Source organism: Escherichia sp. MOD1-EC6842 (assembly GCF_002965705.1).
GTDB classification, from domain to species: domain Bacteria; phylum Pseudomonadota; class Gammaproteobacteria; order Enterobacterales; family Enterobacteriaceae; genus Escherichia; species Escherichia ruysiae.
The window spans coordinates 1-43,708 of record NZ_PTRF01000022.1; the positions used below are offsets into that span (position 1 = coordinate 1).

Below are 43,708 nucleotides of genomic sequence, written 5' to 3' on the forward strand. Positions count from 1 at the left end.
ATATTAAATTCAGCATGTTATAAAAAACAACATCAATAGGGAAATATACTTTCGGAAAATATTTATATTAATATTTTATATAAATAGAGTAATGCATCCATAGAAAGAATACATTGTTCTATTTATACTCTGAAATAGGAAAAGGGAGAAACTCACGTCCCTCCCCTTCATTTTCTTACAATGATATTTTTAGACGTGAACCTCGCGCAACACCTTCTGCCCTGGCTGGCGAATAGTCGTAGAAAGTGCAAGAGACAGAATCAGCAGGGCGAAAATCACGTAGAAGGTCACATAGAAACCACCAAACAGTGAGGCGATAATCGAGCCGCAAATGCTGCCGATACCGAAACCGAGGTAAATTACACCGTAGTTTTTCGCCAGATTATTAAGTCCAAAGAACTCGCTGACCAGTGACGGGAACACCGTGATTGTGCCGCCGAAGTTAAACGCCACGCAGGCAATCGCCGCGAAGAACGTTAACGCATTGAGTGGAGCGAACAGCAGTGCCGCCATGCCCACCAGCGAAACCACCTGTCCAATGGTAATGACCCGAATACGGGCGATTTTGTCAGACAGAATACCCAGAACCAGACGACCAGAAAGGTTAGCAATTGAAATGACCGTCACTGCGTTGGCTGCGGAAATTGCATCAAGATGCGCCAGACTCTGCGCGATATCTTTCGCCACCCCAATAACATACAGGCCACTCATGCAGGCAGTCAGGAACATTACCGCCAGCATCCAGTACTGCGGTTTACGCATTGACTCTGCCAGGGTGAAATCATTTTCCACCACGCCATTATGGGTTTTGACTTCCTGTTTCGGCGCATCTTTCATTAAGGTCGCGCCAAAAACAATCATCACCAGCGCAATCGCGCCCCAAATTATAAAGGTTTTTTCCAGACCGACCGTTTCCAGCAGTTGCGTGTCGATAAATTTGAACCCCAGGCTACCCAGGCCATAGGAACCAATGGCGAATGCGGAGATCAAACCTTTACGTTCCGGGAACCACTTCACGCAGTTAGAGAGCGTCAGCAAGTAACCCGCGCCATCTGCCAGACCGACCAGCACACCGGCACTCAGCCACAGCATCATCAGGTTGTTGGAATGCGCGGTCAGGAAGAAGCCTAATCCCAGCAAAATACCGGAAGCCATAGTGACGCGTTTAACGCCAAAACGTTCCTGTAATTTTCCCGCGACAGAAGATGAAATTGCCAGTCCCAGACTCAACAGGCCAAAGGAGAAAGCCACCTGGCTTACCGGTGCATCCAGTTTGGCGGAAAGTGCACCGTTAAACAGGCTCCAGGTATAAACCGACCCCAGGGCGAACTGGGTAATAATAGTACCGATAAGCGTCAGCCAGCGCGTACGTTGATAGTTGGAAGGTGTCATGGCAGTGTTCCTGCATTAATAAAAAGGAAAGGTCTCTGCCGACAACCATATCGAAGTGCACTTTATGCCAGGGGAAAAACGGCATGAAATGCCATCAGAACGGAATGAAATGCCTTAGTTCAGGAATGAATGACGTGACAAATATTCACCACAATAATAATTGTGTCAGTTAGTACCCACTATCAACACAATGATTGTTATACGCGGGTTCAAATTGTAAATGACAAGTTAAAATCTGGCGCTAACGCCCATGCTATACAAATAATCATTATTATTGTTGCTGTTTTCTGCCTGAGATAACGCGGCATAAGCGGCAATATGTGGGTTAAGCAACATATCGGCTCCCACAGTCACATCAAGCCAATTGCCGTTCTGATTTGTCGCCGTCATGCGGCTCAGGCCTGATTGAGCCTTCCAGATATTCTCACCAAATTGCTGGTTATAGCTGATTTGCGCCCAGGGACGAAAATCACCAAGCCGGGAATCAACACGCCAGCCTAATGTACTGACGCTGGCATGCCATAACGGATCGGTCAACGTTGCATTGCTGTCGCCAAACTCGTTATACATCGAAATGGTCGTACCATCATAATGCAATGCGGCGACTGGGCCTGTTGTAACATGTTCATATAAAGGGAAATTCCAGCCCATACTCATACTGCTGGTCACATCGGCAGGCGTATCCTCCGCCAGATTGACTTCCAGTCCCAGCGCCCTTTGGCTACTTTGAATACGTTGCGACAAAATATCGTTGTAATCAGGTTGGTGATCACTATCCCAGGTATAACGCTCCGTAGTATGCCCAGGCTGCGTATCAACGATATATTCTTGTTGCCAGGCATAAGCTGTGTTGAGAAAAAGAGAACTGATTACAACGCTCGCCAGCAAACTTAACGTCCAGTGGCCACCGCATTTTTTTATGATCATTAACACGACTCCAGAAAAGAGCCGAATTCGGCAATATTATTGTCATTGTATGAAGGATATCGGGCATAGTAGCCCTGTATTAAATATTGACTTTTTCACCGATGCGTCAAGAAAAGCGGCTGAAATTTTTACGGTCTGGTATATAGCGAGGGAAAGTATGGAACGTTGCGGCTGGGTGAGTCAGGACCCACTTTATATTGCCTACCACGATAATGAGTGGGGCGTGCCTGAAACCGACAGTAAAAAACTGTTCGAAATGATCTGCCTTGAAGGACAACAGGCTGGGTTATCCTGGATTACCGTCCTCAAAAAACGTGAAAATTATCGCGCTTGTTTTCATCAGTTTGATCCCGTCAAGGTCGCGGCAATGCAGGAAGATGATATCGAAAGACTGGTACAGGATACCGGGATTATCCGCCATCGTGGAAAAATCCAGGCCATTATCGGCAATGCGCGCGCTTACCTGCAAATGGAGCAAAACGGCGAACCGTTTGCCGACTTTGTCTGGTCGTTCGTAAACCACCAGCCACAAGTGACACAAGCCAGAACATTGAGCGAAATCCCTACTTCAACGCCCGCCTCCGACGCGCTCTCCAAGGCTCTGAAAAAACGCGGCTTTAAGTTTGTTGGCACGACAATTTGTTACTCCTTTATGCAGGCATGTGGGCTGGTGAATGATCATGTGGTTAGCTGCTGTTGCCATCCGGGGAACAAATCATGATTCGGGAAGCACTGCTTTCGGAACTGCCCGCGATTCTGGAGTTATGGCTGGAAAGCACAAGCTGGGGACATCCCTTTATAGAAACAAGCTATTGGCGTGACTGCATTCCGCTGGTGCGTGATGCATATCTAGCCAACGCGCAAAACTGGGTGTGGGAAGACAATGGTGAATTTCTCGGTTTTGTCAGCATTATGGAGGGCCGGTTTCTGGCAGCGATGTTTGTCGCACCGAAGGCTATCAGGCGCGGCATTGGTAAGGCGCTGATGCAACATGTACAGCAGCGCCATCCCCATTTGTTGCTGGAGGTTTATCAAAAAAACCAACCGGCGATAGATTTTTACCATGCGCAGGGGTTTCATATTGTCGACTGCGCATGGCAGGAGGAAACCCAACTCCCTACCTGGATTATGGATTGGCAGGCGGATCAAACGCCGTAAGCGACAGCTCCGGGCCATTATATTTTTCCAGCCATGCCAGCGCCGTGTTACCCGCACAGCCATTCCCCAGCCGCGAGCTGGGAAGGTCTTTAGTTAGCACGTTAACCGCACCATTTTTACAAATGCCGCCAGCAGATAAATCAAGATCTGGCCACGCGCCTTCGTGAATACAAATCACGCCAGGTTTAATACCTTCGCTAATGACGGCTCCGACAAGGATTTGTCCGCGCGAGTTCCACACCCGAACTGTATCGCCATCTTGTATACCCCGCGCCCGCGCATCTTCTGGGTGAATGGTGACAGGTTCACGATTTGCCACCGCATACAATTCGCGCAAGGAACTGTAATTCAGCTGACTGTGCAGACGATGTGCCGGGTGAGCAGAAAGTATCTGCAACTGTTCCGGTTCTGCATTGCCCTGCCATTCGTCCGGCTCCAGCCACATTGGATGCCCTGGGCAATCCGGATAAGCGTAATCGGCAATACGCTGTGAGAAGATTTCAATCTTGCCGCTGGCGGTTTTTAACGGATACGCCTGCGGATCGCGGCGAAAATCAGCGAAGCGAATAAACCGCTCGCTGTCTGGGTTTTCCGGCATCTCAATGAATTGGTTGGCTTCCCAGAACTCAGTAAATGGCGGCAATTCAACCTGCTGACTTGCCCCACGCTGCCGGGCGACGTTATAAAACGTTTCCAGCCATTGCAACTCACTTTTCCCTTCTGTAAATCGCGCGTAGCCGCCCTTTTCCCACCGTTCGCTTAATTCAGCAAAAACATCAAAATCATTACGTGCTTCACCACGCGGTGGCACCACTTGTTTCATCGGCACCAGATGCTGATTGCTGTAATCGCCGGTCATGGTGAGATCATTACGCTCAAACGACGTGGTCGCAGGGAGAACGATATCAGCGTGTTTTGCCGCCGCCGTCCAGAAGCATTCGGAGATCACCACCAGCTCTGGTTTTTGCCAGGCGTGAATCAGACGATTGGTATCCTGATGGTGGGTAAAGTTGGCACCACCCGCCCACCAGATAAAACGAATATCCGGGAAATGTCGGTTCATACCGTTGTGTTGATATGTGCCACCGGGGTTTTCTAATGCTTCAACAATACGGGCAACGGGGATTTTATCTACCGCATCGGTGCCGCCGGGCAAACTACTTTGCATGGAAGAGAGCACCGCAGCGCGGCGGGTCGGATTGCCGCCATTGGCAAAATGGTAAGAAAGGCCAAAGCCGCCGCCGGGTGTGCCGATTTGCCCCAACATTGCCGCCAGCGTGACGATCATCCAGTGTTTTTGCTCACCAAACTGTTGGCGCTGCATTCCCCATCCCGCCATCAGCATCGTAGTGTTTTGGTGGAAAATAACCGCCAGCTCGCGAATCTTCTCGGGTGGAATGCCGCAAATCTCCGCCGCCCATTCGGCAGTTTTCGCTATTCCGTCTTTCTCGCCCAGCAAATAGGAGGCGAAGACGTCATAACCCGTGGTGCAACGCGCCAGAAACTCTTCGTCGTGCCAGTCATTTTCCACCAGCGTATGGGCGATCCCCAGCATTAGCGCAACATCCGTGCCCATATGGGGGGCTATCCACTCCATTTTATCGCCAAAGAAATCGACGGTTTCCGATCGCATTGGATCAATGCAGATCAGCTTTTTCCCGCTGTCACGCAATGCAGAAAAGTAAGAAAGCCCCTGCTCATCGGATGCATTCCACGCAATTTTCAGCGTATTGAGAGGGTTAGCACTCCACAACACCACGACATCACTATGTTCCAGCACCAGCGGCCAACTGGTTTGCTGTTGATAAACTTCGCTGCCCCCCACGACATACGGCATGATCGCCTGTGCCGCGCCGGTCGAATAATCCCCCAGATGCCCGGTATAACCGCCTGCCAGCGCCATATAGCGTTGTAATAAAGTTGACGCTTTATGCAAGACGCCATTTGAACGCCAGCCGTAGGAACCAGCAAAAATCGATGCTGGGCCATAAGCCTCACGAATACGTTTATGTTGATGGTGAATAAGATCCAGCGCCTCATCCCAACTCACGCGAACAAATTCATCCTGCCCACGAATGCCTTGCGGGTTTTCTGGTGACGCGAGAAAGCCTTTGCGCACCATTGGAAATCGTACCCGCGTATTGCTGTGAACCTGGTCGCGAACCGCGCTCTGCAAGGAGTTTTCCAGCTCTGTCGCTAACGCGCCACGCGAGCTAAAAACTGTTTCACCGTCGGTTTCAACCAGCATGGGTCCCCAGTGGGCGGCAGTCAGAACGGAATAACGTGAGGATGAATTGGCCAAACCGAAGGCTCCTGAAAGGTTAGATGTATTGGGCAGTTAAATATTACTTACAAATTTCCGAGTATTCCCAGGAATAATCTTCATGTTCACACGGCATAATCTCCCGCCACGGCACCCGTGAACAAGAATAAAAAGGTTATTAAGGATTAACAATGAAGAAACGTGTTTATCTTATTGCTGCCGTCGTGAGCGGCGCTCTGGCGGTATCTGGCTGTACAACTAACCCTTACACCGGCGAACGTGAAGCAGGCAAATCTGCTATCGGCGCAGGTCTGGGCTCTCTCGTTGGCGCGGGTATTGGCGCGCTCTCTTCTTCGAAGAAAGATCGCGGTAAAGGCGCGCTGATTGGCGCAGCAGCAGGCGCGGCACTGGGCGGTGGCGTTGGTTATTATATGGATGTACAGGAAGCGAAGCTGCGTGGCAAAATGCGCGGCACCGGCGTTAGCGTAACCCGCAGCGGGGACAACATTATCCTTAACATGCTGAACAATGTGACCTTTGACAGCAGCAGCGCGACCCTTAAACCGGCCGGTGCTAACACGCTGACTGGCGTGGCAATGGTGCTGAAAGAGTACCCAAAAACGGCAGTTAACGTGATTGGTTATACCGACAGCACGGGTGGTCACGACCTGAACATGCGTCTCTCCCAGCAGCGTGCGGATTCCGTTGCCAGCGCGTTGATCACCCAGGGTGTGGACGCCAGCCGCATCCGTACTCAGGGTCTTGGCCCGGCTAATCCGATCGCCAGCAACAGCACCGCTGAAGGTAAGGCGCAAAACCGCCGTGTAGAAATCACTTTAAGCCCGCTCTAATCCCTTTCATGCCGGGTGATGCAGAAATCACCTGGCATTCTTCAGTTTTCCTTCATCATATTTCAGGCTAAGGTGATCGCCTTATCAGTGAATGGAGAGAAGAATGAAGCCGTCCGTTATCCTCTACAAAGCCTTACCTGATGATCTACTGCAACGCCTGCAAGAGCATTTCACCGTTCACCAGGTAGCAGACCTCAATCCACAAACCATTGAACAAAACGCGGCGATTTTTGCCGAAGCTGAAGGTTTACTGGGTTCAAACGAGAATGTTGATGCCGCATTACTGGAAAAAATGCCAAAACTGCGTGCCACTTCAACTGTCTCCGTCGGCTATGACAATTTCGACGTCGATGCGCTTAACGCTCGAAAAATCCTGCTGATGCATACGCCAACCGTGTTAACGGAAACCGTCGCCGATACGCTGATGGCGCTGGTGCTGTGTACAGCGCGTCGGATTGTGGAAGTGGCGGAACGCGTAAAAGCTGGCGAATGGACCGCCAATATCGGCCCGGACTGGTACGGCGTTGACGTTCACCATAAAACACTGGGCATTGTCGGGATGGGACGGATCGGCATGGCCCTGGCACAGCGCGCGCACTTTGGCTTCAATATGCCAATTCTCTATAACGCGCGCCGCCACCATAAAGAAGCAGAGGAACGCTTTAACGCCCGCTACTGCGATCTGGATACGCTGTTACAAGAATCAGATTTCGTTTGCCTGATCCTGCCGCTAACTGAAGAAACTCATCACCTGTTTGGCGCAGAACAATTCGCCAAAATGAAATCCTCCGCCATTTTCATTAATGCAGGGCGTGGGCCGGTAGTTGACGAAAATGCACTGATTGCGGCGTTGCAGAAAGGGGAAATTCACGCCGCTGGTCTGGATGTCTTCGAACAAGAGCCATTGCCAGTAGATTCGCCGTTGCTCTCAATGACAAATGTCGTTGCAGTACCACATATTGGTTCAGCCACCCATGAGACGCGTTATGGCATGGCTGCCTGTGCCGTGGATAATTTGATTAATGCGTTGCAGGGGAAGGTTGAGAAGAACTGTGTGAATCCGCACGTCGCGGACTAAGCCGCGACTGCGTGGAGAAAAGCCCGATAACCGTTCGGGCTTTTACTCTTTATTGGGTTGCAGTGACTGCCGTGGTCCAGGCCTGATTAAACGCCTGATGCTGTGCCGGTAATGGCGCAATCAGTTTGTTATATTCACTCGCCTGCTGTGAAGTCGGGAACTGGATGCCATTCGCGACAAAGCTCACCTGAGTACCTTGTTGAGCGATGTAGTCCCCCACCATCACCAGTTGCTGCGTGAACGTTTGAGCCGCCGGAATCAGCGGTTGCAACGCATCAGCTGGGGTCGTCACTACTTTAGTGAATGCCTGATCAAAGACCGGTTTCAGGTCATCGGTCTGTTTTAGCGCAGAGTGCGCAGCATCGGCCTGCAACTTCGCATTTTGCAATTGTTGCGCCAGTACGCCAAGAGATCCGTTCATTTCACGCAGTGGACCACTTTGCGTGACGTAATCCTGTGGTACGCGAATCGCGTTAACGCTGTCTACAACCGGACGCAGACCGGAATCCATCGCCTGATTAACCTGTTGGGAATAGCCATACAGGATCGCGTAATCAGAGACAAAAGGACCAAACTGTTTTTTCTGATCGGCAGTCAGGGTTGGTAGACGTTCACCGCTACGCATCACTGTATTCTGCAGGAAGTCGATAAACGCTTTACGCTGATCGCCTTCTTTATCAAAACACCCACTCAGGCTAACTACCATTAATAACGCCGCAAGAGGCGCAAACCAGCGAGAGCAGGACTTTCCTGTCGCCATTTTCTTACTCCTTTCACCCAAAAAAAGCGCACAACGACACACGCGTGTCTGACGCTGACAAGGATAGTCCAGGACAGGCTTACAGGATACCCTTTATGCATAATCTTCCTGGGAAAATGATGTAGAAAATGAAGAAGAGTTAATTTGTTGTTTTATTGTTAAAAACAGACATTGCTATTGCGTTTTTGTGGTCAGCTCATCCCTTCTCTTGGTAGGCCAAATTTTCGGAATCTTTACAATCCCAGGACGCTGAGAAATATTTCGGCATTAATCATATCGTTAGACGACTATAAGTCACGGCAACTTAGTAGCTGAATCGAATCATACTTAAATCACTCACGGGTTTCTCCCCGCTGTGTCTGCTTTTCCCGACTATTCTTAATGAGCTTCGATGAAATTCACGATCCCGCAGTGTGATTTGAGGAGTTTTCAATGGAATATAAAGATCCAATGCATGAGCTGTTGAGTAGCCTGGAACAAATTGTTTTTAAAGATGAAACGCAAAAGATTACCCTGACGCACAGAACAACGCCTTGTACCGAAATCGAGCAATTACGTAAAGGGACAGGGTTAAAAATTGATGATTTCGCCCGGGTTTTGGGCGTATCAGTAGCCATGGTGAAAGAATGGGAGTCCAGACGCGTAAAGCCTTCCAGTGCCGAACTAAAATTGATGCGCCTGATCCAGGCCAACCCAGCATTAAGTAAACAGTTGATGGAATAGACTTTTATCCACTGTATTGATGTTTACGGTCCTGATGACAGGACCGTTTTCCGACCAATTAATCATAAATATGGAAAATAATTGTTGCATCACCATTCAATGCGTGGCTTAATGCACATCAACGGTTTGACGTACAGACCATTAAAGCAGTGTAGTAAGGCAAGTCCCTTCAAGAGTTATCGTTGATACCCCTCGTAGTGCACATTCCTTTAACGCTTCAAAATCTGTAAAGCACGCCATATCGCCGAAAGGCACACTTAATTATTAAAGGTAATACACTATGTCCGGTAAAATGACTGGTATCGTAAAATGGTTCAACGCTGACAAAGGCTTCGGCTTCATCACTCCTGACGATGGCTCTAAAGACGTGTTCGTACACTTCTCTGCTATCCAGAACGATGGTTACAAATCTCTGGACGAAGGTCAGAAAGTGTCCTTCACCATCGAAAGCGGCGCTAAAGGCCCGGCAGCTGGTAACGTAACCAGCCTGTAATCTCTGCTTAAAAGCACAGAATCTAAGATCCCTGCCAATTGGCGGGGATTTTTTTATTTGTTATTTCAGGAAATAAATAATCGATCGCGTAATACAATCTATTATTATTTTTATAAAGAATAAATTTGGGTGCAATGAGAATGCGCAACGCCGTAAGAAAGGCGGGAATAATTTCCCGCCAAAGACTCTTACTCTTTCAAATTGCAGGCTAAAAATGCCGCCAGCTCATAGCTTCCCTGTTTAATATGCAATTCACACAGTGAATCTCTTATCATCCAGGTGAAAAATAAAAGCGTGAAACAAATCACTATTAAAGAAAGCAATCTATATTTCTGCGGCATTCCCAGCCTCCTGTGTTGATTTCCAACGAGTAAGAGGCTAACCTTATGGTGTTCAGGCATAGGGCAGCCTCACTTTGATTTATAGTCAGGTGGGGCTTTTCTCTGTCTGCCTTTTGGTAAATACCTGAGACAAACAGTCTCAAGCACCCAGACTTATTTTGGCGTAATAACCTCTTTTCCTCTCCTTAATAAATTCCGAAAAAAAATATCATAAAATTAATATATGAGATGATTTTTATTCAGCAGAAGATTATTAAAGGTAGCTGTATTATTTAGTGAAAAAAAAGTCTGCCATCTGGCAGACTTTTTAATAAAGGAGTTATTACTGCAGTAAAGAAATATCCGCTACACGCAGGAATAATTCGCGCAGTTTTTCCAGCATGGTCAGACGGTTGATACGTAGTTCTTTGTCATCGACCATTACCATCACTTTATCGAAGAAGGCATCAACCGGTTCACGCAACTCAGCCAGTTCGACCAGCGCATCCTGATAACGATCTTCTGCGAAGTACGGCTCCAGCTTGTCGCGCAATACAACTACCTGCATCGCCAGTTTAATTTCTTCCGGCTCTTTCAGGGTGGAGGCATTCACGCGATCGCTCAGCACTTCGTCTGATTTCGCCAGAATGTTAGATACACGCTTGTTCGCCGCCGCCAGTGCTGCCGCTGCTTCCAGGGTACGGAAGTGCGATACCGCCTTCATGCGGGCATCAAAATCTGCCGGACGAGTCGGACGACGCGCCAGTACCGCCTGGATGGTGTCGACGGTGTAACCTTCGTCCTGATACCAGGCGCGGAAGCGACCGAGCATAAAGTCGATAACGTCATCCACCACATTGGCGTTAGTCAGCTTATCACCGTACAAGCGCACAGCTTCTTCGGTCAGCGTTTGCAGATCAAGATTGAGGTTCTTCTCAACGATAATACGCAGCACGCCCAGCGCCGCACGACGCAGCGCAAACGGGTCTTTATCACCTTTCGGATGCTGACCAATACCGAAGATGCCCGCCAGGGTATCCATCTTGTCAGCAATCGCCAGCGCACAGGCTACCGGGTTAGACGGCAGGGAATCACCGGCAAAGCGCGGTTGATACTGCTCGTTCAGCGCCACCGCGACATCTTCCGCTTCACCATCATGACGCGCGTAGTGCATACCCATAACGCCCTGGGTGTCGGTGAACTCAAAGACCATGTTGGTCATCAGGTCACACTTGGACAGCAGCCCAGCACGAGTTGCGTGGTTAACGTCAGCGCCAATCTGTTCAGCGATCCAGCCAGCCAGAGCCTGAATGCGGTCAGTTTTATCGCGCAGCGTCCCCAGCTGTTGCTGGAACAGCACGGTTTGCAGGCGCGGCAGGTTATCTTCAAGACGTTTTTTACGGTCGGTGTTGAAGAAGAACTCGGCATCAGCCAGACGTGGACGAACGACTTTCTCGTTACCAGAGATAATTTGCTGCGGATCTTTCGACTCAATGTTGGCAACGAAGATAAAGTTCGGCAGCAGTTTGCCGTCGTTCGCATACACCGGGAAGTATTTCTGGTCACCTTTCATGGTATAAACCAGTGCTTCAGACGGCACAGCGAGGAATTTCTCTTCGAATTTCGCGGTCAGAACAACCGGCCATTCAACCAGCGAAGCCACTTCTTCCAGAAGGCTTTCGCTTAAGTCAGCATTACCACCAATCTTACGCGCCGCTTCTTCAGCATCGACTTTAATCTTCGCCTTACGCTCTTCGTAATCGGCGATGACTTTACCGCGCTCACGCAGAATTTCCGGATACTGATCGGCATTGTCGATGGTAATTTCCGGCTCACCCATAAAGCGATGTCCACGAATTACGCGATCGGACTGAATACCCAGAATGGTTGCCGGAATGACTTTATCGCCCAGCAGCAAAGTTACGGTGTGCACCGGACGCACGAAGTGCACGTCAGACGCGCCCCAGCGCATCAGTTTCGGGATCGGTAGTTTCGCCAGCGAAGTGGCTACCATGTTCGGAACAAGTGCCTCGGTGCTTTCGCCCTTCACATGAGCGCGATACAGTAGCCATTCGCCTTTGTCAGTAGTCAGACGCTCGGCCTGGTCAACGGAGATCCCGCAACCACGCGCCCAGCCTTCTGCTGCTTTACTCGGTTTGCCTTCGGCGTCGAAAGCCTGGGCAATCGCCGGGCCGCGTTTTTCGATTTCACGGTCAGGCTGGGCTTCCGCCAGGTTAGCCACTTTCAGCGCCAGACGACGCGGAGCCGCAAACCATTGAACGGTGCCGTGTGCGAGGCCAGCGTTATCCAGCTCCGCAGTAAAGTTCGCAGCAAAGGACTCAGCCAGGCTGCGCAGTGCTTTTGGTGGCAGCTCTTCAGTGCCGATTTCCACCAGAAAAGTTTTCTCAGACATAGCCGCCTCTTACTTATCTTTGTTGCACATCGGGAAGCCGAGGGCTTCACGGGAAGCGTAGTATGCTTCTGCCACTGCTTTGGTCAGGGTGCGAATGCGCAAAATATAACGCTGACGCTCAGTGACGGAGATGGCTTTACGCGCATCCAGCAGGTTGAAGCTGTGGGCGGCTTTCAGAATACGCTCGTAGGCAGGCAGCGGCAGCGGATTTTCCAGCGCCAGCAGCTGCTGCGCTTCTTTCTCGTACTGCTCGAAGCAGGTGAACAGGAAGTCCACGTCCGCGTATTCGAAGTTATAAGTGGACTGCTCCACTTCGTTCTGATGGAACACGTCGCCATAAGTGGTTTTACCCAGCGGGCCGTCGCTCCAGACCAGGTCGTAAACGCTGTCTACGCCCTGAATGTACATCGCCAGACGTTCCAGACCATAGGTGATCTCGCCGGTAACCGGTTTACACTCCAGACCACCAACCTGCTGGAAGTAAGTGAACTGCGTCACTTCCATGCCGTTCAGCCACACTTCCCAGCCCAGCCCCCAGGCACCCAGCGTCGGGTTTTCCCAGTTATCTTCCACGAAACGAATATCGTGGATAGTCGGGTCCATGCCCAGCTCTTTCAGAGAACCGAGGTACAGCTCCTGGATATTGTCCGGCGATGGCTTAATCACCACCTGGAACTGATAGTAATGCTGTAAGCGGTTGGGGTTTTCGCCGTAGCGACCATCGGTCGGGCGACGAGAAGGCTGGACATAAGCAGCCGCCATCGGTTCTGGCCCCAGCGCGCGCAGACAGGTCATTGGGTGAGAGGTTCCCGCGCCGACTTCCATGTCCAATGGTTGAACAATGGTGCAGCCCTGGCGAGCCCAGTAATCCTGTAAGGTCAGGATCAAGCCCTGGAAGGTCCTGGTATCAAACTTTTGCATATTATTTCGTGCTGGATACGTGTGGATTTAAAGGAAGGGATCAGTATACCCGCTGGATGGAAGATATACAGTACGAAACGGGAAAAAGCAGGGCTTAACGCATGGAAAGATGCAAAAAATGGCCATCCGCGTCAAAAGAACAGACAAAGTGCTCTTTCCGAAAGGTATAGCCGCGCATTTCGTAACTCCCCTGGAACTGTTCAAATGCGGTGACGTCGATTTTTTGCTCGCCGGTGTTATAACGTTTTGCTGCCTGATCCTTGCATAAGGCTTCCATATTCAACGAACGCAGCGGATCAACTTTTACCCGTTGTGCTTTCTGTACGGGTGGCGTTGTTGAGCATCCTACTAACACCATAAGCGCCATTACCGGAAAGAAAGAGTTCATCATCATTAAATTACCGTCTGGTTTGCAGGTGAGTCTTATTATTTATATCGGTATAGTGGCTGATATCTTACGAATTTCCTCAAGCCTCTATAAGCTGTAGTGATAAAACTCAGATTATTCCAGTGCACCAACCGAATGATTTATCAGTCAGACTTTTTTTAACCAGATACAGAGACACAGATGCAGCCCAAAATTTACTGGATTGATAACCTGCGAGGGATAGCGTGTTTAATGGTGGTGATGATTCACACCACTACCTGGTATGTGACCAATGCCCATAGTGTTAGCCCTATCACCTGGGATATCGCGAATATTCTAAATTCTGCCTCTCGTGTCAGCGTACCGCTATTTTTCATGATTTCCGGCTATCTCTTTTTTGGCGAACGCAGCGCCCAGCTGCGCCATTTCTTACGTATCGGCTTATGCCTGCTGTTTTATAGCACTGTCGCACTGCTCTACATTGCACTGTTTACTTCCATCAATGTGGAGATATCGCTGAAAAACCTGCTACAAAAGCCGGTGTTTTATCACTTATGGTTTTTCTTCGCGATTGCGGTGATTTATCTGGTTTCGCCGCTGATTCAGGTAAAGCACGTCGGCGGTAAAATGTTGTTGGTGCTAATGGTGGTGATTGGCATCATCGCCAACCCAAACACAGTGCCACAGAAGATCGACGGTTTTGAATGGCTACCAATTAACTTATATATCAATGGCGATACTTTTTACTACATCCTGTATGGCATGTTGGGCCGCGCCATTGGGATGATGGACACGCAGCACAAGCCACTGTCGTGGATGAGCGCCGCACTGTTTATCGCCGGGGTATTTATTATCTCTCGCGGGACATTATATGAATTACAGTGGCGCGGAAACTTTGCTGATACCTGGTATCTTTACTGTGGGCCGATAGTTTTTATTTGCGCAATTGCGTTACTGACTCTGGTAAAAAATACACTGGATACGCGCACTATTAGCGGACTTGGGCTGATATCCCGTCATTCTCTGGGTATATACGGGTTCCACGCGTTGATTATCCATGCGCTGCGCACCAGTGGTATTGAGCTTAAAAGCTGGCCAATACTGGATATTATTTGGATCTTTTGCGCGACGCTGGCAGCAAGCTTGTTGCTTTCTGTACTGGTACAACGAATCGATAAAAACAGATTAGTAAGTTAAGTAAAAGCCCGGTCACACTGGACTGACCGGGCTTACGTAGATTATTCGCTATATTCTTCCTGCGCAACCATCGTTTCTTTTGGTGCGTTGATCCCAGCATCACGGATATTTTTCTGCACCGCTACTGCACCAAACAAGCTTAAAAAGAAGGCCAGACCATAGAAGCCTTTTTCGCTGAGTAATAACGTCGCATTCCACAGACCTACCATCAGTAATGCAACAGAGATAATAAACACAGTCAGGCAGGTCATATAATAAATGGAGGTGGTCGGTATGCCTTCATACTTGTCCCGAACGGTCTTTTGATAAGACGCTGCAGAAAACAGTCCTAATACCAGTACGGCAAAATAATATCCTTTTTCATTTAACTGCATCTCTGCATTCCATAGCCCTAACAGATAGGTAACGATACCACCAACGAGAGCTATCCATGACACAATACTGAATGCCGGAGAATAGGTTGATATTTTGTTTTCCATCACTGACTTCCTTTCATTCCTGAAGCTTAAGAGCTTTATGCCGAGCGAAATACTCGCATTTGACCAAACAAGCAGACAAAAAAGGCGATGGGGTAGATCACCATTTCATAAGCATTGATAGGTGCGTTTAAAACACCGATAAACAAGAGACCGATGGTGATTAACGCTACCAACTGGCAGATGCGGATAAACAAATCATCCAGTTGCCCAAGTTTTTCTGCGCGCAGATATGCATAGTTACCAAAAGTCCCCGTCATTAACACGCCAAGAAAATAGCCTTTGCCACTTAACAATGGACATGAGATCCATAATCCAATCAGATAAACCAGCGCCCCGACCACAAATAATAGTTTTGCTACAGTCTTTGAGGTTTTCATAACGATCTCCATATCTACCTGCGATACATTACGAGTAACCAACGAAAGACAAAACTGAAAAATGCCATTAACAAATGATTTTCAGAATAAATTCATATAAAAAATTAATATATTCTAAATATATATAGATGGAGATTATCCCCCGCCACATAAGGCAGGGGGAAATATTATGCCATTAGCGGCAGAAGTTGCTGATAGAGGCGACGGAACGTTTCACGTCGTGGCTGATAAGCGGTATAACGCTGCGCATCCGGCAGATGCGACTGTTCTAAGGGCAGTTGTGGCAACAATTCAATGAGCGATTTCTCTGGATTCGCAGCAGTCTGTGCCAGCCTTGCTGCGCCCAGTGCAGGGCCTACATCCCCCCCCGTGCGGTAATCCAGTTGCTGACCGCTAATATCCGCCAGCATCTGACGCCAGTACTCGCTACGCGCTCCGCCACCAATCAGTGTAATGCTTTGCGGTTGAATGCCACAGGCATGTACGACATCCATGCCATCCGCCAACGCATACCCCACGCCTTCCAGTACCGCGCGAGCCAGTTCTGCGGGGCCGTGTTGATGGGTCAGACCGAAGAAAACGCCCTTTGCCTGTGGATTATTGTGCGGCGTGCGCTCGCCGGAAAGATAAGGCAAAAACCAGACAGGATCGACATTCTCATCGGCCTGCTGAGCTGCGGCAATTAAAGCGGGGACATCGCTCAGACCGGTTAATTTCGTCGCCCAGTCCAGACACGACGCCGCACTCAGCATCACCGACATTAAATGCCAACGCTCAGGTAAAGCATGGCAAAAGCTGTGTACGGCACTTTCCGGCTTACTTAGGAAACCTTCGCTCACCGCAAAATAAACACCTGAAGTCCCCAGCGATAACATTGCCTGGTTGGCATCAACCATACCCACACCAACCGCGCCAGCCGCATTATCGCCGCCGCCCGCAACAACCGGCACTGCATTCATTCCCCACGCTTTTGCAACCTCAGGTAGCAAAGTGCCGGTAATTTCGCTGCCTTCGTATAATGCTGGCATCTGATCTCGAGATAACTGGCAAGCCTCCAGCATAACATCGCTCCAGTCACGCTTTGCGACATCCAGCCACATGGTGCCGGCTGCATCAGACATATCACTGGCGAATTCTCCCGTCATCCGCAGACGCAAATAATCTTTCGGCAATAATACTTTGTCTACCTGAAGGAATATCTCTGGCTCGTTTCGCTGAATCCACAGTAATTTAGGCGCGGTAAATCCGGGCATCATCAGGTTGCCTGTAATATTCCGCGACTGCGGAACTCGCGCTTCCAGCAAAGCACACTCCTCCGCGCAGCGCCCGTCGTTCCACAAAATGGCGGGACGTAGCACCCGCTGCTGAGCATCAAGTAAAGTAGCACCATGCATTTGCCCGGCAATACCCAATGCTTTAACGTCTCGCAGAGAATGCTGTTCACCCAGGATTTTCATCGCGCGACCAGTCGCCAGCCACCACTGTTCCGGATCTTGCTCCGACCAGAGTGGATGCGGACGCGAAACGGTTAGTTTTTCCGTTTGCGAAGCGACCACTTCACCTTGCTCGTTGAGCAAAATAACTTTTACGCCCGATGTGCCAAGATCTATCCCGATATACATAGCGATTGTTCCTTAAAAAAATGCCCGGTATCGCTACCGATAACCGGGCTTGCGGACTGCACAATTAGCCGTTATTTGTCGAACAGATAATGATTTACCAGATTTTCCAGTTGCTCCTGGCGTCCACTCTGATGCACCGGCGCCAGATTGTTGTCCTGAGCATATTTTGCTAAATCCGCCAATGACATTTGGCCTTTCAGGATTTGCTGACCCAGTTCACTATTCCAGCCGGAATAACGTTGTGCTACGCGTTTATCCAGTTCGCCGTCTTCAATCATGCGGGCTGCAATTTTCAGTGACAGCGCCATCGTATCCATCGCCCCAATATGACCGTAGAACAGATCGTATTTATCAGTGCTCTGACGACGTACTTTGGCATCAAAGTTCAGACCGCCGGTCGTGAAGCCACCTGCTTTGAGGATTTCATACATTACCAGCGCGTTCTCTTCCACGCTGTTCGGGAACTGGTCAGTATCCCAGCCCAGTTGCGCGTCGCCACGGTTAGCATCGACAGAACCGAACAGACCAAGCGCAATGGCTGTGGCAATTTCATGGTGGAAAGAGTGACCCGCAAGCGTCGCGTGGTTCGCTTCAATATTCAGTTTAATCTCTTTTTCCAGGCCAAACTGTTTCAGGAAGCCGTAAACCGTTGCGGCATCGTAATCATATTGATGTTTGGTCGGTTCTTGCGGTTTCGGTTCGATAAGCAGCGTGCCCTGGAAACCGATTTTATGTTTATGCTCAACCACCATCTGCATAAAGCGACCAAGCTGTTCACGCTCCTGACGAAGATCGGTATTCAACAGAGTTTCATAACCTTCACGACCGCCCCACAGCACATAGTTTTCACCACCCAGTTTATGCGTTGCTTCCATCGCGGTAACAACTTGTGTAGCTGCCCAGCTAAAGACTTCGGGATCTGGATTCGTCGCCGCGCCTGCGCCATAGCGAGGGTTAGTAAAGCAGTTGGCTGTTCCCCACAGCAGTTTCACGCCGCTCTCTTCTTGCTTGCCAGCCAGCACATCGACCATTTGCGCAAAGTTATTGATGTACTCTTTTAACGATGAGCCTTCCGGGGAAACATCCACGTCATGGAAGCAATAAAACGGCACATGTAGTTTGTGGAAAAACTCGAATGCGACATCGGCTTTACGCTTCGCCAGCGCGAGGGCTTCGCCAGGCTGCTGCCACGGACGATTAAACGCGCCCACGCCAAACATGTCCGCCCCGTTCCAGCAGAAGGTGTGCCAGTAGCAGGCGGCAAAACGCAAGTGGTCTTCCATACGCTTGCCCAACACCAGTTCGTCGGGGTTGTAATGACGGAATGCTAACGGGTTAGAGGATTTCGGACCTTCATAACGAACGCGATCGAGCTGGTCAAAATAGGCTTGCATAATGAACTCCATAATCAGGTAATGCCGCGTGTGATGGATGATGTCGTAATATTGGGCACTCCCTTTCAGTTGCTCAATTATGTTATTTCACACTGCTATTGAGATAATTCACAAGTGTGCGCTCGCTCGCAAAAATAATATGGAATGATGAAACCGGGTGATTTCTCGAATAGAAAAATGCAACAAGTACAATTAATCAACAAAAGTAAGATCTCTGTCATAAATCAAGAAATAAACCAAAAATCGTAATCGAAAGATAAAAATCTGTAATTGTTTTCCCCTGTTTAGTTGCTAAAAATTGGTTACGTTTATCGCGGTGATTGTTACTTTTTTAAGCTGTCCTCTAACAACAGAAGGCCTCTGAATCATGAAAATAAAGAACATTTTACTCACCCTTTGCACCTCACTTCTGCTTACTAACGTCGCGGCGCACGCCAAAGAAGTAAAAATAGGAATGGCGATTGATGATCTCCGTCTTGAACGCTGGCAAAAGGATCGGGATATCTTTGTTAAAAAAGCAGAATCTCTCGGTGCAAAAGTATTTGTACAATCTGCGAATGGCAATGAAGAAACCCAAATGTCGCAGATTGAAAACATGATTAACCGGGGCGTCGACGTTCTTGTCATTATTCCGTATAACGGTCAGGTATTAAGTAACGTTGTAAAAGAAGCCAAACAAGAAGGTATAAAAGTATTAGCTTACGACCGCATGATTAATGATGCAGATATCGATTTTTATATTTCTTTCGATAATGAAAAAGTCGGCGAACTGCAAGCAAAAGCCCTGGTTGATATCGTCCCACAAGGCAATTATTTCCTGATGGGTGGCTCCCCGGTCGATAACAACGCCAAGCTATTCCGCGCCGGGCAAATGAAAGTATTAAAACCTTATGTTGACTCAGGAAAAATTAAAGTCGTTGGCGACCAATGGGTTGATGGCTGGTTACCAGAAAATGCGCTGAAAATTATGGAAAATGCGCTAACTGCCAACAATAACAAAATTGATGCGGTTGTTGCCTCAAACGATGCTACCGCTGGCGGGGCAATTCAGGCATTAAGCGCGCAAGGTTTATCAGGGAAAGTAGCAATTTCCGGCCAGGATGCGGATCTCGCGGGCATAAAACGTATTGCTGCCGGTACGCAAACTATGACGGTGTATAAACCCATTACGTTGTTGGCAAATACTGCCGCAGAAATTGCCGTTGAGTTGGGCAATGGTCAGGAACCAAAAGCAGATACCACACTGAATAATGGTCTGAAAGATGTTCCATCCCGCCTGCTGACACCAATCGATGTTAATAAAAACAACATCAAAGATACGGTAATTAAAGACGGATTCCACAAAGAGAGCGAGCTTTAAGCATCACGCCCCGGCGCTGACCGGGGCGTGATTTCTCTCCATGCCGCGTGAACTGATTGGCTTAGGTGGAGTCGTTATGTCTTATCTACTTGAAATGAAGAACATTACCAAAACCTTCGGCACCGTGAAGGCGATAGATAACGTCAGCTTGCGGCTAAACGCTGGCGAAATCGTCTCACTCTGTGGGGAAAATGGGTCTGGTAAATCAACGCTGATGAAAGTGCTGTGTGGAATTTATCCTCATGGCTCCTACGAAGGCGAAATTATTTTTGCTGGCGAAGAGATTCAGGCAAGTCACATCCGCGATACCGAACGCAAAGGCATCGCCATCATTCACCAGGAATTAGCCCTGGTGAAAGAATTGACCGTGTTGGAAAATATCTTCTTGGGTAACGAAATAACCCACAATGGGATTATGGATTATGACCAGATGACGCTACGCTGCCAGAAGCTATTAGCACAGGTCAGTTTATCCATTTCACCCGATACCCGCGTTGGCGATTTAGGGCTTGGGCAACAACAACTGGTTGAAATTGCCAAGGCGCTAAATAAGCAGGTGCGTTTATTAATTCTCGATGAACCGACAGCCTCATTAACCGAGCTGGAAACCACGGTTTTACTGGATATTATTCGCGATCTGCAACAACACGGTATCGCCTGTATCTATATTTCGCACAAACTCAACGAAGTTAAAGCAATTTCCGATACGATTTGCGTTATTCGCGACGGTCAGCATATAGGAACACGTGATGCAGCCGGAATGAGCGAAGACGATATTATCACTATGATGGTAGGGCGAGAATTAACGGCACTTTACCCTAACGAACCGCATATCACGGGTGATGAAATATTACGTATTGAGCACTTGACGGCGTGGCATCCGGTTAATCGCCATATTAAACGGGTTAACGATGTCTCTTTTTCTCTGAAACGCGGTGAAATACTGGGTATTGCCGGACTGGTCGGCGCCGGGCGTACCGAAACCATTCAATGCCTGTTTGGCGTTTGGCCCGGACAGTGGGAAGGGAAAATCTATATTGACGGCAAACAGGTGGATATTCGCAACTGCCAGCAAGCGATCGCCCAGGGTATTGCGATGGTGCCAGAAGACAGAAAGCGCGATGGCATCGTTCCGGTAATGGCAGTTGGTAAAAATATTACCCTCGCCGCACTCAATAAATTTACCGGAGGGATCAGCCAGCTTGATGATGCCGCAGAGCAAAAATGTATTCTGGAATCCATCCAGCAACTCAAAGTTAAAACGTCGTCCCCCGACCTTGCTATTGGACGTTTGAGCGGCGGCAATCAGCAAAAAGCGATCCTCGCTCGCTGTCTATTACTTAACCCGCGCATTCTCATTCTTGATGAACCCACCAGGGGTATCGATATTGGCGCGAAATACGAGATCTACAAATTAATTAACCAACTCGTCCAGCAAGGTATTGCCGTTATTGTCATCTCTTCTGAATTACCTGAAGTACTCGGCCTTAGCGATCGTGTGCTGGTGATGCATGAAGGAGAACTAAAAGCCAACCTGATAAATCATAACCTGACTCAGGAGCAGGTGATGGAAGCCGCATTGAGGAGCGAACATCATGTCGAAAAGCAATCCGTCTGAAGTGAAATTAGCCGTACCGACATCCGGTGGCTTTTCTTGGCTTAAGCCACTGAATTTACAGGTCTTCGTGATGATTGCAGCGATCATCGCAATCATGCTGTTCTTTACCTGGACCACCGATGGCGCCTACTTAAGCGCCCGTAACGTTTCCAACCTGCTGCGCCAGACCGCAATTACCGGCATTCTCGCGGTAGGTATGGTGTTCGTCATAATTTCTGCTGAAATCGACCTCTCGGTCGGCTCCATGATGGGGCTATTAGGCGGGGTCGCCGCTATCTGCGACGTTTGGTTGGGCTGGCCGCTGCCGCTCACTATCATTGTGACATTGGTTCTGGGGCTGCTTCTCGGAGCGTGGAATGGGTGGTGGGTCGCGTACCGCAAAGTCCCGTCATTTATTGTCACCCTGGCAGGCATGTTGGCATTTCGCGGCATCCTTATTGGTATCACCAACGGCACGACCGTTTCCCCCACCAGCGCCGCGATGTCACAAATTGGGCAAAGCTATCTACCAGCAAGTACCGGTTTCATCATCGGCGCGCTTGGTTTAATGGCTTTTGTCGGCTGGCAATGGCGCGGAAGAATGCGCCGTCAGGCTTTGGGTTTGCAGTCTCCGGCATCTACAGCGGTGGTCGGTCGCCAGGCATTAACGGCTATTATTGTTTTAGGCGCAATCTGGCTGCTAAATGATTACCGTGGCGTTCCTACTCCTGTTCTACTGCTGACGTTGCTGTTACTCGGTGGAATGTTTATGGCAACACGGACAGCTTTTGGGCGACGCATTTACGCTATTGGCGGTAATCTGGAAGCGGCACGGCTATCCGGGATTAACGTTGAACGAACAAAACTTGCTGTGTTTGCTATCAACGGTTTGATGGTAGCCATCGCCGGGTTAATTCTTAGTTCTCGACTTGGCGCTGGTTCACCTTCTGCGGGGAATATCGCCGAGCTGGACGCGATTGCAGCATGCGTGATTGGTGGTACTAGTCTGGCAGGCGGTGTGGGAAGTGTTGCCGGAGCAGTAATGGGGGCATTCATCATGGCTTCACTAGATAACGGTATGAGTATGATGGATGTACCGACCTTCTGGCAGTATATCGTCAAAGGTGCGATTCTGTTGCTGGCAGTATGGATGGACTCCGCAACCAAACGCCGTTCCTGACTTTGATAAAAATTTTCTCAAAGCCGGTAACGTATTACCGGTTTTGAGTTTTTACATGATTCAGCAGGAAAAGAACCATGTTTACTAAACGTCATCGCATCACGTTGCTGTTCAATGCTAATAAAGCCTATGACCGTCAAGTAGTAGAAGGTGTAGGGGAATATTTACAGGCGTCGCAATCGGAATGGGATATTTTCATTGAAGAAGATTTCCGCGCCCGCATTGATAAAATCAAGGACTGGTTAGGAGATGGCGTCATCGCCGACTTCGACGATAAACAAATCGAGCAAGCATTGGCTGATGTCAACGTCCCTATTGTTGGCGTTGGTGGCTCGTATCACCTGGCAGAAAGCTATCCGCCCGTACATTACATTGCCACCGATAACTACGCGCTGGTTGAAAGCGCATTTTTGCATTTAAAAGAGAAAGGCGTTAACCGCTTTGCTTTTTATGGTCTGCCAGAGCCGAGCGGCAAACGCTGGGCCGCCGAACGCGAGTATGCCTTTCGCCAGCTTGTGGCTGAAGAGAAGTACCGAGGTGTGGTTTATCAGGGGCTGGAAACCGCACCAGAGAACTGGCAACACGCGCAAAATCGGCTGGCAGACTGGCTGCAAACGCTGCCACCGCAAACAGGAATTATTGCCGTCACTGACGCCCGGGCGCGGCATATTCTGCAAGTATGCGAGCATCTGCACATCCCCGTACCGGAAAAATTATGCGTGATTGGCATAGATAACGAAGAATTGACCCGCTATCTTTCGCGTGTCGCCCTCTCTTCTGTCGCCCAGGGCGCCCGACAAATGGGCTATCAGGCGGCAAAACTGTTGCATCGCTTATTAGATAAAGAAGAGATGCCGTTGCAGCGGATTTTGGTTCCGCCAGTCCGTGTCATCGAACGGCGTTCAACGGATTACCGTTCGCTGACCGATCCCGCCGTTATTCAGGCCATGCATTACATCCGCAATCATGCCTGCAAAGGAATTAAAGTGGATCAGGTTCTGGATGCGGTGGGCATATCGCGATCTAATCTTGAGAAACGGTTTAAAGAAGAAGTGGGTGAAACTATTCACGCCATGATTCATGCCGAAAAGCTGGAGAAAGCGCGCAGCCTGCTGATTTCTACTACCTTGTCGATCAATGAGATATCGCAAATGTGCGGTTATCCATCGCTGCAATACTTCTACTCTGTTTTTAAAAAAGCGTATGACACGACGCCAAAAGAGTATCGCGATGTAAATAGCGAGGTAATGCTGTAGCGGAAGGGGAAAATCCGCCTGGCAACATTTCGTGGTTGTCGGATGCGGCGTGAACGCCTTATCCGACCTACCCGCCAGGCATGATAAGACGCGCCAGCGTCGCATCAGGCAATTCAGCACAACCACCTGATGCGAGCAAAAGCCCTATCCGACCAACAAGCCGGATAAGGCTCAAGGGAATGCAATTACATATGCGCGGCAATTAACCGCTGGTTATCCTGGTACATCGCGAACAGGTAGTTGTTATAGCTCTGCCCTTTCGTGGAATAACCTTTCAGCTTATGAATCATCGCTGTGGCGGTAACTTCCTGATCCGCTTTACGCAATTGTGCACGTGATTTGCGGAAAGAAGCGTAAGCCGGATGCGTATTCAGGTTAGTGACATAGGCGCTCACCGATTCTTTTACAGAACTGAACTGAGAGTACCCCTTCACTTTACCCGGCGCATTGGTACAACGCCCTTTCATGCACTTCATGCCGAACAGGTTGTTGTTGCTACGCGCCAGCTTCGACGTTCCCCAACCGCTTTCTGCGGCAGCCATCGTCGCTACCATACTGGTCGGGATAATGTCTACACGTTCGAGTAGCGTATTCCACGGGATTTTTCGCGTATTACCGGACCACTTCACCTTATAGCGTTTGGCAATGTCTTGTAGACGTGCACGCTCTGAAGGCGACCATTGCCCCTGGTACTGTTTTGAAATCAGCCAGTTACGTTCCGCCGTAATGGCAGCATTTTGGCTGGTAATATAGGGCATTACAGTCCGGAGAAACGCTTTTTTTCTTGGTGTTCCGGAAGGGTATTTTCGCAAATCAGGAAGTGAACTGCTCTTTGCACTATTGCGAGAATACTCTTGTTTACTGCTTACCTGTTTATTACTAGCTTTAGTTAAGTGGGACTTTTGACTCGTTGTTGTCGTGTGCGTCTTCGCTAACACCTCACTCGAAAACACCAGAGTGAGTAACATAAGAATCATCGCCCCATATCGTCGTATGGGAGTCAAAATCATCAGGTCTCCTGATCGGATTTAATCATTCAAACACCTTATACTCGTCATACTTCAAGTTGCCTGTACTGCGTAAACGCTGTTCAAAACGCCATTGGTGTTTTGTCCTGCAACTCGAATGATTTAGAGTAATATTTTTCCCAAATTTGAGAGTTGAATCTCAAATCATATCAAAAATAGCGGTCAAGCGCACCCCAAGGAATAGTCCAAATCTGAAACTATGTCACGTGGTAATGGTTCAGATTGGTGCAAGATCGCAGAAAATGTGGATTTTATCGCAAAATTCAGCCGTTTTTTGCGCGCGATCGCTCACCCCTGCTTCTCATCCTGTGGACTTACTATTCAGGGATGAGCTTTGTCTGGCTATTCGCTGGCAAACTGTCTTAAATCGCAGCAATAAGGACTCACCCGCCATGAAACTTGCCGCCTGTTTTCTGACACTCCTTCCCGGCTTTGCCGTTGCCGCCAACTGGACTTCGCAGGGGTTCCCCATCTTTACCGAACAGGGGACAGGAACATTTGTCAGCCACGCTAAGCTGGCTAAAAGTACGCGTCCACTAACGCTAAATTTTGACCAACAGTGCTGGCAACCAGTGAATGCGATAAAACTCAATCAGATGCTTTCCCTGCAACCTTGCGATAACACACCGCCACAATGGCGATTGTTCAGAGCTGGCGAATATAAGCTGCAAATCGACACCCGCTCCGGCACGCCAACGTTGATGATTTCGATCCAAAACACCGCCGAACCAGTAGCAACCCCAATCCGTGAATGCCCGAAATGGGATGGACGACCACTTACGCTTGATGTCAGTGCCACTTTCCCGGAAGGTGCGGCAATCCGTGATTATTACAGCCAACAAATCGCGACGGTGAAAAACGGTCAAATAACGTTACAACCTGCCGCCACCAGTAACGGCTTGCTACTGCTGGAACGGGCAGAAACTGGCACCTCTGCCCCTTTCGACTGGCATAACGCCACCGTTTACTTTGTGCTGACAGACCGTTTCGAAAACGGCGATCTCAGCAATGACCAGAGCTACGGTCGTCATAAAGACGGTATGGCGGAAATTGGCACTTTTCACGGCGGCGATTTACGCGGCCTGACCAACAAACTGGATTATCTCCAGCAGCTCGGCGTCAATGCCCTATGGATCAGCGCCCCATTTGAGCAAATTCACGGCTGGGTAGGCGGTGGTACAAAAGGCGATTTCCCGCATTATGCCTACCACGGTTATTACACACAGGACTGGACGAATCTTGATGCAAATATGGGCAACGAAGCCGATCTACGGACGCTGGTTGATAGCGCGCACCAGCGCGGTATTCGTATTCTCTTTGATGTGGTGATGAACCATACCGGTTATGCCACGCTGGCGGATATGCAGGAGTATCAGTTTGGCGCGTTATATATTTCTGGTGATGAGCTGAAAAAAACGCTGGGTGACCGCTGGAGCGACTGGAAACCCGCCGCCGGGCAAACCTGGCATAGTTTTAACGATTACATTAATTTCAGCGACAAAACAGGGTGGGATAAATGGTGGGGGAAAAACTGGGTCAGAACGGATATTGGAGATTACGACAATCCTGGATTCGACGATCTCACCATGTCGCTGGCCTTTTTGCCGGATATAAAGACCGAATCTACCACCGCTTCAGGTCTGCCGGTGTTCTATAAAAACAAACCGGATACCCACGCTAAAGCCATCGATGGCTATACGCCGCGCGATTATTTAACTCACTGGTTAAGCCAGTGGGTTCGCGACTACGGGATTGATGGTTTTCGGGTCGACACTGCCAAACATGTTGAGTTGCCCGCCTGGCAGCAACTGAAAACTCAGGCCAGCGCCGCACTTAGCGAATGGAAAAAAGCGAATCCCGATAAAGCGTTAGATGGTAAACCTTTCTGGATGACCGGCGAAGCCTGGGGTCATGGCGTGATGCAAAGTGACTACTATCGCCACGGCTTCGATGCGATGATCAACTTCGATTATCAGGAACAGGCGGCGAAAGCCGTCGATTGTCTGGAGCAGATGGATACCACCTGGCAGCAAATGGCAGATAAATTGCAGGATTTCAACGTGTTGAGCTATCTCTCCTCGCATGATACCCGCCTGTTCCGCGAAGGAGGCGACAAAGCAGCAGAGTTATTGCTATTAGCGCCAGGCGCGGTACAAATCTTTTACGGTGATGAATCCTCGCGTCCGTTCGGAGCCACCGGCTCAGATCCGCTGCAAGGCACACGCTCGGATATGAACTGGCAGGATGTTAGCGGTAAATCTGCCGCCAGCGTTGCACACTGGCAACGCCTCGGTCAGTTCCGCGCCCGCCATCCAGCGATTGGCGCGGGTAAGCAGACCACATTGCCACTGAAACAAGGTTATGGATTTGTCCGTGAACATGGCAATGATAAAGTGATGGTTGTCTGGGCGGGGCAACAGTAACTTTTCCGGCTTCCCACTTGCAGTATGTCGGGAAGCCGTATTCCAGTATAAAAGACCAGACATATCATAAACCTTAGCATGATACGCCAATCCTCTTGCAGCAACCCGATTTGCACCCCAGCAAATGTAGCGTTATTGTTACTTTCCTTGCTACAGAGTTCGACAGATATCCCGCTATGACATTCTCCCTTTTTGGTGACAAATTTACCCGCCACTCCGGCATTACGCTGCTGATGGAAGATCTGAACGACGGCTTACGCACGCCCGGCGCGATTATGCTCGGCGGCGGCAATCCGGCGCAGATCCCGGAAATGCAGGACTACTTCCAGACGCTGCTGACCGACATGCTGGAAAGCGGCAAAGCCACTGATGCGCTGTGTAATTACGACGGCCCGCAGGGGAAAACGGAGCTACTCACACTACTTGCCGGAATGCTACGCGAGAAGCTGGGTTGGGATATTGAACCACAGAATATTGCACTAACAAACGGCAGCCAGAGCGCGTTTTTCTACTTATTTAATCTGTTTGCCGGACGCCGCGCCGATGGTCGGGTCAAAAAAGTGCTGTTCCCGCTGGCACCAGAATACATTGGCTACGCTGACGCCGGACTGGAAGAAGATCTTTTCGTCTCTGCGCGTCCAAATATTGAACTGCTGCCAGAAGGCCAGTTTAAATACCACGTCGATTTTGAACATCTGCATATTGGCGAAGAGACCGGGATGATTTGCGTCTCCCGTCCAACGAACCCAACAGGCAATGTGATTACTGACGAAGAGTTGCTGAAGCTGGATGCATTGGCAAATCAGCACGGCATTCCGCTGGTGATTGATAACGCTTATGGTGTCCCGTTCCCTGGCATTATCTTCAGCGAAGCGCGCCCACTGTGGAATCCGAATATCGTGCTGTGCATGAGCCTTTCTAAATTGGGGCTGCCAGGTTCGCGCTGCGGCATTATCATCGCCAATGAAAAAATCATCACCGCCATCACGAATATGAACGGCATTATCAGCCTGGCGCCTGGCGGTATTGGTCCGGCGATGATGTGTGAAATGATTAAGCGTAACGATCTGCTGCGCCTGTCAGAAACGGTCATCAAGCCGTTCTACTACCAGCGTGTTCAGGAAACTATCGCCATCATTCGCCGCTATTTACCAGAAGATCGCTGCCTGATTCATAAACCCGAAGGAGCCATTTTCCTCTGGCTATGGTTTAAGGATTTGCCAATTACCACCGAGCAGCTTTACCAGCGCCTGAAAGCGCGCGGCGTGCTGATGGTGCCGGGGCACAACTTCTTCCCTGGGCTGGATAAACCGTGGCCGCATACGCATCAATGTATGCGCATGAACTATGTGCCGGAGCCGGAGAAAATTGAGGCAGGCGTGAAGATTCTGGCGGAAGAGATAGAACGCGCCTGGGCTGAAAGCCATTAATACGCTATTCCGGCGTTGAGAAACGCCGGAATAGCGTTTCAAACAGGCTGCTGCCGTAGCCGATTCCGCTGCACTTTCTCAACATCCATACACTGCAACGCTTTTGTCGGACAGGCTTCAACACAGGCCGGGCCCGTCGTCCGATGCCAGCACAGATCGCACTTAATCGCCCTCGCCTTTGCTCGCGATGAAACGACCTCCATCGCGCCAAACGGACATGCCAGCATACAGCTTTTACAGCCAATACAACGTGATTGTTCAACAAAGATATGCCCATGTTCACGACGAATAGCGTCCACAGGGCAAACATTCGCGCAGGGTGCATCTTCACACTGATGACAGGCTACTGCCGTGGTCCAGGTATGGTCTTTGATAACACGAATACGGGAAATAAACTCGCCAGGTAACAACGAAGCGCAATCCTGATTCTCCTGATGCGACACTGCGCAAGCCACTTCACAGGTACGGCAACCGATACATTTCGTCGCATCCGCAATAATAAATCGGTTCATGATCACTCCTTTGCACTAAAACCGCAGCGTGCCAGAGAGTGCGCCATTATTGCTTTGATCCAACGAAGGAAATATTAAAGTTTTGCCACCTGCCCAAAGCATTATGTGATCGCGCCCTGGTCGTCCCGGACGGTAAATCCCAGTTCATTGGAAATAGCCAGGGCAGTTTCACGCAGCGGTTTCAGGAGATTTTTCACCCCCACCTGCTTCAGGCGTGATGTCGAAAGCGAAATCGACACTGCATACGGCACCCGCCCATGAATATCAAACACCGGAACAGCAATACAGGAGACGCCGAGTTCATTCTCTTCTCTGTCCATCGCCACGCCGCTTTCGCGAATGTGCGCCAGTTCGTCGAACATCGCGGGCAGTTCGGTAATGGTATTGCGGGTTAGCGGCTGGATTTCATTCTGATGGCTTTCCCAATACGATTTCACGTAGTCCTGATGACCAAACGCCATATAAACCTTACCCATCGCCGAACAGTAGAGCGGCATATGCTGACCAATATAGGCACGGGTTCGCAGCATACCGGTAGTAGGTTCCAGTTTATAAATCAAAATAGCGTGATCGTCTTCTCGACTGGAAAAGTTAATGGTTTCACCAGTGGCGATGTTCAGTGCCTCAAGATGCGGCGCGGCGATATGAATGATATTCAGCGAAGACAGCGCCTTCTGCCCGACGGCAATAAATTTTGTGGTCAGGCGATAACTCCCCGCAGCAGGCGCGGTTGTCACATAGCCACAGGACTGTAGTCCCTGCAATAAACGATGGACCGTACTTTTATTTAAGCCAGCCAGTTCAGAAAGATGCGCCAGCGGGCAACCGTTTGGATAGTTGCTCAAAATCTCAATCAGCATCAACCCGCGAAACAGGCTCTGACTTCCAGCCGGACGCTCTTTTTCCTGCGCCAACTCGTGCTCTTTTTTTCCCATCGCTTTCTTCCCCTTTTTATCGCGCCCTGATGGTAACGCAAAGTGTGTCGCAGTTCACGATCTCGACAGATAATTTATAACTATTTGATTTATATGATTTTTGAAAATCATGGTGTGGATTGCTTTGTTAAAAAGCGATCGATATATTTGAAATCAAATTTCGCATAGTGGAATTTTAAGCTAAAAAAGCGATCAACAAACACAAGGAAGCCAGGGATGAAAGTGACATTTGAGCAGTTAAAAACAGCCTTTAATCGGGTATTAATTTCACGTGGCGTTAACAGCGAAACAGCCGATGCCTGTGCAGAGATGTTCGCCCGCACCACCGAATTCGGCGTTTATTCTCATGGCGTTAACCGTTTCCCCCGTTTCATTCAGCAACTGGAAAACGGCGATATCATTCCTGACGCCCAACCCAAACGTATAACCAGCCTCGGCGCGATTGAGCAGTGGGACGCCCGGCGTTCAATCGGTAACCTGACAGCGAAAAAGATGATGGATCGTGCCATTGAACTGGCGGCAACTCACGGGATTGGCCTGGTCGCGTTACGCAATGCCAACCACTGGATGCGCGGCGGCAGCTACGGCTGGCAGGCGGCGGAAAAAGGCTATATCGGCATCTGCTGGACAAACTCCATCGCCGTAATGCCGCCGTGGGGCGCAAAAGAATGTCGCATCGGCACCAACCCACTGATCGTCGCTATTCCCTCTTCACCCATCACCATGGTCGATATGTCGATGTCGATGTTCTCCTACGGCATGTTAGAAGTGAATCGTCTGGCGGGACGCGAGCTGCCGGTCGATGGTGGCTTTGATGATGAGGGTAATTTGACCAAAGAACCTGGCGTTATCGAGAAGAATCGCCGCATTTTGCCGATGGGCTACTGGAAAGGTTCTGGCATGTCGATTGTGCTGGATATGATAGCCACTCTCCTTTCTGACGGCGCATCGGTTGCTGAAGTCACCCAGGACAACAGCGACGAGTACGGCATTTCACAAATCTTTATTGCCATTGAAGTGGATAAACTGATCGACGGTTCCACCCGCGACGCCAAACTGCAACGCATCATGGATTACGTTACCAGTGCCGAACGCGCAGACGAAAACCAGGCCATTCGTTTACCCGGCCACGAATTTACCACTCTACTGGCAGAAAACCGTCGTAACGGTATTACTGTGGATGACAGCGTATGGGCAAAAATCCAGGCATTATAAGGAGATAGACCATGATATTTGGACATATCACACAACCTAATCCGTGCCGTTTGCCCGCTGCCATTGAAAAGGCGCTCGATTTTCTACGCACCACCGATTTCAACGCCCTGGCGCCGGGCGTTGTCGAAATCGACGGCAAGAATATTTTTGCGCAAATTATCGATTTAACCACACGCGAGGCGGTGGAAAACCGTCCTGAGGTTCATCGTCGCTATCTGGATATTCAGTTTCTGGCCTGGGGCGAAGAGAAAATCGGTGTAGCCATTGATACCGGGAATAATAAAGTCAGCGAATCACTATTAGAGCAACGCGATATTATTTTTTATCACGATAGTGAACATGAATCATTTATAGAAATGATACCGGGTAGCTACGCTATTTTCTTCCCACAGGATGTTCATCGACCGGCATGTAATAAAAATGCCCCTACGGCAATCCGCAAAATCGTGGTTAAAGTCGCCCTCTGCGCTTTATAAAAAGTTATTACTGGAGCACAAAATGAAAGCGAATAATACCGGTTATATTATCGGTGCGTATCCCTGTGCACCCTCTTTTCACCAAAGAAGTGAAGAGGAAGAGAAGGTATTCTGGCGACAATTATCAGATACCCCTGATATTCGTGGGCTGGAACAACCCTGCCTGGAAAACTTCCACCCGCTGGGCGACCAATGGTTGCTACGTCATACGCCAGAAAGCTGGAGATTTGTCGTCACCGCTGTGATGGAAACCATGCGTCGCCGCAGCGAAAACAACGGTTTTGGCCTCGCCTCCAGCGATGAAGATCAACGCAAGGCGTGCGTGGCGTACTATCGCCACCTATTCAATAAAATCAACTCATTGAATTCCAATAAAGTGCTCGCACTAGAGATCCAGGCCGCACCGTTAGCAACGAATCCCAATATTATACAAGCGACGGATGCCTTTGCCCGCTCGTTGAAAGAAATCGCCAGTTGGGACTGGCCCTGCAAACTGGTGCTGGAACACTGCGACGCCATGACGTCTGCCGCTCCCCGCAAAGGCTTTTTGCCTTTGGAAAATGTGCTGGAAGTCATTGCCGATTATGACGTCAGCATCTGTATCAACTGGGCGCGATCCGCCATTGAAGGCCGTAATACAGTGTTGCCGCTGACCCATACCCAAATGGCGAAACAGACCGGGAAACTCGGCGCGTTGATGTTCTCTGGTACGACGCTAAACGGAGCATACGGAGAATGGCAGGATTTACACGCGCCGTTTGCACCATTCTGTGCAGAAAGCCTGATGACCACAGATCACGTTCGCGAGTTATTTAATGCAGCAGAACCGTCAACATTGCATTTTGCTGGCATCAAGCTGCTAGAAATAAATGAATCGGCTGATGTGCAGCATCGCATCGATATATTACGTAACGGTATTCACTCTTTGAATGAATCTATTTAAAACGATTCATTTATTTCGCCAAATTCTAATTAGTCGTTTTCCAATAAATATTACGAATACCAACAGCATTAATTAATGAAAACATATTACATAACAAGAAGGACTCGTTATGAAACGGATACTCGAAGGCATTCTTGCGCTCATCATCGCAATACTGTCTTGTATTATTTTTATTAATATAATTCTTCGATATGGATTTCACACAAGCATATTATCGATTGATGAATTATCCCGTCTTTTATTTGTCTGGTTAACCTTTATTGGCGCTATCGTTGCTTATATGGACAACAGCCATGTGCAGGTTACTTTTTTAGTCGAAAAACTCTCTCCCGCTAATCAACAACGTGTTTCGCAGCTAACCCATACGCTCATTTTATTACTGTGTCTGGGTCTGGCCTGGGGTGCAATAGAAAAAACGTCACAGGACTGGAGTAACTTATCACCCATTCTCGGCGTACCCGTTGGCTTAATGTACGCCGCCGCTATCCCCACCAGCCTGATTATCGCATTACTGGAATTGCGTCACTTATACCGGCAGTTCACAAATACCACCAGCCAAAACCAACAAGGAGTCTGACGATGACAATTCTTATATTTATTGTCAGTTTGTTAGGCGCTATCGCGATTGGTGTTCCCATTGCCTGGGCATTATTACTGTGCGGCATCTCACTGATGTTCTGGATGGATATCTTTGATGTGCAAATTCTGGCACAAACGCTGGTAAATGGCGCAGACAGCTTCTCTCTGTTAGCCATTCCCTTCTTTGTGCTGGCGGGTGAGATCATGAACGCGGGCGGCCTGTCGCAACGTATTGTCGACCTGCCAATGAAACTGGTGGGTCACAGGCCTGGTGGTCTGGGTTACGTTGGCGTGCTGGCGGCAATGATCATGGCAAGCCTTTCCGGTTCTGCGGTTGCCGATACCGCAGCCGTCGCGGCACTGCTGGTGCCGATGATGCGTCAGGCCAACTATCCGGTAAATCGCGCCGCCGGGCTTATCGGTTCCGGCGGGATTATTGCAGCCATTATCCCTCCCTCTATTCCACTCATTATCTTCGGCGTCTCCAGCGGACTCTCCATCAGCAAACTATTTATGGCGGGCATAGCGCCGGGCGTCATGATGGGCGTCACGCTGATGGTTACCTGGTGGTGGCAGGCAAAACGACTGAATTTACCTTGTCAGCCGAAAGCCTCACTGCGGGAAGTCTGGCAATCCTTAATTTCCGGTATTTGGGCGCTCTTTTTACCGATAATTATTATTGGCGGTTTCCGTTCGGGGTTATTCACACCCACCGAAGCAGGCGCGGTTGCCGCCTTCTACGCCCTGTTCGTCTCGGTGGTGGTCTATCGCGAAATGACCTTCTCCACGCTTTATCATGTACTGATTAACGCGGCGAAAACCACATCCGTGGTCATGTTCCTGGTGGCCTCTGCTGCGGTATCTGCATGGCTTATTACGATCGCCGAATTACCCATGATGGTATCGGAGCTATTACAACCGTTGGTTGATTCGCCCCGCTTATTATTCATCGTCATTATGCTCGCTATTATGGTGATCAGTACGGTCATGGACTTAACGCCTACCGTATTAATTCTTACGCCAGTATTAATGCCATTAGTAAAAGAAGCGGGAATAGATCCGGTCTATTTCGGCATCATGTTTATTATCAACTGTTCAATATCACTGATTACGCCTCCAGTCGGTAACGTTCTTAACGTGGTATGCGGCGTGGCGAAACTTAAATTTGACGATGCGGTAAAAGGCGTCGCGCCTTACGTCATGGTTTTATTCATGTTGTTAGCATTATTTATTTTTATACCGGAGCTTATTACCGCTCCTCTTAAATGGATGAGTTAAAAGGAAATCATAATGAAATTACGTTCTGTAACCTACGCTTTATTATTTGCCGGAGTGGCGACGTTCAGCACATCTTCTCTGGCGGCACAATCATTACGTTTCGGTTATGAAACCTCGCAAACCGACTCGCAACATATTGCGGCGAAAAAATTCAATGAATTATTACAGGAAAAAACCAAAGGCGAACTGAAATTAAAACTGTTCCCGGATAGCACCCTCGGTAATGCGCAGGCGATGATCAGCGGCGTGCGCGGCGGCACTATTGATATGGAGATGTCTGGCTCCAATAACTTTACGGGACTCTCGCCCGTCATCAACCTGCTCGATGTCCCTTTCCTGTTCCGCGATACCGCTCACGCGCATAAAACGCTCGACGGCAAAGTCGGGGATGACCTGAAAGTCTCCCTTGAAAGTAAAGGACTGAAAGTGCTGGCTTACTGGGAAAACGGCTGGCGCGATGTCACCAACTCGCGTGCACCGGTTAAAACGCCTACCGACCTGAAAGGGCTGAAGATCCGTACCAACAATAGCCCAATGAATATTGCCGCATTCAAAGTTTTTGGCGCTAACCCGATCCCGATGCCGTTTGCCGAAGTCTATACCGGGCTGGAAACCCGCACTATCGACGCTCAGGAACACCCGATCAACGTCGTCTGGTCAGCAAAATTTTATGAAGTGCAGAAGTACCTTTCTCTGACGCACCACGCCTATTCCCCGCTTCTGGTGGTAATCAACAAAGCGAAGTTTGATGGCTTAACCCCAGAGTTCCAGCAGGCACTGATCTCATCTGCGCAAGAAGCGGGTAACTACCAGCGCAAACTGGTCGCCGAAGATCAGCAAAAAATCATCGACGGCATGAAAGACGCGGGCGTGGAAGTGATTACCGATCTCGACCGCAAAGCCTTTAGTGACGCGCTGGGTAATCAGGTTCGCGACATGTTTGTTAAAGATGTTCCGCAGGGCGCTGATCTGCTGAAAGCCGTGGATGAGGTGCAATAAACCATGACGCAATACTGGCTGGGGTTAGATTGTGGTGGTAGCTGGCTGAAAGCCGGGCTGTATGACCGCGAAGGCCGGGAGGCGGGTGTGCAGCGCCTGCCGCTGTGCGCATTAAGCCCGCAGCCAGGTTGGGCTGAGCGCGATATGGCAGAACTGTGGCAATGCTGCATGGCTGTCATTCGCGCCCTGCTTACTCATTCTGGCGTTAGCGGGGAACAAATAGTTGGTATCGGTATCTCCGCACAGGGAAAGGGTTTGTTTTTGCTGGATAAAAACGACAAGCCGCTCGGTAACGCTATTTTGTCCTCGGATCGCCGGGCGATAGAAATCGTTCGTTGCTGGCAGGAAGATGGCATCCCGGAAAAACTCTACCCGCTGACCCGACAAACCTTGTGGACCGGGCATCCGGTGTCGCTGTTACGCTGGCTGAAAGAGCACGAACCGGAACGCTACGCGCAAATTGGCTGCGTGATGATGACGCACGACTACCTGCGCTGGTGTTTAACCGGCGTCAAAGGTTGTGAAGAGAGCAATATTTCCGAGTCCAATCTCTACAACATGAGTCGCGGGGAATATGACCCGTGCCTCACCGACTGGCTGGGGATCGGTGAAATCAATCACGCCCTGCCGCCTGTGGTTGGATCTGCCGAAATCTGCGGGGAAATTACCGCTCAGACAGCCGCACAAACCGGTCTGGAAGCGGGTACGCCCGTTGTCGGTGGCCTGTTTGATGTGGTTTCCACCGCACTTTGTGCCGGGATCGAAGACGAATCCACCCTCAATGCGGTAATGGGAACCTGGGCGGTGACCAGCGGCATAACCAGCGGTTTACGTGACGGTGAAGCGCATCCGTATGTCTATGGTCGCTATGTTAATGACGGTCAATTTATCGTTCACGAAGCCAGCCCTACCTCTTCCGGCAATCTCGAATGGTTTACCGCGCAGTGGGGAGAAATCTCTTTTGCTGAGATTAATCAGGCCGTTGCCAGCTTGCCGAAAGCCAGAGGCGATCTGTTTTTCCTGCCGTTCCTGTACGGCAGCAACGCCGGACTTGAGATGACCAGCGGTTTCTACGGGATGCAGGCCATTCACACCCGCGCGCACCTGTTGCAGGCCATTTATGAAGGCGTGGTGTTCAGCCACATGACCCACCTCAACCGGATGCGTGAACGTTTTATCGCTGTTCACACCCTGCGCGTGACTGGCGGTCCTGCGCACTCCGATGTCTGGATGCAAATGCTGGCAGACGTCAGCGGTCTGCGTATCGAGCTGCCGCAGGTGGAAGAAACGGGATGCTTTGGCGCGGCGCTCGCTGCCCGTGTCGGTACGGGCGTTTATCGCAACTTCAGCGAAGCGCAGCGCAACTTGCAACATCCGGTACGCACATTGCTGCCGGACATGACCGCTCATCAGCATTACCAGCAAAAATATCAACGCTATCAGCAACTCATTGCCGCACTCCAGGGTTATCACACCCGCATTAAGGAACACACATTATGAGCAGACCACTTCTGCAACTGGCTCTCGACCACTCATCACTTGAAGCCGCGCAGCGCGACGTGACGCTGTTAAAGGACAGTGTCGATATCGTCGAAGCGGGCACCATTCTCTGTTTAAACGAAGGGCTTGGCGCGGTGAAAGCCTTGCGTGAACAGTGCCCGGACAAAATCATCGTCGCTGACTGGAAGGTCGCTGATGCCGGTGAGACGCTCGCGCAACAAGCGTTTGGCGCGGGCGCCAACTGGATGACCATCATCTGCGCCGCGCCGCTCGCCACGGTGGAAAAAGGCCACGCGATGGCGCAACGCTGCGGCGGTGAAATCCAGATAGAGCTGTTCGGCAACTGGACACTGGACGACGCACGTGACTGGCATCGTATTGGCGTGCGGCAGGCGATTTATCATCGTGGTCGCGACGCGCAGGCCTGCGGGCAGCAATGGGGCGAGGCGGATCTGGCGCGTATGAAGGCGCTTTCCGATATCGGCCTTGAGCTTTCCATTACTGGCGGGATTACCCCTGCTGACCTGCCGCTGTTTAAAGATATCCGCGTGAAAGCGTTTATTGCCGGGCGCGCACTGGCGGGCGCTACCAATCCAGCGCAGGTTGCCGCTGATTTTCATGCACAAATTGACGCAATCTGGGGAGGTTCTCGTGCGTAGTCATCCGTTAGGGATTTATGAAAAGGCGCTGGCGAAAGATCTCTCCTGGCCAGAGCGGCTGGTGCTGGCAAAAAGCTGTGGTTTTGATTTTGTCGAAATGTCAGTGGATGAAACCGATGAACGTCTGTCACGCCTTGACTGGAGCGCCGCACAACGTGCTTCGCTGGTTACCGCGATGATCGAAACGGGCGTTGCTATTCCGTCAATGTGCCTGTCTGCCCATCGCCGTTTTCCTTTTGGCAGCCGGGACGAGGCGGTGCGCGAACGGGCGCGGGAAATCATGAGTAAAGCGATTCGCCTGGCGCGCGATCTCGGCATTCGCACTATTCAACTGGCGGGCTACGACGTCTATTACGAAGAGCATGACGAAGGCACCCAGCAACGGTTTGCTGAAGGACTGGCGTGGGCTGTTGAACAGGCGGCGGCATCGCAAGTGATGCTGGCGGTGGAAATTATGGACACCGCGTTTATGAACTCCATCAGCAAATGGAAAAAATGGGACGAGATGCTCGCCTCGCCGTGGTTCACCGTTTACCCGGATGTCGGCAACCTCAGCGCCTGGGGCAATGATGTTCCCGCCGAACTGAAACTGGGCATTGACCGTATCGCCGCGATCCACCTGAAAGACACCCAGCCAGTCACCGAGCAAAGCCCCGGACAGTTCCGTGATGTGCCGTTTGGCGAAGGCTGCGTCGATTTCGTTGGCATCTTCAAAACGCTGCATGAACTGAACTATCGCGGTTCTTTCCTGATTGAGATGTGGACAGAAAAAGCCAATGAGCCGGTGCTGGAGATTATTCAGGCGCGGCGCTGGATTGAAGCGCGTATGCAGGAGGCCGGGTTTATATGTTAGAGCAACTGAAAGCCGACGTGCTGGCGGCGAATCTGGCGCTTCCCGCTCACCATCTGGTGACGTTCACCTGGGGCAATGTCAGCGCGGTAGACGAAATGCGGCAATGGATGGTAATCAAACCTTCCGGCGTCGAGTACGACGTGATGACCGCCGACGATATGGTGGTGGTGGAAATAGCCAGCGGCAAGGTGGTGGAAGGCAGCAAAAAGCCCTCGTCCGACACGCCAACGCATCTGGCGCTCTACCGTCGCTATGCAGAAATTGGCGGTATTGTGCATACCCACTCGCGCCACGCCACCATCTGGTCACAGGCCGGGCAGGATCTCCCCGCTTGGGGCACCACGCACGCCGATTACTTCTATGGTACCATTCCCTGCACGCGCCTAATGACCGCAGAGGAGATTAACGGCGAATATGAATACCAGACCGGCGAAGTGATCATTGAAACCTTCGAAGAGCGTGGGCTGAACCCGGCACAAATCCCTGCGGTGCTGGTGCATTCTCATGGCCCGTTCGCCTGGGGAAAAAACGCCGCCGATGCGGTGCATAATGCCGTGGTGCTGGAAGAGTGCGCCTATATGGGCCTGTTCTCGCGCCAGCTTGCGCCGCAGCTCCCTGCGATGCAAAACGAACTGTTAGATAAGCACTACCTGCGTAAGCATGGGGCCAATGCCTATTACGGGCAGTAATCCCTCACGCCGGGGCTTCATCGCCCCGGCACTACGAATTGATATGTTCCTTGCTGTAACGCCGCTTCCACGCTGCTGGCGTTAAACCAGTGTGTTTGCGAAAAATCTGCCGGAAATAGCCAACGTCATTAAACCCGCACAACGCCGCCACTTCCGTGAGCGATCGCGCTTCGCTAATTAAGAGCTTTTCGGCTTCGCGCACCCGCTGGCGGTGGATTGCTTCTGTTAACGTCAGATGAAACACCCGCCGGTAGACACGCCCAAGATAATCGGCATTGCAGTACAGCTCGCGGGCTAAAAGCGCCGTGGAAAGCAGGCGGTGATATTGCGTGCGGATCAGTTTCTGCGCTTTCCAGGCAAGGGTGGTGCCTGCTCCATCGGCCTGTTCATCAAGACGCGCGTCACGGGTGAGCTGCTGCAAAATCAGCAGCACAATAAACTCCAGCGCCGGAGTGCGTTGATGCTTTTCCTGTTCGCTTAAAAACTGGCGAAACAGGGCCACCAGCGCCTGCGGATCGGCAACCTTCGTTTGTTGCGGCACGCTAAGATGAGTGAGCCAGCGCGGATCGTTGTCCGGCGCTTTAACCTCAAAATGCAGCCAGTAAAATTTGAGATCGGCGGGAAAATCCTCCACCCCAACATGCTGTCGGTTCGGCCAGAGTAATAAACTCTCTCCCGCATCGACCAGAAATATCCGTTCTTCTTCCTGAATCGCTAATCGACCTTTTTCGACAAAGATAATTTCCCATGACTCCAGCCGCCTTGCCGGATGCCTCCCTACGCCACGGGAAATAAATAATCCACCATTTTGCACTTTAATCGGTAACGTCATGGATAATTCGAGCATTGATATGTAATTTCCCGCTTATTCATTAATGATGAAACACATTACTTTTTGATTATTAATCAAAAACATTAATTTCACCTGATCCATTTCACACTTTTAAATTCAGGTCGGAATCGTCACCTTTTTTTACTCTTTTCTCGCCTTGTTGATATTCCCGTTCACGGCAGAATTAATCAGGTCATTCCAATAAAACTAAAAATTGCTCCCTATTCACGAGGAATATCTATGACCTCTACACCGATTACTACCGCTGATATCGCTAAAGGTAAAATTGACGATGCGTTATCTGTACGGGAAAAAATAGGCTACGGCCTGGGTGACGCAGGCGGCACCGTAATAACTTGCCTGATCATGAACTTTCTCACCTTTTTCTACACCGACGTTTTTGGCTTAACTCCGGCGCTGGTCGGCACGCTGTTTATTGCACTGCGCGTGTTTGATGCCATCTCCGACCCGGTGATGGGCGTCATTGCCGACCGGACGCAAAGTCGCTGGGGGCGCTTTCGTCCGTGGCAGCTATGGATTGCCGTCCCTATTGGCATTATCGGCATCCTGACGTTCACCGTGCCAGATGCCAGCATGGGAGTAAAAATCGCCTGGGCGTTCGGTACTTACCTGCTCCTTTCAGTCGGTTATACCGCCATCAACGTACCGTACTGCGCGCTGATCAACACCATGACCACCCGCCACAATGAAGTGATCTCCTGCCAGTCCTGGCGATTCGTTCTCTGTGGCGTAGCGGGATTTCTGGTTTCGGTAGGCTTACCATGGATGGTAGATCTCTTCGGTCAGGGTAATGCCGCGCGCGGCTATCAACTGGGCGTCGGCGTATTGTGCGCCATTGCCGTGGTGATGTTCCTGTGTTGTTTTTTCTGGGTTCGTGAACGGGTGCCGCTCTCCACAATGGGGAAATTTACCCTGCGCGAACATCTTGCCGGGCTGCGGAACAACGACCAACTGCTGCTGATGCTGGTCATGTCTTTCCTGCTGATTAACGTCTTTAATATTCGCGGCGGTGGGTATATGTACTTCATTACCTACGTCTTACAAGGCAGTACGGGCTACACGTCGCTGTTCTTCACCATGGTCACCTTCGCCTCCATTATCGGCTCGGTGATTGTCAGCCCGTTAACGCGGCGTTTCGATACCGTCAAAATTTACTACTACACCAACCTGCTCCTCGCTGCGCTGGCAGTGTTGATGTGGTTCCTGCCCTCCGGCCCGGCTTATCAAACGCTGTGGCTGGCGGTGATCCTCGGTAATGGCGTGATTCTTGGCTTTACTCTGCCGCTGCACTTCTCGCTGATGGCTTTTGCCGATGACTATGGCGAATGGAAAACCCGTGTGCGTTCCTCCGGCATGAACTTTGCTTTTAATTTGTTTTTCATCAAGTTGGCCTGGGCCTCCAGCGCCGGGATCATCAGCCTGCTATTTATTTTTGTTGCCTATCAACCTGGCGTAGAAAACCAGACCGCCAGTTCGCTGGGCGGGATCACAGCAATGGAAACACTGCTGCCTGCGCTGTTCCACCTGCTGCTGGCGCTGGCAATCCGCTTTTGCAAACTCAATAACCCTATGATGTCACGCATTACTACCGACCTGCGTCAGCGTCATGTCCAGCCTTAAGGAGCACAAGATGAACATTTCGGAAGTCGATCTGCACAAACTGACGGTTAGCGATCCGTTCCTCGGTCAATATCAGCAATTGGTACGCGACGTGGTGATTCCTTATCAATGGGATGCGTTAAACGATCGCATTCCCGAAGCGGAACCCAGCCATGCGATTGAAAACTTTCGCATTGCCGCCGGACTTCAGGAGGGTGAATTTTACGGGATGGTGTTTCAGGACAGCGACGTCGCCAAATGGCTGGAAGCGGTAGCCTGGTCGCTGTGCCAGAAGCCGGACGCCGAACTGGAAAAAACCGCTGACGAGGTAATCGAACTGGTCGCCTCCGCCCAGTGCGAAGATGGCTATCTCAATACTTACTTTACGGTGCAAGCACCGGAAGAACGCTGGAGCAATCTGGCGGAGTGCCATGAACTCTACTGCGCCGGTCATCTGATTGAAGCCGGAGTCGCCTTCTTCCAGGCCACGGGTAAGCGGCGCTTGCTGGAGGTGGTTTGCCGTCTGGCCGATCATATTGACAGCGTATTTGGCCCAGATGAAAGTAAGTTACACGGTTATCCTGGTCACCCGGAAATTGAACTGGCACTAATGCGTTTGTATGAAGTGACCGAAGAGCCGCGCTACCCGGCGCTGACCAACTATTTTGTCGAACAGCGTGGCGCACAGCCGCACTTTTACGACCAGGAGTATGATAAACGCGGGCAGACTTCGCACTGGCACACCTACGGCCCGGCGTGGATGGTGAAAGACAAAGCCTACAGCCAGGCACATTTGCCCATCGCACAGCAGCAAACCGCCATTGGTCACGCGGTACGTTTTGTCTACCTGATGACCGGCGTCGCGCATCTCGCGCGTTTAAGTCACGATGAAAGCAAGCGTCAGGACTGCCTGCGGCTGTGGAACAATATGGCCCAGCGTCAGTTATATATTACCGGCGGCATTGGCTCGCAGGGCAGCGGCGAGGCGTTCAGCAGTGATTACGATCTGCCGAATGACACGGTTTACGCCGAAAGTTGTGCTTCCATCGGCCTGATGATGTTTGCCCGGCGAATGCTGGAAATGGAAGGAGACAGTCAGTATGCCGATGTGATGGAGCGCGCGCTGTACAACACCGTACTCGGCGGTATGGCGCTGGATGGTAAACATTTCTTCTACGTGAATCCGCTGGAAGTGCATCCCAAAACCTTAAAATTCAACCATATCTACGATCATGTTAAACCGATCCGCCAGCGTTGGTTCGGCTGCGCCTGTTGTCCGCCAAATATCGCCCGCGTGCTAACCTCGATTGGTCATTATCTCTACACGCCGCGTGAAGATGCGTTGTATATCAACATCTACGCAGGAAACAGTATGGAAGTGCCGGTAGAAAATGGCACGCTGCGCCTGCGGGTTAGCGGGAACTATCCGTGGCATGAACAGGTGACGATTGCGGTTGAATCTCCGCAGCCGGTGCGTCATACCCTGGCTTTACGTCTGCCGGACTGGTGCACGCAGCCACAGGTCACATTGAATGGAGAAGTCGTCGAGCAGGATATTCGTAAAGGCTATCTGCATATAGCCCGTGAATGGCAGGAAGGCGATACGCTG

42 protein-coding genes are annotated in these 43,708 nt (G+C 50.3%); 26 read left to right on the forward strand and 16 right to left on the reverse strand.

Going from position 1 to position 43,708, the window contains the following annotated elements:
* Positions 1-189 precede the first annotated feature (189 nt).
* Together A7Z29_RS20080 and A7Z29_RS20090 are read right to left on the reverse strand one after the other, a co-directional pair.
* A complete protein-coding gene (locus A7Z29_RS20080) occupies positions 190-1,392 on the reverse strand; it encodes an L-lactate MFS transporter (protein ID WP_000189033.1) in 1,203 nt (400 codons plus the stop codon).
* A 228-nt stretch (positions 1,393-1,620) separates the two neighbouring features.
* On the reverse strand, positions 1,621-2,319 hold the full coding sequence (locus A7Z29_RS20090; protein ID WP_000584406.1) for an autotransporter outer membrane beta-barrel domain-containing protein: 699 nt from the start codon (positions 2,317-2,319) through the stop codon (positions 1,621-1,623).
* A gap of 157 nt (positions 2,320-2,476) precedes the next feature.
* On the opposite strand from A7Z29_RS20090, the gene tag reads away from it, so the two are divergent.
* Positions 2,477-3,040 (forward strand): DNA-3-methyladenine glycosylase I, encoded by a 564-nt coding sequence (gene tag / locus A7Z29_RS20095; RefSeq protein ID WP_000438938.1) that lies wholly within the window; start codon positions 2,477-2,479, stop codon positions 3,038-3,040.
* Positions 3,037-3,477, forward strand: a complete 441-nt coding sequence (locus A7Z29_RS20100; protein WP_000617459.1) for an N-acetyltransferase — start codon at positions 3,037-3,039, stop codon at positions 3,475-3,477. The genes tag and A7Z29_RS20100 overlap by 4 nt, the downstream gene beginning before the upstream one ends.
* On the opposite strand, the gene bisC is transcribed toward A7Z29_RS20100, so the two are convergent.
* Complete coding sequence (gene bisC, locus A7Z29_RS20105) at positions 3,446-5,779, reverse strand: biotin sulfoxide reductase (protein WP_105290722.1); 2,334 nt, start codon at positions 5,777-5,779, stop codon at positions 3,446-3,448. The two genes, A7Z29_RS20100 and bisC, sit on opposite strands and share 32 nt — an antisense overlap.
* Before the next feature lie 152 nt (positions 5,780-5,931).
* Here bisC and A7Z29_RS20110 point away from each other — a divergent pair, with 152 nt between their 5' ends.
* Both A7Z29_RS20110 and ghrB read left to right on the forward strand, forming a co-directional pair.
* Positions 5,932-6,591, forward strand: a complete 660-nt coding sequence (locus A7Z29_RS20110; RefSeq protein ID WP_105290723.1) for an OmpA family lipoprotein — start codon at positions 5,932-5,934, stop codon at positions 6,589-6,591.
* Between the two features lie 103 nt (positions 6,592-6,694).
* Entirely contained in the window at positions 6,695-7,669 is a 975-nt protein-coding gene (gene ghrB, locus A7Z29_RS20115) for a glyoxylate/hydroxypyruvate reductase GhrB (protein WP_000805001.1), read from the forward strand.
* Positions 7,670-7,718: 49 nt separating this feature from the next.
* Here the strand turns inward: ghrB and A7Z29_RS20120 are convergent, their stop codons facing one another.
* On the reverse strand, positions 7,719-8,429 hold the full coding sequence (locus A7Z29_RS20120) for a DUF3053 domain-containing protein (RefSeq protein WP_000190517.1): 711 nt from the start codon (positions 8,427-8,429) through the stop codon (positions 7,719-7,721).
* Positions 8,430-8,861: 432 nt separating this feature from the next.
* On the opposite strand from A7Z29_RS20120, the gene A7Z29_RS20125 reads away from it, so the two are divergent.
* The 3 genes from A7Z29_RS20125 to A7Z29_RS23830 all read left to right on the forward strand — a co-directional run bounded on the left by A7Z29_RS20125 (position 8,862) and on the right by A7Z29_RS23830 (position 9,857).
* The gene (locus A7Z29_RS20125) at positions 8,862-9,152 is read left to right on the forward strand and encodes an HTH-type transcriptional regulator (protein WP_010344962.1); all 291 of its coding nucleotides are present in this window, start codon (positions 8,862-8,864) and stop codon (positions 9,150-9,152) included.
* A 280-nt stretch (positions 9,153-9,432) separates the two neighbouring features.
* Positions 9,433-9,645, forward strand: coding sequence for a transcription antiterminator/RNA stability regulator CspE (cspE, locus tag A7Z29_RS20130; protein WP_000014594.1), 213 nt, complete (start codon positions 9,433-9,435; stop codon positions 9,643-9,645).
* Positions 9,646-9,785: 140 nt separating this feature from the next.
* On the forward strand, positions 9,786-9,857 hold the full coding sequence (locus tag A7Z29_RS23830) for a hypothetical protein (RefSeq protein ID WP_212735822.1): 72 nt from the start codon (positions 9,786-9,788) through the stop codon (positions 9,855-9,857).
* Here the strand turns inward: A7Z29_RS23830 and hokA are convergent.
* The 4 genes from hokA to A7Z29_RS20150 all read right to left on the reverse strand — a co-directional run bounded on the left by hokA (position 9,834) and on the right by A7Z29_RS20150 (position 13,693).
* Positions 9,834-9,986 (reverse strand): type I toxin-antitoxin system toxin HokA, encoded by a 153-nt coding sequence (hokA, locus tag A7Z29_RS20135; protein WP_001135738.1) that lies wholly within the window; start codon positions 9,984-9,986, stop codon positions 9,834-9,836. The genes A7Z29_RS23830 and hokA overlap by 24 nt on opposite strands.
* A 322-nt stretch (positions 9,987-10,308) precedes the next feature.
* Complete coding sequence (gene glyS, locus A7Z29_RS20140) at positions 10,309-12,378, reverse strand: glycine--tRNA ligase subunit beta (protein ID WP_105290724.1); 2,070 nt, start codon at positions 12,376-12,378, stop codon at positions 10,309-10,311.
* A gap of 9 nt (positions 12,379-12,387) precedes the next feature.
* Positions 12,388-13,299: a glycine--tRNA ligase subunit alpha gene (gene glyQ / locus A7Z29_RS20145; protein ID WP_001168544.1), complete on the reverse strand. Its 912-nt coding sequence runs from the start codon at positions 13,297-13,299 to the stop codon at positions 12,388-12,390.
* A 94-nt stretch (positions 13,300-13,393) separates the two neighbouring features.
* Positions 13,394-13,693 (reverse strand): YsaB family lipoprotein, encoded by a 300-nt coding sequence (locus A7Z29_RS20150; protein ID WP_000980163.1) that lies wholly within the window; start codon positions 13,691-13,693, stop codon positions 13,394-13,396.
* Between the two features lie 174 nt (positions 13,694-13,867).
* Between A7Z29_RS20150 and A7Z29_RS20155 the strand changes: the two genes are divergently transcribed.
* A complete protein-coding gene (locus A7Z29_RS20155; RefSeq protein ID WP_105290725.1) occupies positions 13,868-14,863 on the forward strand; it encodes an acyltransferase in 996 nt (331 codons plus the stop codon).
* A 41-nt stretch (positions 14,864-14,904) separates the two neighbouring features.
* Here A7Z29_RS20155 and yiaA read toward each other — a convergent pair whose 3' ends face one another.
* The 4 genes from yiaA to xylA form a co-directional block, all read right to left on the reverse strand.
* Positions 14,905-15,342, reverse strand: a complete 438-nt coding sequence (gene yiaA / locus A7Z29_RS20160; protein WP_085461395.1) for an inner membrane protein YiaA — start codon at positions 15,340-15,342, stop codon at positions 14,905-14,907.
* 35 nt (positions 15,343-15,377) lie between these two features.
* Entirely contained in the window at positions 15,378-15,719 is a 342-nt protein-coding gene (gene yiaB, locus A7Z29_RS20165; RefSeq protein WP_010344952.1) for an inner membrane protein YiaB, read from the reverse strand.
* A 167-nt stretch (positions 15,720-15,886) separates the two neighbouring features.
* Positions 15,887-17,341 carry a xylulokinase gene (xylB, locus tag A7Z29_RS20170; RefSeq protein WP_000275354.1) on the reverse strand — a complete coding sequence of 485 codons (1,455 nt, stop codon included), beginning with the start codon at positions 17,339-17,341 and terminating at the stop codon, positions 15,887-15,889.
* A gap of 71 nt (positions 17,342-17,412) precedes the next feature.
* Positions 17,413-18,735: a xylose isomerase gene (gene xylA / locus A7Z29_RS20175; RefSeq protein ID WP_001149550.1), complete on the reverse strand. Its 1,323-nt coding sequence runs from the start codon at positions 18,733-18,735 to the stop codon at positions 17,413-17,415.
* 367 nt (positions 18,736-19,102) lie between these two features.
* On the opposite strand from xylA, the gene xylF reads away from it, so the two are divergent.
* From xylF to xylR, 4 genes are all read left to right on the forward strand, one after another.
* Entirely contained in the window at positions 19,103-20,095 is a 993-nt protein-coding gene (gene xylF, locus A7Z29_RS20180; protein WP_000694881.1) for a D-xylose ABC transporter substrate-binding protein, read from the forward strand.
* 76 nt (positions 20,096-20,171) lie between these two features.
* Complete coding sequence (gene xylG / locus A7Z29_RS20185; RefSeq protein WP_024212363.1) at positions 20,172-21,713, forward strand: D-xylose ABC transporter ATP-binding protein; 1,542 nt, start codon at positions 20,172-20,174, stop codon at positions 21,711-21,713.
* On the forward strand, positions 21,691-22,872 hold the full coding sequence (xylH, locus tag A7Z29_RS20190; RefSeq protein ID WP_000046000.1) for a xylose ABC transporter permease XylH: 1,182 nt from the start codon (positions 21,691-21,693) through the stop codon (positions 22,870-22,872). The genes xylG and xylH overlap by 23 nt, the downstream gene beginning before the upstream one ends.
* A gap of 77 nt (positions 22,873-22,949) precedes the next feature.
* Positions 22,950-24,128, forward strand: a complete 1,179-nt coding sequence (xylR, locus tag A7Z29_RS20195; protein ID WP_000494491.1) for a D-xylose utilization transcriptional activator XylR — start codon at positions 22,950-22,952, stop codon at positions 24,126-24,128.
* 185 nt (positions 24,129-24,313) lie between these two features.
* On the opposite strand, the gene A7Z29_RS20200 is transcribed toward xylR, so the two are convergent.
* The gene (locus A7Z29_RS20200; RefSeq protein WP_016160045.1) at positions 24,314-25,138 is read right to left on the reverse strand and encodes a protein bax; all 825 of its coding nucleotides are present in this window, start codon (positions 25,136-25,138) and stop codon (positions 24,314-24,316) included.
* 410 nt (positions 25,139-25,548) lie between these two features.
* Between A7Z29_RS20200 and malS the strand changes: the two genes are divergently transcribed.
* Both malS and avtA read left to right on the forward strand, forming a co-directional pair.
* Complete coding sequence (malS, locus tag A7Z29_RS20205) at positions 25,549-27,579, forward strand: alpha-amylase (RefSeq protein ID WP_105290726.1); 2,031 nt, start codon at positions 25,549-25,551, stop codon at positions 27,577-27,579.
* A gap of 176 nt (positions 27,580-27,755) precedes the next feature.
* Positions 27,756-29,009 carry a valine--pyruvate transaminase gene (gene avtA / locus A7Z29_RS20210; protein WP_000144359.1) on the forward strand — a complete coding sequence of 418 codons (1,254 nt, stop codon included), beginning with the start codon at positions 27,756-27,758 and terminating at the stop codon, positions 29,007-29,009.
* Positions 29,010-29,047: 38 nt separating this feature from the next.
* On the opposite strand, the gene A7Z29_RS20215 is transcribed toward avtA, so the two are convergent.
* Entirely contained in the window at positions 29,048-29,521 is a 474-nt protein-coding gene (locus tag A7Z29_RS20215; protein ID WP_010344940.1) for a 4Fe-4S binding protein, read from the reverse strand.
* 101 nt (positions 29,522-29,622) lie between these two features.
* A complete protein-coding gene (yiaJ, locus tag A7Z29_RS20220; protein WP_000516597.1) occupies positions 29,623-30,456 on the reverse strand; it encodes an IclR family transcriptional regulator YiaJ in 834 nt (277 codons plus the stop codon).
* 216 nt (positions 30,457-30,672) lie between these two features.
* Between yiaJ and yiaK the strand changes: the two genes are divergently transcribed.
* The 10 genes from yiaK (at position 30,673) to araD (ending at position 39,647) form a co-directional block, all read left to right on the forward strand.
* Positions 30,673-31,671 carry a 3-dehydro-L-gulonate 2-dehydrogenase gene (gene yiaK / locus A7Z29_RS20225; protein ID WP_105290727.1) on the forward strand — a complete coding sequence of 333 codons (999 nt, stop codon included), beginning with the start codon at positions 30,673-30,675 and terminating at the stop codon, positions 31,669-31,671.
* A gap of 11 nt (positions 31,672-31,682) precedes the next feature.
* The gene (locus tag A7Z29_RS20230) at positions 31,683-32,147 is read left to right on the forward strand and encodes a YhcH/YjgK/YiaL family protein (protein ID WP_000576114.1); all 465 of its coding nucleotides are present in this window, start codon (positions 31,683-31,685) and stop codon (positions 32,145-32,147) included.
* Between the two features lie 22 nt (positions 32,148-32,169).
* Positions 32,170-33,090 carry a DUF4862 family protein gene (locus A7Z29_RS20235; RefSeq protein WP_105290728.1) on the forward strand — a complete coding sequence of 307 codons (921 nt, stop codon included), beginning with the start codon at positions 32,170-32,172 and terminating at the stop codon, positions 33,088-33,090.
* 109 nt (positions 33,091-33,199) lie between these two features.
* Positions 33,200-33,667 (forward strand): 2,3-diketo-L-gulonate TRAP transporter small permease YiaM, encoded by a 468-nt coding sequence (yiaM, locus tag A7Z29_RS20240; RefSeq protein ID WP_085461402.1) that lies wholly within the window; start codon positions 33,200-33,202, stop codon positions 33,665-33,667.
* A 2-nt stretch (positions 33,668-33,669) separates the two neighbouring features.
* Complete coding sequence (gene yiaN, locus A7Z29_RS20245) at positions 33,670-34,947, forward strand: 2,3-diketo-L-gulonate TRAP transporter large permease YiaN (protein ID WP_000153842.1); 1,278 nt, start codon at positions 33,670-33,672, stop codon at positions 34,945-34,947.
* A gap of 12 nt (positions 34,948-34,959) precedes the next feature.
* A complete protein-coding gene (gene yiaO, locus A7Z29_RS20250; protein ID WP_105290729.1) occupies positions 34,960-35,946 on the forward strand; it encodes a 2,3-diketo-L-gulonate TRAP transporter substrate-binding protein YiaO in 987 nt (328 codons plus the stop codon).
* Between the two features lie 3 nt (positions 35,947-35,949).
* Positions 35,950-37,446, forward strand: a complete 1,497-nt coding sequence (gene lyxK / locus A7Z29_RS20255; RefSeq protein WP_105290730.1) for an L-xylulokinase — start codon at positions 35,950-35,952, stop codon at positions 37,444-37,446.
* Positions 37,443-38,105 (forward strand): 3-keto-L-gulonate-6-phosphate decarboxylase UlaD, encoded by a 663-nt coding sequence (ulaD, locus tag A7Z29_RS20260; RefSeq protein WP_105290731.1) that lies wholly within the window; start codon positions 37,443-37,445, stop codon positions 38,103-38,105. The genes lyxK and ulaD overlap by 4 nt, the downstream gene beginning before the upstream one ends.
* Positions 38,098-38,958 (forward strand): L-ribulose-5-phosphate 3-epimerase, encoded by an 861-nt coding sequence (locus tag A7Z29_RS20265; protein ID WP_105290732.1) that lies wholly within the window; start codon positions 38,098-38,100, stop codon positions 38,956-38,958. Before ulaD ends, A7Z29_RS20265 begins: the two co-directional genes overlap by 8 nt.
* Positions 38,952-39,647 carry an L-ribulose-5-phosphate 4-epimerase gene (araD, locus tag A7Z29_RS20270; protein ID WP_105290733.1) on the forward strand — a complete coding sequence of 232 codons (696 nt, stop codon included), beginning with the start codon at positions 38,952-38,954 and terminating at the stop codon, positions 39,645-39,647. Before A7Z29_RS20265 ends, araD begins: the two co-directional genes overlap by 7 nt.
* A 31-nt stretch (positions 39,648-39,678) precedes the next feature.
* Here the strand turns inward: araD and A7Z29_RS20275 are convergent, their stop codons facing one another.
* On the reverse strand, positions 39,679-40,494 hold the full coding sequence (locus tag A7Z29_RS20275; RefSeq protein ID WP_105290734.1) for a helix-turn-helix domain-containing protein: 816 nt from the start codon (positions 40,492-40,494) through the stop codon (positions 39,679-39,681).
* Between the two features lie 225 nt (positions 40,495-40,719).
* Here A7Z29_RS20275 and A7Z29_RS20280 point away from each other — a divergent pair, with 225 nt between their 5' ends.
* Positions 40,720-42,120: an MFS transporter gene (locus tag A7Z29_RS20280; protein ID WP_105290735.1), complete on the forward strand. Its 1,401-nt coding sequence runs from the start codon at positions 40,720-40,722 to the stop codon at positions 42,118-42,120.
* A 10-nt stretch (positions 42,121-42,130) separates the two neighbouring features.
* Positions 42,131-43,708: glycoside hydrolase family 127 protein (locus tag A7Z29_RS20285; protein ID WP_105290736.1), on the forward strand; the 1,578-nt coding region annotated here is incomplete at its 3' end.

Excerpts from the sequence above, each read along its gene's own strand:
- A7Z29_RS20080 (WP_000189033.1), bottom strand. The coding sequence starts at position 1,392 with ATGACACCTTCCAACTATCAACGTACGCGCTGGCTGACGCTTATCGGT.
- A7Z29_RS20090 (WP_000584406.1), bottom strand. The coding sequence starts at position 2,319 with ATGATCATAAAAAAATGCGGTGGCCACTGGACGTTAAGTTTGCTGGCG.
- tag (WP_000438938.1), top strand. The coding sequence starts at position 2,477 with ATGGAACGTTGCGGCTGGGTGAGTCAGGACCCACTTTATATTGCCTAC.
- A7Z29_RS20100 (WP_000617459.1), top strand. The coding sequence starts at position 3,037 with ATGATTCGGGAAGCACTGCTTTCGGAACTGCCCGCGATTCTGGAGTTA.
- A7Z29_RS20110 (WP_105290723.1), top strand. The coding sequence starts at position 5,932 with ATGAAGAAACGTGTTTATCTTATTGCTGCCGTCGTGAGCGGCGCTCTG.
- ghrB (WP_000805001.1), top strand. The coding sequence starts at position 6,695 with ATGAAGCCGTCCGTTATCCTCTACAAAGCCTTACCTGATGATCTACTG.
- A7Z29_RS20120 (WP_000190517.1), bottom strand. The coding sequence starts at position 8,429 with ATGGCGACAGGAAAGTCCTGCTCTCGCTGGTTTGCGCCTCTTGCGGCG.
- A7Z29_RS20125 (WP_010344962.1), top strand. The coding sequence starts at position 8,862 with ATGGAATATAAAGATCCAATGCATGAGCTGTTGAGTAGCCTGGAACAA.
- cspE (WP_000014594.1), top strand. The coding sequence starts at position 9,433 with ATGTCCGGTAAAATGACTGGTATCGTAAAATGGTTCAACGCTGACAAA.
- hokA (WP_001135738.1), bottom strand. The coding sequence starts at position 9,986 with ATGCCGCAGAAATATAGATTGCTTTCTTTAATAGTGATTTGTTTCACG.
- glyS (WP_105290724.1), bottom strand. The coding sequence starts at position 12,378 with ATGTCTGAGAAAACTTTTCTGGTGGAAATCGGCACTGAAGAGCTGCCA.
- glyQ (WP_001168544.1), bottom strand. The coding sequence starts at position 13,299 with ATGCAAAAGTTTGATACCAGGACCTTCCAGGGCTTGATCCTGACCTTA.
- A7Z29_RS20150 (WP_000980163.1), bottom strand. The coding sequence starts at position 13,693 with ATGATGATGAACTCTTTCTTTCCGGTAATGGCGCTTATGGTGTTAGTA.
- A7Z29_RS20155 (WP_105290725.1), top strand. The coding sequence starts at position 13,868 with ATGCAGCCCAAAATTTACTGGATTGATAACCTGCGAGGGATAGCGTGT.
- yiaA (WP_085461395.1), bottom strand. The coding sequence starts at position 15,342 with ATGGAAAACAAAATATCAACCTATTCTCCGGCATTCAGTATTGTGTCA.
- yiaB (WP_010344952.1), bottom strand. The coding sequence starts at position 15,719 with ATGAAAACCTCAAAGACTGTAGCAAAACTATTATTTGTGGTCGGGGCG.
- xylB (WP_000275354.1), bottom strand. The coding sequence starts at position 17,341 with ATGTATATCGGGATAGATCTTGGCACATCGGGCGTAAAAGTTATTTTG.
- xylA (WP_001149550.1), bottom strand. The coding sequence starts at position 18,735 with ATGCAAGCCTATTTTGACCAGCTCGATCGCGTTCGTTATGAAGGTCCG.
- xylF (WP_000694881.1), top strand. The coding sequence starts at position 19,103 with ATGAAAATAAAGAACATTTTACTCACCCTTTGCACCTCACTTCTGCTT.
- xylG (WP_024212363.1), top strand. The coding sequence starts at position 20,172 with ATGTCTTATCTACTTGAAATGAAGAACATTACCAAAACCTTCGGCACC.
- xylH (WP_000046000.1), top strand. The coding sequence starts at position 21,691 with ATGTCGAAAAGCAATCCGTCTGAAGTGAAATTAGCCGTACCGACATCC.
- xylR (WP_000494491.1), top strand. The coding sequence starts at position 22,950 with ATGTTTACTAAACGTCATCGCATCACGTTGCTGTTCAATGCTAATAAA.
- A7Z29_RS20200 (WP_016160045.1), bottom strand. The coding sequence starts at position 25,138 with ATGATTTTGACTCCCATACGACGATATGGGGCGATGATTCTTATGTTA.
- malS (WP_105290726.1), top strand. The coding sequence starts at position 25,549 with ATGAAACTTGCCGCCTGTTTTCTGACACTCCTTCCCGGCTTTGCCGTT.
- avtA (WP_000144359.1), top strand. The coding sequence starts at position 27,756 with ATGACATTCTCCCTTTTTGGTGACAAATTTACCCGCCACTCCGGCATT.
- A7Z29_RS20215 (WP_010344940.1), bottom strand. The coding sequence starts at position 29,521 with ATGAACCGATTTATTATTGCGGATGCGACGAAATGTATCGGTTGCCGT.
- yiaJ (WP_000516597.1), bottom strand. The coding sequence starts at position 30,456 with ATGGGAAAAAAAGAGCACGAGTTGGCGCAGGAAAAAGAGCGTCCGGCT.
- yiaK (WP_105290727.1), top strand. The coding sequence starts at position 30,673 with ATGAAAGTGACATTTGAGCAGTTAAAAACAGCCTTTAATCGGGTATTA.
- A7Z29_RS20230 (WP_000576114.1), top strand. The coding sequence starts at position 31,683 with ATGATATTTGGACATATCACACAACCTAATCCGTGCCGTTTGCCCGCT.
- A7Z29_RS20235 (WP_105290728.1), top strand. The coding sequence starts at position 32,170 with ATGAAAGCGAATAATACCGGTTATATTATCGGTGCGTATCCCTGTGCA.
- yiaM (WP_085461402.1), top strand. The coding sequence starts at position 33,200 with ATGAAACGGATACTCGAAGGCATTCTTGCGCTCATCATCGCAATACTG.
- yiaN (WP_000153842.1), top strand. The coding sequence starts at position 33,670 with ATGACAATTCTTATATTTATTGTCAGTTTGTTAGGCGCTATCGCGATT.
- yiaO (WP_105290729.1), top strand. The coding sequence starts at position 34,960 with ATGAAATTACGTTCTGTAACCTACGCTTTATTATTTGCCGGAGTGGCG.
- lyxK (WP_105290730.1), top strand. The coding sequence starts at position 35,950 with ATGACGCAATACTGGCTGGGGTTAGATTGTGGTGGTAGCTGGCTGAAA.
- ulaD (WP_105290731.1), top strand. The coding sequence starts at position 37,443 with ATGAGCAGACCACTTCTGCAACTGGCTCTCGACCACTCATCACTTGAA.
- araD (WP_105290733.1), top strand. The coding sequence starts at position 38,952 with ATGTTAGAGCAACTGAAAGCCGACGTGCTGGCGGCGAATCTGGCGCTT.
- A7Z29_RS20275 (WP_105290734.1), bottom strand. The coding sequence starts at position 40,494 with ATGCTCGAATTATCCATGACGTTACCGATTAAAGTGCAAAATGGTGGA.
- A7Z29_RS20280 (WP_105290735.1), top strand. The coding sequence starts at position 40,720 with ATGACCTCTACACCGATTACTACCGCTGATATCGCTAAAGGTAAAATT.